The organism is Amycolatopsis sp. Poz14 (assembly GCF_006704225.1).
GTDB classification, from domain to species: domain Bacteria; phylum Actinomycetota; class Actinomycetes; order Mycobacteriales; family Pseudonocardiaceae; genus Amycolatopsis; species Amycolatopsis nivea.
Map to the genome: position 1 here is coordinate 9272890 of NZ_JACLHD010000001.1, position 55541 is coordinate 9328430.

General features: G+C 68.7%; 56 protein-coding genes (2 of these 56 only partly in view). 34 read left to right on the forward strand and 22 right to left on the reverse strand.

Annotation, left to right across the window (positions count from 1 at the left end; all coding sequences use genetic code 11):
• Together FKO37_RS43030 and FKO37_RS43035 are read right to left on the reverse strand one after the other, a co-directional pair.
• On the reverse strand, nt 1–192 hold the 5' end (the start) of the coding sequence (locus FKO37_RS43030; RefSeq protein WP_238608105.1) for an alpha/beta hydrolase. The gene continues 1308 nt to the left of window position 1, outside the view; 192 of the gene's 1500 nt are visible here — the first part of the coding sequence; its start codon is at nt 190–192; the stop codon falls past the left edge of the window.
• Nucleotides 189–482 (reverse strand): hypothetical protein, encoded by a 294-nt coding sequence (locus FKO37_RS43035; protein WP_238608106.1) that lies wholly within the window; start codon nt 480–482, stop codon nt 189–191. The genes FKO37_RS43030 and FKO37_RS43035 overlap by 4 nt, the downstream gene beginning before the upstream one ends.
• A gap of 430 nt (nt 483–912) precedes the next feature.
• Between FKO37_RS43035 and FKO37_RS43040 the strand changes: the two genes are divergently transcribed.
• Nucleotides 913–2304 (forward strand): sugar porter family MFS transporter, encoded by a 1392-nt coding sequence (locus FKO37_RS43040; protein WP_238608107.1) that lies wholly within the window; start codon nt 913–915, stop codon nt 2302–2304.
• Between the two features lie 59 nt (nt 2305–2363).
• Here the strand turns inward: FKO37_RS43040 and FKO37_RS43045 are convergent, their stop codons facing one another.
• Together FKO37_RS43045 and FKO37_RS43050 are read right to left on the reverse strand one after the other, a co-directional pair.
• A complete protein-coding gene (locus tag FKO37_RS43045; protein WP_238608108.1) occupies nt 2364–3158 on the reverse strand; it encodes an ABC transporter permease in 795 nt (264 codons plus the stop codon).
• Complete coding sequence (locus tag FKO37_RS43050) at nt 3155–3934, reverse strand: ATP-binding cassette domain-containing protein (RefSeq protein WP_238608109.1); 780 nt, start codon at nt 3932–3934, stop codon at nt 3155–3157. Before FKO37_RS43050 ends, FKO37_RS43045 begins: the two co-directional genes overlap by 4 nt.
• Nucleotides 3935–3995: 61 nt before the next feature.
• Here FKO37_RS43050 and FKO37_RS43055 point away from each other — a divergent pair, with 61 nt between their 5' ends.
• Nucleotides 3996–4766 carry a TetR/AcrR family transcriptional regulator gene (locus tag FKO37_RS43055; protein ID WP_238608110.1) on the forward strand — a complete coding sequence of 257 codons (771 nt, stop codon included), beginning with the start codon at nt 3996–3998 and terminating at the stop codon, nt 4764–4766.
• Here the strand turns inward: FKO37_RS43055 and FKO37_RS43060 are convergent.
• On the reverse strand, nt 4747–5016 hold the full coding sequence (locus FKO37_RS43060) for an EamA family transporter (protein WP_238608111.1): 270 nt from the start codon (nt 5014–5016) through the stop codon (nt 4747–4749). The two genes, FKO37_RS43055 and FKO37_RS43060, sit on opposite strands and share 20 nt — an antisense overlap.
• Nucleotides 5017–5036: 20 nt before the next feature.
• Complete coding sequence (locus tag FKO37_RS43065; RefSeq protein ID WP_238608112.1) at nt 5037–5552, reverse strand: DMT family transporter; 516 nt, start codon at nt 5550–5552, stop codon at nt 5037–5039.
• Nucleotides 5553–5658: 106 nt separating this feature from the next.
• On the opposite strand from FKO37_RS43065, the gene FKO37_RS43070 reads away from it, so the two are divergent.
• Nucleotides 5659–6588: a LysR family transcriptional regulator gene (locus FKO37_RS43070; RefSeq protein ID WP_238608113.1), complete on the forward strand. Its 930-nt coding sequence runs from the start codon at nt 5659–5661 to the stop codon at nt 6586–6588.
• 316 nt (nt 6589–6904) lie between these two features.
• A complete protein-coding gene (locus FKO37_RS43075) occupies nt 6905–7462 on the forward strand; it encodes a hypothetical protein (protein WP_238608114.1) in 558 nt (185 codons plus the stop codon).
• A 210-nt stretch (nt 7463–7672) separates the two neighbouring features.
• Here FKO37_RS43075 and FKO37_RS43080 read toward each other — a convergent pair whose 3' ends face one another.
• A complete protein-coding gene (locus FKO37_RS43080; RefSeq protein ID WP_238608115.1) occupies nt 7673–8326 on the reverse strand; it encodes a TetR/AcrR family transcriptional regulator in 654 nt (217 codons plus the stop codon).
• A gap of 129 nt (nt 8327–8455) precedes the next feature.
• Here FKO37_RS43080 and FKO37_RS43085 point away from each other — a divergent pair, with 129 nt between their 5' ends.
• Both FKO37_RS43085 and FKO37_RS43090 read left to right on the forward strand, forming a co-directional pair.
• Nucleotides 8456–9394: an alpha/beta hydrolase gene (locus FKO37_RS43085; protein WP_238608116.1), complete on the forward strand. Its 939-nt coding sequence runs from the start codon at nt 8456–8458 to the stop codon at nt 9392–9394.
• 217 nt (nt 9395–9611) lie between these two features.
• A complete protein-coding gene (locus tag FKO37_RS43090; protein ID WP_205669936.1) occupies nt 9612–10406 on the forward strand; it encodes an NAD(P)-binding domain-containing protein in 795 nt (264 codons plus the stop codon).
• Between the two features lie 870 nt (nt 10407–11276).
• On the opposite strand, the gene dinB is transcribed toward FKO37_RS43090, so the two are convergent.
• The gene (dinB, locus tag FKO37_RS43095) at nt 11277–12494 is read right to left on the reverse strand and encodes a DNA polymerase IV (RefSeq protein WP_238608117.1); all 1218 of its coding nucleotides are present in this window, start codon (nt 12492–12494) and stop codon (nt 11277–11279) included.
• 98 nt (nt 12495–12592) lie between these two features.
• Here dinB and FKO37_RS43100 point away from each other — a divergent pair, with 98 nt between their 5' ends.
• A complete protein-coding gene (locus FKO37_RS43100; protein ID WP_134732755.1) occupies nt 12593–13171 on the forward strand; it encodes an HAD family hydrolase in 579 nt (192 codons plus the stop codon).
• Here FKO37_RS43100 and FKO37_RS43105 read toward each other — a convergent pair.
• Nucleotides 13168–14667 carry a serine/threonine-protein kinase gene (locus FKO37_RS43105; RefSeq protein ID WP_238608118.1) on the reverse strand — a complete coding sequence of 500 codons (1500 nt, stop codon included), beginning with the start codon at nt 14665–14667 and terminating at the stop codon, nt 13168–13170. The genes FKO37_RS43100 and FKO37_RS43105 overlap by 4 nt on opposite strands.
• Nucleotides 14668–14803: 136 nt before the next feature.
• Between FKO37_RS43105 and FKO37_RS43110 the strand changes: the two genes are divergently transcribed.
• The 3 genes from FKO37_RS43110 to FKO37_RS43120 all read left to right on the forward strand — a co-directional run bounded on the left by FKO37_RS43110 (nt 14804) and on the right by FKO37_RS43120 (nt 18875).
• A complete protein-coding gene (locus FKO37_RS43110; RefSeq protein ID WP_238608119.1) occupies nt 14804–16054 on the forward strand; it encodes an MFS transporter in 1251 nt (416 codons plus the stop codon).
• 1084 nt (nt 16055–17138) lie between these two features.
• Complete coding sequence (locus FKO37_RS43115) at nt 17139–18425, forward strand: diguanylate cyclase (RefSeq protein WP_199818059.1); 1287 nt, start codon at nt 17139–17141, stop codon at nt 18423–18425.
• Nucleotides 18426–18458: 33 nt separating this feature from the next.
• A complete protein-coding gene (locus FKO37_RS43120; protein WP_134663351.1) occupies nt 18459–18875 on the forward strand; it encodes a VOC family protein in 417 nt (138 codons plus the stop codon).
• Nucleotides 18876–18910: 35 nt separating this feature from the next.
• Here FKO37_RS43120 and FKO37_RS43125 read toward each other — a convergent pair whose 3' ends face one another.
• From FKO37_RS43125 to FKO37_RS43145, 5 genes are all read right to left on the reverse strand, one after another.
• The gene (locus FKO37_RS43125) at nt 18911–19666 is read right to left on the reverse strand and encodes an SDR family NAD(P)-dependent oxidoreductase (protein ID WP_238608120.1); all 756 of its coding nucleotides are present in this window, start codon (nt 19664–19666) and stop codon (nt 18911–18913) included.
• Between the two features lie 68 nt (nt 19667–19734).
• Nucleotides 19735–20577: a hypothetical protein gene (locus FKO37_RS43130; RefSeq protein WP_238608121.1), complete on the reverse strand. Its 843-nt coding sequence runs from the start codon at nt 20575–20577 to the stop codon at nt 19735–19737.
• Nucleotides 20578–20674: 97 nt separating this feature from the next.
• Nucleotides 20675–21691, reverse strand: a complete 1017-nt coding sequence (locus FKO37_RS43135) for a S1 family peptidase (protein WP_043839525.1) — start codon at nt 21689–21691, stop codon at nt 20675–20677.
• A 186-nt stretch (nt 21692–21877) separates the two neighbouring features.
• A complete protein-coding gene (locus tag FKO37_RS43140; RefSeq protein ID WP_238608122.1) occupies nt 21878–22177 on the reverse strand; it encodes a GNAT family N-acetyltransferase in 300 nt (99 codons plus the stop codon).
• A 10-nt stretch (nt 22178–22187) separates the two neighbouring features.
• On the reverse strand, nt 22188–23219 hold the full coding sequence (locus FKO37_RS43145; RefSeq protein ID WP_238608123.1) for a LacI family DNA-binding transcriptional regulator: 1032 nt from the start codon (nt 23217–23219) through the stop codon (nt 22188–22190).
• A 129-nt stretch (nt 23220–23348) separates the two neighbouring features.
• Between FKO37_RS43145 and FKO37_RS43150 the strand changes: the two genes are divergently transcribed.
• Genes FKO37_RS43150 through FKO37_RS43165 form a run of 4 tightly spaced genes read left to right on the forward strand, consistent with a single transcriptional unit; the run spans nt 23349 to nt 28618 of the window.
• Nucleotides 23349–24734 (forward strand): ABC transporter substrate-binding protein, encoded by a 1386-nt coding sequence (locus FKO37_RS43150; RefSeq protein ID WP_238608124.1) that lies wholly within the window; start codon nt 23349–23351, stop codon nt 24732–24734.
• Nucleotides 24731–25681 (forward strand): carbohydrate ABC transporter permease, encoded by a 951-nt coding sequence (locus FKO37_RS43155; protein ID WP_238608125.1) that lies wholly within the window; start codon nt 24731–24733, stop codon nt 25679–25681. Before FKO37_RS43150 ends, FKO37_RS43155 begins: the two co-directional genes overlap by 4 nt.
• 1 nt (nt 25682) lies before the next feature.
• On the forward strand, nt 25683–26558 hold the full coding sequence (locus FKO37_RS43160) for a carbohydrate ABC transporter permease (RefSeq protein ID WP_238608126.1): 876 nt from the start codon (nt 25683–25685) through the stop codon (nt 26556–26558).
• 5 nt (nt 26559–26563) lie between these two features.
• Nucleotides 26564–28618 carry a glycoside hydrolase family 2 protein gene (locus tag FKO37_RS43165; protein ID WP_238608127.1) on the forward strand — a complete coding sequence of 685 codons (2055 nt, stop codon included), beginning with the start codon at nt 26564–26566 and terminating at the stop codon, nt 28616–28618.
• Nucleotides 28619–28665: 47 nt separating this feature from the next.
• Here FKO37_RS43165 and FKO37_RS43170 read toward each other — a convergent pair whose 3' ends face one another.
• Nucleotides 28666–30318 (reverse strand): sialidase family protein, encoded by a 1653-nt coding sequence (locus FKO37_RS43170; RefSeq protein ID WP_238608128.1) that lies wholly within the window; start codon nt 30316–30318, stop codon nt 28666–28668.
• Between the two features lie 407 nt (nt 30319–30725).
• Between FKO37_RS43170 and FKO37_RS43175 the strand changes: the two genes are divergently transcribed.
• The 9 genes from FKO37_RS43175 (at nt 30726) to FKO37_RS43215 (ending at nt 39329) form a co-directional block, all read left to right on the forward strand.
• Nucleotides 30726–32960: a germacradienol/geosmin synthase gene (locus tag FKO37_RS43175; protein WP_238608129.1), complete on the forward strand. Its 2235-nt coding sequence runs from the start codon at nt 30726–30728 to the stop codon at nt 32958–32960.
• 673 nt (nt 32961–33633) lie between these two features.
• Complete coding sequence (locus tag FKO37_RS43180; protein WP_134732744.1) at nt 33634–34425, forward strand: MBL fold metallo-hydrolase; 792 nt, start codon at nt 33634–33636, stop codon at nt 34423–34425.
• Complete coding sequence (locus FKO37_RS43185) at nt 34422–35009, forward strand: DedA family protein (RefSeq protein ID WP_037818351.1); 588 nt, start codon at nt 34422–34424, stop codon at nt 35007–35009. The genes FKO37_RS43180 and FKO37_RS43185 overlap by 4 nt, the downstream gene beginning before the upstream one ends.
• Nucleotides 35006–37126 (forward strand): phage holin family protein, encoded by a 2121-nt coding sequence (locus FKO37_RS43190; RefSeq protein WP_238608130.1) that lies wholly within the window; start codon nt 35006–35008, stop codon nt 37124–37126. Before FKO37_RS43185 ends, FKO37_RS43190 begins: the two co-directional genes overlap by 4 nt.
• Nucleotides 37123–37362, forward strand: a complete 240-nt coding sequence (locus FKO37_RS43195; RefSeq protein WP_037818348.1) for a glutaredoxin domain-containing protein — start codon at nt 37123–37125, stop codon at nt 37360–37362. Before FKO37_RS43190 ends, FKO37_RS43195 begins: the two co-directional genes overlap by 4 nt.
• Nucleotides 37359–37562, forward strand: a complete 204-nt coding sequence (locus tag FKO37_RS43200; RefSeq protein ID WP_037818347.1) for a hypothetical protein — start codon at nt 37359–37361, stop codon at nt 37560–37562. The genes FKO37_RS43195 and FKO37_RS43200 overlap by 4 nt, the downstream gene beginning before the upstream one ends.
• A gap of 27 nt (nt 37563–37589) precedes the next feature.
• Nucleotides 37590–38090 (forward strand): MarR family winged helix-turn-helix transcriptional regulator, encoded by a 501-nt coding sequence (locus FKO37_RS43205; protein WP_238608131.1) that lies wholly within the window; start codon nt 37590–37592, stop codon nt 38088–38090.
• Nucleotides 38087–38566, forward strand: coding sequence for a hypothetical protein (locus tag FKO37_RS43210; RefSeq protein WP_238608132.1), 480 nt, complete (start codon nt 38087–38089; stop codon nt 38564–38566). The genes FKO37_RS43205 and FKO37_RS43210 overlap by 4 nt, the downstream gene beginning before the upstream one ends.
• 10 nt (nt 38567–38576) lie before the next feature.
• Nucleotides 38577–39329 carry a class I SAM-dependent methyltransferase gene (locus tag FKO37_RS43215; protein ID WP_037818345.1) on the forward strand — a complete coding sequence of 251 codons (753 nt, stop codon included), beginning with the start codon at nt 38577–38579 and terminating at the stop codon, nt 39327–39329.
• Here the strand turns inward: FKO37_RS43215 and FKO37_RS43220 are convergent.
• The 4 genes from FKO37_RS43220 to FKO37_RS43235 form a co-directional block, all read right to left on the reverse strand.
• Nucleotides 39295–40095, reverse strand: coding sequence for a TetR/AcrR family transcriptional regulator (locus tag FKO37_RS43220; RefSeq protein ID WP_238608133.1), 801 nt, complete (start codon nt 40093–40095; stop codon nt 39295–39297). The two genes, FKO37_RS43215 and FKO37_RS43220, sit on opposite strands and share 35 nt — an antisense overlap.
• A 49-nt stretch (nt 40096–40144) precedes the next feature.
• Entirely contained in the window at nt 40145–40339 is a 195-nt protein-coding gene (locus tag FKO37_RS43225; protein WP_037818343.1) for a ferredoxin, read from the reverse strand.
• Between the two features lie 13 nt (nt 40340–40352).
• On the reverse strand, nt 40353–41561 hold the full coding sequence (locus FKO37_RS43230) for a cytochrome P450 (protein WP_238608134.1): 1209 nt from the start codon (nt 41559–41561) through the stop codon (nt 40353–40355).
• 151 nt (nt 41562–41712) lie between these two features.
• A complete protein-coding gene (locus FKO37_RS43235) occupies nt 41713–42330 on the reverse strand; it encodes a TetR/AcrR family transcriptional regulator (RefSeq protein WP_107051187.1) in 618 nt (205 codons plus the stop codon).
• A 125-nt stretch (nt 42331–42455) separates the two neighbouring features.
• Between FKO37_RS43235 and FKO37_RS47445 the strand changes: the two genes are divergently transcribed.
• The 3 genes from FKO37_RS47445 (at nt 42456) to FKO37_RS43255 (ending at nt 44639) form a co-directional block, all read left to right on the forward strand.
• Nucleotides 42456–43067, forward strand: coding sequence for a YbaB/EbfC family nucleoid-associated protein (locus FKO37_RS47445; protein WP_275294226.1), 612 nt, complete (start codon nt 42456–42458; stop codon nt 43065–43067).
• A gap of 146 nt (nt 43068–43213) precedes the next feature.
• On the forward strand, nt 43214–43774 hold the full coding sequence (locus FKO37_RS43250; RefSeq protein ID WP_037818340.1) for a snapalysin family zinc-dependent metalloprotease: 561 nt from the start codon (nt 43214–43216) through the stop codon (nt 43772–43774).
• A 181-nt stretch (nt 43775–43955) separates the two neighbouring features.
• On the forward strand, nt 43956–44639 hold the full coding sequence (locus FKO37_RS43255) for an alpha/beta fold hydrolase (RefSeq protein WP_037818339.1): 684 nt from the start codon (nt 43956–43958) through the stop codon (nt 44637–44639).
• A 3-nt stretch (nt 44640–44642) separates the two neighbouring features.
• Here the strand turns inward: FKO37_RS43255 and FKO37_RS43260 are convergent, their stop codons facing one another.
• On the reverse strand, nt 44643–44972 hold the full coding sequence (locus FKO37_RS43260; protein WP_037818338.1) for a ParB N-terminal domain-containing protein: 330 nt from the start codon (nt 44970–44972) through the stop codon (nt 44643–44645).
• A 161-nt stretch (nt 44973–45133) separates the two neighbouring features.
• Between FKO37_RS43260 and FKO37_RS43265 the strand changes: the two genes are divergently transcribed.
• Nucleotides 45134–45730: a LysE family transporter gene (locus FKO37_RS43265; protein WP_037818337.1), complete on the forward strand. Its 597-nt coding sequence runs from the start codon at nt 45134–45136 to the stop codon at nt 45728–45730.
• Here FKO37_RS43265 and FKO37_RS43270 read toward each other — a convergent pair.
• A complete protein-coding gene (locus FKO37_RS43270) occupies nt 45727–46731 on the reverse strand; it encodes a LacI family DNA-binding transcriptional regulator (protein ID WP_043839563.1) in 1005 nt (334 codons plus the stop codon). The genes FKO37_RS43265 and FKO37_RS43270 overlap by 4 nt on opposite strands.
• Nucleotides 46732–46934: 203 nt before the next feature.
• Between FKO37_RS43270 and FKO37_RS43275 the strand changes: the two genes are divergently transcribed.
• Genes FKO37_RS43275 through FKO37_RS43295 form a run of 5 tightly spaced genes read left to right on the forward strand, consistent with a single transcriptional unit; the run spans nt 46935 to nt 54041 of the window.
• Nucleotides 46935–48011, forward strand: coding sequence for an ABC transporter substrate-binding protein (locus FKO37_RS43275; protein ID WP_238608135.1), 1077 nt, complete (start codon nt 46935–46937; stop codon nt 48009–48011).
• A complete protein-coding gene (locus FKO37_RS43280) occupies nt 48011–49588 on the forward strand; it encodes a sugar ABC transporter ATP-binding protein (protein ID WP_238608136.1) in 1578 nt (525 codons plus the stop codon). The genes FKO37_RS43275 and FKO37_RS43280 overlap by 1 nt, the downstream gene beginning before the upstream one ends.
• Nucleotides 49560–50519 carry an ABC transporter permease gene (locus FKO37_RS43285; RefSeq protein WP_238608137.1) on the forward strand — a complete coding sequence of 320 codons (960 nt, stop codon included), beginning with the start codon at nt 49560–49562 and terminating at the stop codon, nt 50517–50519. Before FKO37_RS43280 ends, FKO37_RS43285 begins: the two co-directional genes overlap by 29 nt.
• The gene (locus FKO37_RS43290) at nt 50516–51499 is read left to right on the forward strand and encodes an ABC transporter permease (RefSeq protein ID WP_134663373.1); all 984 of its coding nucleotides are present in this window, start codon (nt 50516–50518) and stop codon (nt 51497–51499) included. The genes FKO37_RS43285 and FKO37_RS43290 overlap by 4 nt, the downstream gene beginning before the upstream one ends.
• A gap of 52 nt (nt 51500–51551) precedes the next feature.
• Nucleotides 51552–54041 (forward strand): glycoside hydrolase family 2, encoded by a 2490-nt coding sequence (locus FKO37_RS43295; RefSeq protein ID WP_037818331.1) that lies wholly within the window; start codon nt 51552–51554, stop codon nt 54039–54041.
• A gap of 48 nt (nt 54042–54089) precedes the next feature.
• On the opposite strand, the gene FKO37_RS43300 is transcribed toward FKO37_RS43295, so the two are convergent.
• Nucleotides 54090–54497 carry a PGPGW domain-containing protein gene (locus FKO37_RS43300; protein ID WP_037818330.1) on the reverse strand — a complete coding sequence of 136 codons (408 nt, stop codon included), beginning with the start codon at nt 54495–54497 and terminating at the stop codon, nt 54090–54092.
• Between the two features lie 108 nt (nt 54498–54605).
• Here FKO37_RS43300 and FKO37_RS43305 point away from each other — a divergent pair, with 108 nt between their 5' ends.
• Both FKO37_RS43305 and FKO37_RS43310 read left to right on the forward strand, forming a co-directional pair.
• Complete coding sequence (locus FKO37_RS43305) at nt 54606–55262, forward strand: GNAT family N-acetyltransferase (protein WP_238608138.1); 657 nt, start codon at nt 54606–54608, stop codon at nt 55260–55262.
• Nucleotide 55263: 1 nt separating this feature from the next.
• Nucleotides 55264–55541, forward strand: partial view of a trans-aconitate 2-methyltransferase gene (locus FKO37_RS43310; protein ID WP_238608139.1) — the 5' end (the start) only. Its footprint extends 343 nt past the window's final position; the window shows 278 of its 621 coding nt (coding positions 1–278); the start codon lies at nt 55264–55266; the stop codon falls past the right edge of the window.

The following is a 55541-nucleotide window of genomic DNA, read 5'->3' on the forward strand; positions in this document are numbered from 1 at the left end:
CAATTCCGCCGTGAGCGCAGTGCCTTTGGCGGTCGCCGCGTCTGCCGCGTCGCCTTGCCAGGCACCGAACTTCGTCATGGCGTCGGCGTCGTCGTTCGCCGCGGTGAGCCGCGCGGCCCGGGCGCCGAGCGCGTCGACCGCCGCGGCGAGGTCAGCCGGGTTCCAGCGCCGGACGTCTCCCCAGGTGATCATCGGCCCGCCGCCGCGATCTCGCCGGCCGCGTTCTGGTCGCTGTCGCGGTAGCCGGCCGCGGCCTGGTCGAGGTTCTCCGCATACGCCTCGGTGTCGGCGGTCCACTTCGGAACGACGCGGCCCCAGGTATCGGACAGCCGATCCGCCGCCGCCACGCTCGTGCCGCCGGACAGCCCGACCCCGGCGAGCGCGCCCGCGAGGTCGACCGTCCGCACGGTCGCCGCCGCCTGGTGCGCCCGTCCGGCCGCGGTCACGACCTCCCTCGGAGCGACCTCGAAACCCGTTCCCATGCGCATCTCCCCCACCGCGGCGACCGGACGCCCGGTACGACGGACGTCCCCGGCAGCCGGTTCCCCACAGTTCGACGTTCGCGGAAACTCTTGGCAAGATCTCCCTGCCACCGCGTTGACCTGCGAAAACGCCCGCTTACCGTGTCCACATATGTGAACGCTAGTCACGTGACTGAATAGTTATCAGCCCGCGTCTTGCCCGCCGGTGACCAGCGTGTGACTGTGTACGGCGAAGTTCGAACGGGAGCGAGCCGGGCAGGCGAACAGCGTGGAAAGGCGCTGCGCGACGGCGGATCCGGCCGTTCCGCAGTGCTGGACCAGTCCGGCAGTCCTTGTCCCCTCGACCCCCATTCGTCCGGCCAGGACGGCGCTGACCTCGCGGGCAGCGGACCAGGACCGGCCGGCCATCCCGGAAAGAGACGGCTCGGCAATGACACAGACAGCCGCGGCGCGGCGGCCCATCGGCAGAACGACGCTGTACTTCTTCGGTGCCCTCGGCGGCATCCTGTTCGGTTACGACCTCGGCGTCATTTCCGGGGTGTTGCCGTTCATCGGGAAACTCTGGGGCCTGTCCGGCTGGGACAAAGGCGTCATCACCGCGAGCATTTCGATCGGTGCGATCGTCGGCGCGAGTTTCTCCTCCCGGCTCAACGAAAGGCTCGGCCGCCGCCGCACGATCATGGTGGCCGCGGTCGTCGTCATCATCGGCACGCTCGCGGCCACGTTTTCGCCGACGTTCGCGTTGCTGATCATTTCCCGGCTGGTGATCGGCGTCGGCATCGGGCTTTCGTCCTCGACGGTCCCGACGTACCTGTCGGAACTCGCCCCGGCCCGGCTGCGCGGGGCGATGGGCGCGCTCAACCAGATCTTCATCGTGCTCGGCATCCTGATCGCGTTCCTGGTCAGCTACGGGCTCGGCAGCTCGGGCAACTGGCGGCTGATGTTCGCCGGCGCGATCGTGCCCGCGGTGATCCTGCTGGCGGGCCTGGTGTTCCTGCCCGAAACGCCGCGCTGGCTCGTCGCGAACGGCCAGGAGGAGCAGGCCCGGGCGGTCCTGCTCAGCTCGCACGGCGGCGGCGTGAACGTCGACGAGGAGATCGGCACGATCCGCGAGGTGATCCGGCTCGACTCGGAATCGGCGAAGACCCGGCTCCGCGACCTGCTGACGCCGACCGTCCGGCCGATGCTCGTGGTGGCCCTGCTGCTCGCGATCGGCCAGCAGTTCAGCGGCGTGAACGCGGTGAACGCGTACTTCCCGACGATGCTGATCGGTCTCGGTTTCGCGACCCAGGCGGCCCTGCTGTCCGGCGTGCTGCTCGGCGTGACCAAGTTCCTGTTCACCGCGTGGGTCGTGTTCGTGGTCGACCGGTGGGGCCGCAAGCCGCTGCTGCTGATCGGCAACGTGCTGATGGTGATCACCCTGGTCGGGGCGGGGTTCATCGTGCTGGAAGTCCACGACACCGCGACCAAGGGCATCCTGATGCTCGTCGCGATGGTGCTCTACCTGGTCGGCTACGAACTCGGCTGGGGCGCGGTCGTGTGGGTCATGATGGCCGAGGTGTTCCCGCTGAAGGTGCGCGCCGCGGGCATGGGCGTGAGCAGCGTCGTGCTGTGGGCCGCGACCGGCATCATCAGCGCCGTGTTCCCGATCATCTCCGACCCGGGCGCACTCGGCCTCGGCGGCTCGATGTTCCTGTTCGCGGGCATCAACGTGGTCCTGTTCTTCCTCACGAAGTGGCTCGTCCCGGAAACCAAGGGGCGGTCGCTGGAGGAAATCGAACTCGACCTGCGCGGGCGGACGCACGCGAAGGCACGCGCCTGATTTTTCCTCTCGGGGTGCAGCCGGGCGGCAGGGGATTTCCCTTGCCGCCCGGCTGTTTTTCACCGCCCGAGCATCCGGTACTGCCGGGTGGCGAGCGGCAGGAAGACCGCCGTCAGCACCGCGGGCCACGCCATCGCGAGCAGCACGGAATGCTCCGCCGCCCAGCCATTCGCCGCCCACGCCGGATTGCCCGCCAGCTCGCGCACCGCGGAAGCCGTTGCGGTGAGCGGATTCCAGGTCGCGACCGCGCTCAGCCAGGCAGGCATGGTGTCCGGGGAAACGAAAACGCCGGACAGGAATCCGACCGGCCACACCAGCACCTGCACCGAAACCGCCGACTCCGGGGTCTTCAGCAGCAGTCCGAGGTAGATCCCGATCCAGACGAAGGCGAACCGCAGCCACAACAACAGCCCGACCGCGCCCAGCACGGACGCCTGGTGCGGCCGCCAGCCCAGCGCCAGCCCCGCTCCCATCATCACGACGAGCCCGGCGACCGCGCTGATCAAGTCGGCGAGACAGCGTCCGGTCAGCACGGCGAGCCCGCTGACCGGCATCGCGCGGATCCGCTCGGTGACGCCCTTCGCGGCGTCGGAAGTCACCGCGAGCACGGTGGATTCCAGCCCGAACAGCATGGTCATCGCGAGCATGCCGGGGATGAGGAAGTCGATGTACGCGCCGTCCCGGATGTCCATCGCGCCGCCGAAAAGCTGGCCGAACATCACTACGATCAGGACCGGGAACAGCAGCGTGACCGCGATCGAGACCGGCCGTTGCTTCCAGTGCACCAGGATCCGCCGGGTCAGGACGGCGGTGTGCGTCGGCCAGGACACGCGCGCGGATGCGGGGACAGTCATCGCGCCTCCTCTGTTGCATTGCCGGTCAGGAGCAGGAAAACCTCGTCGAGCGTCGGCTTCCGGACGACCGTCTCGACCCGGTCCGGCCCGACCTTCGCCTTCAGCTCGTCCGGCGTGCCCGCGGCGACGACCCGGCCGGCGTCGAGGACCGCGATCCGGTCGGCGAGCTGATCGGCCTCCTCCAGGTACTGCGTGGTCAGCAGCACCGTGGTGCCGGTGCCCGCCAGCGCGCGGACGTCCGCCCAGACGTCGATGCGGGCAGCCGGGTCGAGCCCGGTCGTCGGCTCGTCGAGGAACAGCACCGCCGGGTTCAGCAGGAGCCCGGCAGCCAGGTCCAGCTTGCGCCGCATGCCGCCGGAGTAGCCGGAGACGGACCGGCCCGCGGCTTCGGCGAGACCGAACCGGTCCAGCAGCTCCGTCGCTCGCATCCGGGCCGCCCGCGAGGGCAGTCCGCCGAGCCTGCCGAACAGTTCGAGGTTCTGCCTGCCGGTCAGGATCTCGTCGACCGAGGCGTTCTGCCCGACCAGCCCGATCCGCCGCCGCACCTCGTCCGGCTCGGCGACCGCGTCGAAACCGGCCACCCGCACCTCCCCCGCGTCCGGCCGCAGCAACGTGGTCAGAATCCGGACCGCGGTCGTCTTGCCCGCACCGTTGGGACCGAGCAGTCCGCACACCGTTCCCGGCTCAACCCGCAGGTCAAACCCGTCCAGCGCGGCCCGTTCGCCGTACCGCTTCTGCACCCCGCGCGCCAGCAGGCCATCTACTCCGTACGCCATACGAAGAAAGCTAGCACAACACTCCGTATTGCCTACGGAGTTAAGTTCCTATGCTGGTCACGTGACGACTGACGGCAACCCCGGCGACCCCGCCGCGACGATCGCGCTGCTGTGGGGCACCCGCCAGCTGCCGAAGCGCGGCCCGAAGCACGGACTGACTCCGGCCCGGATCGTCGACGCCGCGGTCGAGGTCGCGGACACCGAACAGGACCTGACGACGCTGTCGATGCGCCGGGTCGCCGAATCGCTGGGCGTCGGGACGATGTCGCTCTACACCTACGTTTCGTCGCGCGCGGAGTTGGTCGAAGCGATGGTCGACGCGGTGTACGGCGAGGCGGTAGCCGAGCTGTCCGAAATAGACGCCGACGACTGGCGCGACGGCCTCCGCCGCGTCGCCGCTGTCAACTGGGCGATGCACCTGCGGCATCCGTGGCTGCTGCAAGTCTTCACCGGCCGTCCGACGCTCGGCCCCAACGCGATCGCGAAGTACGACCTGGAACTGGCGGTCGTCGACGGCATCGGCCTGTCGGACCTCGAAATGGACTCGACGATCACCCTGGTGACCACCCATGTGGAAGGCCTGGCGCGCCGCAAGGTCGAAGCCGCCCGCGTGGTGCGGCAAACCGGGATGACCGACCAGCAATGGTGGGCCGCGACCGCCCCCGCACTGGCGGAGGTCTACGAACCGCGCCGCTTCCCGGTCGCGGACCGCGTCGGCGCCGCCGCCGGGCAAACGCACCAGGCTCCGTACAGCCTCGACCACGAGTACGCGTTCGGCTTGGACCGCCTGATCGAAGGCATTGCCGCACTGGTCAACCGACCCGCTGAGTAGCGTCCTTCCGCCCCAACACCGCCCCCGCGCTCGCGAGCCCCACACAGGCGAGTGCCACCCACTGCACCGCGCGCAAGTGCTCACCGAGAACCAGCACCCCAGCCAGCCCCGCACTCGCCGGCTCAAGACTGGCCAGCACCCCGACCGTACGGGCAGGCAGCCGTCGCAAAGCAGCCAGCTCCAACGAATACGGCACCACCGCCGATAACGCGGCCACCACGACGCCGACCAGCAACACCCGAGGCGTCACCAGCCGGGCACCTTGGTCGATCACCCCCAACGGCACCGAAAGCACAGCAGCCCACGCCAACGCAGCGCAAGCGGACCCCCTCCCGCACTGCCTGCGCCGGCGCGTTTGCTGAGCAGGAAGTAGGCAGCCATGCACGCGCCAGAAGCCAACGCGAGAGCCACGCCGGCGAGCGGAAAACTGACCTCGCGCGGAGCGTAGAACAACCACACCCCGACTCCGGCCACGACCGCACAGGCCACGTCGCGGAGACGTCGCGAAGTGAACAATGCCAAGGAAATCGGCCCCAACAACTGCAACGCACTCGCCAACCCCAACGGCAAGATGGTCAGCGCCGGATAGATCAAATTCATCCCCGCGATAGCCGTGCCGAAGCCGAGGATCACCCTCCTTTCCGCCCAACTGCGCGGCACCGCAGGCCGGTACAGGACCAGCAGAGCCGCCGCAGCCAGCCCAAGCCGCAACGCCACCACACCGGACGCACCGACGTCCTCGGACAGCTGCTTCCCGAACGCCTGCCCGAACTGGACGCTCAGCACGCTCCCCACCATCAGCGCAGGCGCATTCCTCATCCCTCCAGGCTTGACCTTGGAAGCGTGCACGTCCAACGAACTTTTCCGCACGAAACCGTTTAGCCTGGACTACATGATTGACCACCGGTTGCACGTCCTGCGAACCCTCGCCGAGTACGAAACCGTGACCGCGACCGCCGCCGCACTGCACCTGACCCCGTCTGCCGTCTCGCAGCAATTGCGTTTGCTGGCCCGGGATCTGGAGGTGGAACTCCTGGTGCCGCAAGGCCGTCGAGTGCAACTGACGCCCGCCGCACACATCGTGCTCCGACACGCCGACGCCCTACGCCTGCAATGGGAAGCAGCCCGCGCGGAACTCGCCGCGGAGGCCACTGAACTCCGCGGCACACTGCGCCTGTGCGGCGTCTCCTCCGCGCTGGCGACCCTCGCCGCCCCCGCCGTCGCCAGCCTGCGCCGGACGCATCCGTTGATAGAAACGCAAATCACCGAAGAGGAAAGCGCCGACTGCTACCGCCTCCTCCTCGCCGACGAAGCCGACATCGCCTTAGTCCTGCCCGGCCCGGAAGCACCGCCGGTCACCGATTCCCGCTTCGAACAGACCCCGTTGACGACCGACCGCCAAGACCTGCTCGTCGCCGCCACCCACCCCCTGGCCCGCCGCAAGGGAATCGAACTCGCCGAGGCGGCTGATCAGCCGTGGATCGTCAAGAAACACAACAACGACACTTATCCCTTGGTGACCGCAGCCTGCGCCGCCGCTGGTTTCACGCCTCGGATCGTGCATGAGGTCAAGGAGTGGTACGCCGTTTCCGCCCTCGTCGCGGAAAACCTCGGCGTGTGCCTGATGCCGAGGATCGTGCCGCTGCCCGAGCACGCGGTTAAGCGGATTCCGTTGCTGGGCACGTCTATTCCTACCCGCCAATTGCTGACCGCGGTACGACGTGGCAGCAGTGAGCATCCTCTGGTCAGCGCAGGCCTTGCCGCGCTGCGCGCCATTGCCTCGGACGGGGAGGCTCTCCCAGTACCAGTATCCCGGCTCTGAACTGCTACGCTTCGCTCCGAAGCTACGCAGGGGAGGCCGTACAACGTGGTTGAAGTCTGCCGTCTCGACGGCCTCAACTACTGGCAGAAATCGCGAACCGTTTCATGGAAACACTCGGCCGGATTCGAGTTCTGAACAGCTGGATGAACGACAAGGCGCTTCCCGCGTCTCGGTGGCCGCAAGCCGTCCACTCGGCTGGAGCGTGATTGTGCGACCGAACCACCCGCCGACCGCACCGACGCCACGGCCTCCGGCGCGGCAAAAAATGAAGACGAGCCACCGGGTCGCGCTGTGGTCCGGGATATGCGTAGCCGTCGTGGCGACCGCACTAGCAGTTTTCTGGGCGGCAGGCCTCGGCTCATTCCTCTGGGGCGCCGACCACAAAACCTCAGACGCTACGCCGGACAAGTACCGCGACACCGATTTCGCCGCCTGCACCGACTTCACGGCCCGGAGCCAGGAAATTCCGCGGGACGCTTCCGAAGTGGCCCGCACTTGGTATCCCGAAATCAGCAAGGACGGCACCCTTCTCTGCAGCTTCACCCCCAGGGATCAACAACGACCACTTGTGGAACTGCAAGCAAGCTGGTTCGCGACAACTGCCGCACAGCCCGGCAGCGAACGCGCCAGCACCAATTTCACCGGTGCCTCCGCCGTGAGCAACGACGACAGCCCTGTCGGCCTGCCCTTCGGCGAGAAGGCTCACTGGCTCCCCGAGAAAAGCCAAGCCGAGTGCGGACTGATCCTCCTGGACCGCAACGCCGTTTTTCAGATCCATTACACAGCGGCCGCCCCGGGCGGAAATCCCGAGTCCTGCCGCGGGCCGCTCCGCAAGATGGCCCAGGCGCTGTACACCGCCGCGCAACCGCGGTGACGATCCCCTAACCGGTCGCCGACTCCCGGCCCGGTGATGAGCCAATCTCCCGCACCGCAGAACCACGCTCAACCCAGCAAGCGGCACCTCCGCCGGAATTGGCAGGTCAGCGGGGAAAGCTCGCGTTCGATCAGTCCATCGCCATCTCGTGGCTCAGCCCTGCGGTAGGCATCCTTCGATGTTGCCTCGGCACCCGATTGACCCGGCGCATCAAGGAATCTGAGCCTCAATCTGGGCCAAGTGACCGTCGACGATTTCTTCAAACGCCGCGCGACGATCCGCCCCGAGGGGACGGACTTCGCGGGCGAAGAACGCCAAAGCGGGGAAGCGTTCGGGATCAGCGCCGAGCACTGCGACGCGGAACTGCTCCAGACCCTGTTCGTACTCCTCGGCGGTGATGCTGCTGACGCCAGCCTCGGCGGCGATCAGGGCGGCGATGAGGACCACGAGGCGGTGGTACAGCACCGGGATCTGCTCGTCGGGAACCCCGGCCGCGCGCAGGGCCTGCAGCAATTCCTCCATGACCAACCGGGATCCGGTGCCGCCGGACGCGTAGCGGCCCCACACGGTGGCGAGTTGAGGCTGCTCTCCGAAAGCCTCGCGCAGGCACAGCGCCAGTGCGGTGATGCGCTGCTTCCAAGTGCCTTCCGGACGGTAGCCGTCCATGGCGGCCAGCAGGATCCGGTCCGCGACGGCGCGCAGCAGTTCGGTCTTGTTGCGGAAGTGCCGGTAAAGGCTGGAGGGATCGGTCCCGAGCGCGGCGGCGAGTTTTCGCACGCTGAACGACTCGGCGTCGCTCGTGCGCAGCAGGTCTTCCGCGGTGTCCAGGATCTCGTCGGTCGACCATCGCCTGCGACCGGTCATCTCGGCCCCTCTCGTCCGGCCCAGCATAACCTATGCACTTGGCAATGCACACACTGTGTGCATAATGAGGACAAGTCACTGGGGACACCACGACGCACCCGGCTTTCCGCCGGGAGGAAAGAAGGAACCATGGGAGAACCCGCTGCCCCGACGAGACCGCCGGAGCCGGACTTCTCGGTGATCACGCCCGAGGAACTGCACGTCTACCGCGAAGCGGAAAACCGCTTCCGGGCTTCCAGCGCGGCATACCCGATCATCGGAGAGCCGAGCCCCGATGCCGAGATCGAGTGGCGCGAGATCGCGCTGCCCGGCCGCGACCTGCCGGTCCGGGTCTACCGGCCGAGGCTGGAAGCCACGCTGCCGTTGGTGGTCCATGTCCACGGAGGCGGCTTCGTGGGCACGGCGGCGCAGTGCGACTGGACCAACAGCCGTCTCGCCGCGCGGCTTCCCGCCGTCGTCGTCTCGGTAGAACACCGCCTGCTCGCACCCGACACCCCGCTCGCGAACGCCGCGGACGACGGCTGGAACGTGCTCTGGCACCTGGTCCAGCACCCCGCGGAGTGGGGCATCGACCCCGCGCGCGTGGCGGTCTTCGGCGAGAGCTGCGGTGCCCTTATCAGCGCACTGGCTGCCGTCCGCGCCAGGGAAGCCGGTCTCGAACTTAAGGCGCAGGTGCTGGTCAACCCGGTCGCCGACGTGACCGGCACGATGTTCGACTACCCCTCCGTCGCCGAGTACGCGTACCGCCCGAGCCCAGCCCTGTCGCTGTTGAAGCTCTTCCAGCGACTCGCCATCCCGCCCGGCACCGACGCCGCTGCCGTCTCCCCGTTGCACACCAACGATCTGAGCGGGCTGGCTCCAGCACTCGTGGTGGTGCCCACCCAGGACGCGGTCGCCGACCACGGCCGCCGTTACGCCGAGCGGCTGCGCGAGGCCGGAAGCTCTGTGCAGCTTTCCGAATACCCGGGCGCGAAACACGCGTTCCTCACCTTGCCCGGGGTGGAACCGCAGGCCGAAGCCGCACAGGCGGAAATCCTCGCGTTCCTCGGCGCGGCTTTGGCGAAGTGATGGAGGGACAGGTGCACAACAACGCCCGGCTCGGTCTGGACTGCATGAGCGTTGCCTGGCCCCAAAAACCGGTGTCCGGCGCACTGCCACGACCTGGTGCCCGCCGGTTCGCCCGACGATCTGCGGCTTGCCTGCGAAGCGTCATTGCACCGACAGCACAACGATCACCTCTCGGCCGTCTCGCAGTCGGCTCGCCGTGGAGCGCCAGGCGACCGACATGACCCAGCATTCCCTGGAGGACAACAACATGCGGAAAATCGGCATCGTCGGCGTCGGCGAGATCGGCAAGGCCCTCGTCGAAGGCATACGGCACGAAAACGGTGCGACCGCGGACATCTTCCTCTCCCCGCGAGGAGCCCGCACCGCCGCCGAACTGTCCGAACGTTTCGAGGGCGTCCAGGTGTGCGCCGACAACCAGGAGGTCGTGGACCGCGCGGACCTGGTGATCATCGCCGTGCGCCGCCAAGACCGCCACGAAGCGCTAGGCGGGCTCAAGGTGGCCGACGAGAAGATCGTGGTCACCCTGATGGCAGGGGTCGGCATCGACGCTCTGCGCCAAACCCTCGGCACCGCCGCCCCGATCGTCCGCGCCATCCCGCTGCCCGCCGTGCGCGTTCGCCGGTCCGTCACCGTGACCACACCTCCGCATCCAGCGGTGGACGCTCTCTTCGACCAGTTGGGCGGGTCGTTGCCCGTCGCGGACGAGGACGCCTTCAACGTCTTCTCCGCCCTGACCGGGACTCTCACCGCCCACTACGCCTACCTCGCCACGCTCACCGCCTGGGCCGGCGAGCATGGCATCGCGACCGAGGTCGCCGAACGGTACGTGCGCGGTCTCTTCCAGAACGTCGGCCGCGCACTGGAGGACAAGAGCCGCTCGCTGGATCAGCTTGCCGCCGACCACGAGACACCTCAGGGAAACAACGAACGAATCCGCACGACGTGGTTCGGGCCAGCCAACGCCGAGGCCCTCGCCACAGCCCTGGACGGTCTGCTCGCTGACCTGAAATAGCGGCTTCCGGGCGAAGACCTGTTTCCGTGCCCTGGAACGGCCTGTCGCTCGCATGGATCTTGCCGGGCGGGGGATTGTGCCTCGGCACTCCCCCGTCCGCGCGTGCGATGACCGGAACGGACCACGGACGCCCGCGGGTGACGACTGCGGTCAACGACGTTGAGCCTGAACAAGATCAGCTCACCGGAACCGCACCGGCCCAGCAGCCGCAGCTCCGGGTTTCGTGAGGCACGCCGCACCTGCTCGTGTTTCTGGGGCACGCCGCACCTGTTCGTCCAGTCGTCGCCCCACTCGCTGCCCGCAGCAACAGGATTCCCCGGTGGTACTCGGCACCTGGTTTTCCAGGAGCCGCTGACCGAGCACCCGCAGCACCGGATCCCCGGAGCCACACAGGACCTCGCCCTCCGGCAGCCGCCCCGCCCAGCACCCACAACACCGGACTCCCAAGGCCGCACAGCACCTCCTCCAGGTGCCGCGTCACCTTGGCCCGGCGGCTGCAGAGCGGCGGCTGGACTCGGCACCGGTTTCGGTGGCGCCGCCGAAACCGAGCCAGTCCATACCGGATCCGAAGAACGGCCGCCCGGAGCGCGGTCTCCGACTACGGCCAAGTGCAGCCATATCGGGTCGGCGCAAGCCACCGCACTCAGATCCCGGCCAGCCAAAATTCCGCCCAGCATCCAGCTGTCCCGGGATTACCCGCCCGGTTCGGGTACCAGCCCTCGCGGAATCACCACGCTCACTAGATCCGGCAGCACAGGCATCCATTCCGGATGCCGGGCAACGACCTCCCGCACTCTCACACGCGGAGCGTGCTGTCGCGCAAAGTCGTCCGGACCCACGGCGAAGTACCCGCGGGACCACCGCGTTCGATTAGTCCGGCAGCATAGGCATCTCCATCCCCGCCTCATGGCTCAGCAGCGCCGCTCGGGTCAGCGCGGCCGCGCCGAAGCGGTCTCGTAGCGCGTCCACTGCTGAGTCCAGCGCAGTCGCCTCCGCGGACAGCGCTGGGCTGGACGGTTGATCCAGCGGCAGCGCCAACTGCACCGCGCCGTGGCTGTCGAGGTTCGAGAACGACAGGCCCAGCAACGTCAAACCCCGGTCGTACACCAGCGGTTGCGCCGCGGACAGCAGGCCGCGGGCGGCGCAGAGCAGCGTTTCCGTGTGGTCGGTGCTGTCGGCGAGCGTGTGCGACCTCGTGGCGCGGGTGAAGTCCGCGAAGCGCATTCGCAGCACCACCGTCCGGCATACCCGCGACGCGCCGCGCAGCCGACGGGCCAATCGGTCCACAATAGACACCACGATCTCGTCCAGTTCGGCCGGAGAGCGGGAGCGGCGGCCCAGCGCGCGTTGCGAGCCGATTGAGCGGCGACGTTTTCCTGGTTGAACCGCGCGCGGGTCGCGGCCGTGTGCCAAGGCGTGCAGGTGACGGCCCGAACCTGGGCCCAGCATGGAGACCAGCGCGGCCTCGGGCAGTTCGGCGACCTGGCGCACGGTGCGGACGCCGCGTTCCCGCAGCTTCGCCGACGTCACCTTTCCCACTCCCCACAACCGCTCCACCGGCAGCGGGTGCAGGAATTCCAGCTCCTGATCTGGCGGCACCACCAGCAAACCGTCCGGTTTCGCGACGCCGCTCGCCATCTTCGCCAGGAACTTCGTGCGCGCCACCCCTACCGTGATCGGCAGCCCGACCTGCGCCAGCACCTCCGCGCGCAGGCGTACCGCGATCTCCGACGGACGTCCGGCAATCCGCCGCAGACCGCCGACGTCCAAGAAAGCTTCGTCGATCGACACTCCTTCCACCGCCGGCGTCGTCTGCCGGAACACCTCGAACACCGCCTTGCTCGCCGCGCTGTAGACCGGCATCCGCGGCGGCACCACCACGGCATGCGGGCACAACCGCCTGGCCTGCGCCCCGCCCATCGCGGTGCGCACGCCCAACGCCTTGGCCTCGTAGCTCGCGGCCAGCACCACGCCACCGCCCACGATCACCGGCCTGCCGCGCAGCCGGGGATCGTCGCGCTGCTCGACCGAGGCGTAGAACGCGTCGAGATCGGCGTGGAGGATCGGTCCTTCGCTCGTCACGAACATATGTTCGCATCGAACACCGACAAAAACCGCGATCCGTTCACTCGAACGGAGTAGGAAAATCTCCCGAAGCCCGGACGGAACGCGCTAACCTCTCCCCCGTGCGGCTCGTCCTGTTCGACCTCGACACCACGCTCGTCGATCGCGCGGAGGGATTCCGCCGCTGGGCGTGGGAGTTCTGCGCGGAACACCGGCTCGCCGACGCGGACGCCGCGTGGCTCATCACCGCCGACGACCGCGGGCGCGCCGACCGGGCGACGTTCTTCAAAAACCTTCGCGAGCGCTTCGACCTGCAAGAACCCGATCTCGAAGACGCCTACCGCGAACGCCATCCCGCCCTCGTCCCGGCCGCGCCAGGCGTGCTGGCCGGATTGCCCCGGCTGCGCGCGGCGGGCTGGCGGATCGGCGTCCTCGGCGAGGGCGAACCGCAGCTGTCCACGCTGCTGTGCACCGGAATCGCCGGACTCGTGGACGGCTGGGCGCTCGCCGGGCCGGACGGACTGTCCACATCGGACCCGAAGCTGTACGGGCTCGTCGCCGAACGCTGCGAGACCACGCTGGACGACGCCTGGTTCGTCGGCGCGGACGTCGGACCCGCCCGGTCCGCCGGATTGCGCACCGTGCGAGTCGGCCCGGACCGCGAACCCGCCGCCGCGATCGCGCTGCTGCTCGAGAGCTAGTTCTCCACGTCGATCTGCCAGGTGCCGTTGCGCTGCGACATCGTGTAGCGGTGCGTCTCGGTCGTCGGGCCGCCGCCGGCGCGGTGATAGGTGATCACCGCGGTGAGCGTGTTCTCACCGGTGACCTTCACGTCGTTCGCGGTCACCGAACTGAACCGGCTCCACCACGCCTTGTACTCGTCGAAAGTCTGATTTTTGTGCGCGGCACGGAACTTGTCGCTGATCATCGCCCAGCCGGCTTCCAGATTGCTCGGCAGGTACGAGAAGTAGGCACGCAGCGCGGAAGCCATCGCCTCGGGCGAGTTCGCCGCGGAACTGGAGGACGGAGGGCTGCTCGACGAGGACGGCGCCGACGGCTGCGTCGACGGTGACGGCTGCGACGCGGACGAGGTCGCCGGAGCGTTGGAAGCCGCGGAACTCTCGGCGGCGGGCGGCGGGTTCGCGGACGGGTTTTCGCCCCCGTGGTCGCGGGTGAGGACGACAGTGACGATCACGGCGATTACGACAAGCAGCGCGCCCGCCCCGGCGAAGATCATCCCGCGGCGTCTTCGGTCCGAGCCCGCGGGCGGCGCGGCAGCAGCGCCCGCGGCCGGAACCGCGACCGTGGTGGGTACGACCGGCGGTTTGGCGTCCGGAAGGGTCGGCGGTTCCGGGACCGCCACGACCGGGGTGACGCCGCCGTCGAGTTTGCGCAGTTCCGTGACGACCTCGGCCATCGACGGCCGGTCCTCCGGCTTGAGCTCCAGCAGCTTCAGCAGCAGCGGCTCCAGCTTCCCGGCCTGTTTCGGCGGGTTGATCGAACCGCTGGAAACGCGGTACAGCAAGGCGATCGCGTTGTCCGCCGTGCCGAACGGCGGGTCGCCCTCCACCGCCATGTACAGCGTCGCACCGAGCGCGAACACGTCGGAGGCGAACGTCGCTTCCTCGCCGCGGGCGACCTCGGGCGCGAGGAACGCGGGCGTGCCGGAGATTTCGCCGGTCGCGGTGAGCGTGACGTCGCCGACCGCTCGGGAAATGCCGAAGTCGGTCACCTTGACCGTGCTGCCGTCGTCGCCGAGCAGGACGTTGCCCGGTTTGACGTCGCGGTGCACGATGCCCGCCCGGTGCGCGGCCGCGAGCACGCCCGCCAGCTGCACCGCGAACGGGATCGCCTCGTCGACGGTCAGCGGACCGTCCTCGCGCAGTTTCACCGCGAGGCTGCGCGAAGGCAGGTACTCCATGATCAGCCACGGACGGTCCTCGTGCTCGACCACGTTGAAGACCGAAATGGCGTTCGGATGCTGCAGCCGGGCGGCGATGCGGGCCTCGCGCATGGCGCGGTTGCGGGCTTCCTCGACCTTGTCCTCGCCCTGGTTCACGGGCATGAGGAGTTCCTTCACCGCGACGACGCGGCCGAGGATCTTGTCCTCCCCGCGCCAGACCATCCCCATCGCGCCGCTGCCGATCAGTTCGACGAGCTCGTAGCGACCGGCGACCTGCCGGCTCTCCTCGGTCAACGGAAAACCCTTCGGTGCGACATCATCCACGGACGGCGATCACCCAGTTTTCCACGGACGGCCGGAGCCGGATCCGCGACCCACCCGCGCCAGGCCGGGGTTGCTCCGGGTGGCCGAGTCACGACAGGGTGAGCACATGACCACGACAGCGCCGTCTTTCCGGAGTGTGTTCCGGATGGGCGAATTTCGTGCGCTCTGGCTCGCGCACGTATTGTCGGTGGCAGGTGATCAACTAGCACGAGTCGCGCTGACTGTGTTGGTGTTCAACCGAACGGCGTCCGCGGGTTGGGCCGCCGGGACGTACGCGCTCACCTATTTGCCGGACCTCCTCGGCGGTGCGCTCGGCGGGCTCGCCGACCGGTTCCCGCGCCGGACCGTGCTCGTGGTCGCGGATGTCGTGCGCGCATTGCTGGTCGCGTTGATGGCGATCCCCGGCATGCCTTGGCCGGTCGCCGCGGGACTGCTCGTGATCGTGCAACTCGCGGCCGGACCGTTTCAGGCGGCTCGGCAAGCGGTCCTGCCGGACATGCTGGGCGAGGAGAAACTGGCGACCGGTCAAGCGATTCTCTCCTCGACGTACCAGGCCGCGCTGGTGATCGGCTTCGGCGCGGGCGCCGCGGTGGTCGCGTGGCTCGGGGTTTCGGGCGCGCTGTGGGCGGACGCGGTGACGTTCGCGGTGTCGGCGGCCGCGCTGCGCTGGGGACTGCGGCTGTACCCGGTTTCGAAGGTGACCGCACACGCGCCGCAATGGGCGTCGCTGAAGGCTGGTTGCCGGCTGGTCGCGCGGGACCGGAAACTGCGGTCGCTGCTGGCGATCGCGTGCTGCTGCGGGTTTTACGTGGTGCCCGAGGGATTGGCGGTGCCCGTGGCCGCGCAACTCGGCGGCACAGGCGTGCTCGGCTGGCTGCTGGTCGCGAACCCGGTCGGGACGCTGCTCGGCGCGCTGCTGATCAGCCGGTTGCCGCGGGCACGGCAGGTGCGGTGGCTGGGCCCGCTCGCGGTGGCGAGCAGTCTCGTCCTGCTGCCGACCGGCTGGACGCCCGCGTTGCCGGTGGTCGTCGTGGTCTGGACGGTGTCCGGGATGTTCTCCGCGCACGACTTGATCACCCAGGTGCAGTACAGCCTCGCCGCGCCGCCGGAACAGCGCGGCCAGGTGATCGGAGTCGCGATCGCGGCGTTGCGGGCGGCGCAAGGCCTGACGATCGCGGCCGCGGGCGCGCTGGCACTGGCCTTCGCGCCGACGACGGTGGTCGCGATCGCCGCCGTCGCCGGGGCGGGGTGCGCCGCTCTGGCCGGGATCGCCTGGACGCGGGCGGTGCGAGCGGACCGCGCGGTGCGGCCCCGCCGAACTCCCCTCGACGGGGCCACCCCACCTCCCGCGCCGTAATCCGCGGGACGGGTGCGCCGCGGGACTGGCTTCGGTCACGTCCAGTTGTTGTCACGCATGCCCTCTCACCTCCTCGTGGGGCGGGCTGGGGGCGGTTCAGCGGGTCCAGTTGTTGTCGCGCACGGCTGGGCTCCCTTCTTGGCTCGACGGGCGGTGGTTGCGGGGGTCAGCGGGACCAGTTGTTGTCGCGCACGGGACAGTTCCTTTCGCGGTTGGGCGGTCGGTGGTCGCGGGATTCAGCGAGTCCAGTTGTTGTCACGCACGGCGGCGGCTCCCTTCCTGTCTCGACGGGCGGTGGTTACGGGCTCAGCGGGACCAGTTGTTGTCGCGCACGGGACAGTTCCTTTCGCGGTTGGGCGGTCGGTGGTCACGAGATTCAGCGAGTCCAGTTGTTGTCACGCACAGCAGCGGCTCCTTTCGTGGCTAGGCGGTCGGTGGTCGAGAGATTCAGCGGGTCCAGTTGTTGTCGCGCACGACGGCAGCTCCCTTCCGGATCGACGGTCAGCACTCAGCACGTTCAGCGAGTCCAGTTGTTGTCGCGCATGGCAGTTGTTCACCTCCTCCGCGCACATTTCGTGCAGTGGTTTCAGCCGTCTCACCGAGTCCAGTTGTTGTCGCGCATCGCGAGCTCTCCTTTCCGCATCCCGGATTCCCTTCTCCGCCCCATTCACCAGTTGTTGTCCCGCACTGTGGGCACCTCCTCTCATCTGCGAAGACCGAAGTCTCGACCTCGAGTCGAGACCGCGAGGGAGACCGAGGTCACCGAAGAGCCGTCCAGTTGTTGTCGCGCACTGTTGTCACCTCCGTTTCAGAGTCGCGCCTTCGGCGGTTTTCGCACGTCATCGCCGGTCGGCTGGTCACCGAATGTGGCCATGGGGGGCCAAATGGGACCCTCGTGGATCCCCTGGTCCGGCCCGGATTCGGAGCAGCTGGTCACTACTCACAGTGGCCACCTCCCCTCGCCGGCCGTCTGGCGCTGGGCTGACCGGGCGAAATCGCCCCGGGGCTTCCCAGAGTCCGGACGACAGGCAGCACACAACGCGCCTCGTCGTTTACCGTAGAAGCCAATCGGGTGAGGTGAAGAGTGCGCGGACGAGTTGCCGGGTGGTTCACAGGCTGGCGCCTATGGCGGCTGCCCTCTCACGTCCGCATGTATGTGCTGCTGGTGAACGTCGTGGCGGTGGGCACCACCCTCGCCACCGCGTGGCTCGCGCCGGTGCGTCAGATCGACCTGGTCCGCTTCGGGGTTCTCGCCGTGTGCGCGGCGCTCGCGATCGAGGCGACCCGGCACATCGAACGGCAGCGCGAGTACAGCCGAGCACCCACCGTCGCGTACGTCGACACCAAGGCTGTGTGGAGCATCGCCGCCGTAGTGGCGCTGCCGGCGATCCTCGCGTCGGCGATGGTCGTGCTCACCTACGCCGTCGCCTGGTGGCGGATCTGGCCGCGCGAACGGCCGGTCCTGCCGCACCGCTGGATTTTCTCCTGCGCGTCCGTCCTGTGCGGGACGCAAGCCGCCGTCGCGGTGCTCGCGCTCGGGATGCACGAGTACCCGGGAGTGCTCGCCCACGGCTTCGGGCCCGGCCTGGTCGACCTGATCGTCTTCGTTCTCGCCGCCGGGCTGCGCTGGGCGATCAACACCGCGCTCGTCATGGTCGCGATCGCGCTGTCGAGCCCGCCGCGGTCGTTCGCCGACCTGTTCTCCGGTTTCGGCGACCAGCTCCTCGAAGCCGGCGCGATCGGCCTCGGCCTGGTCACCGCTGCGCTCCTGCTGCTGGCCAACCCGCTGATCCTGGCGGGCGTCGTGATCGCGCTCGTGGCGTTGCACCGCGGGCTGCTGCTCACCCAGTTCCAGCGCGACGCGCGCACCGACGTCACCACCGGGCTCGCCACCAAACGCTGGTGGCGCACGGTCGCCGAGCGCTACCTCGAACGCGCGCGGGCGAACCAGGACAGCGTCGGCGTGCTGCTGCTGGACCTCGACCACTTCAAGGCGATCAACGACACCTACGGCCACCCCACCGGCGACCTGGTGCTGCGGGAGATCGCCCTCTCGCTGCGCGACGAGGTCCGCGAGCAGGACGTGTGCGGCCGCTGGGGCGGCGAGGAGTTCGCGATCGCGCTGCCGGACATCCCGAGCGCCGAACACCTCGGCCACATCGCCGACCGCATCCGGCGGCGGATCCCGCAGGTGGTCGTCGCGCTGCCGGACCAGGATTCGGTGATCAGCGACCTGACCGTCTCGATCGGCTGCGCGCTGTACCCGGCGAAGCACCTCGCCAGCGTCGACGACGTGCTGGTGGCCGCCGACGCCGCGCTGTACCGCGCCAAGCAGGCGGGCCGCAACCGCGTCGAGCTGGCCAGCGCTTGACCGCCTGCTCAGGCCACCGCTAAAACTCGTCTCATGGACTGGACTCTCGAGGTCGTCGTCGTTCCAGTAACCGATGTGGACCGGGCGAAAGCGTTCTACGTCGACCAGGTCGGCTTCCGCCTCGACCACGACATCAACCCCGGACCGGGCCAGCGCCTGGTGCAGCTGACGCCGCCCGGATCCGGCTGTTCGATCGTGCTGGGCAAGGGCATGGTCCCGGACATGCCGCCGGGTTCGCTGAAGGGTCTGCAGCTCGTCGTCGCCGACGTCCGGAAGGCTCGCGAGGAGCTGGTCGCACGCGGCGTCGACGTCGGCGAACTCCAGGTCTACGGCTCAGACCCGGGCACCGGCGCGCTCGAAGACCTCGACAACATCGGGTTCATCCACTTCGCCGACCCCGACGGCAACAGCTGGGCCGTCCAGCAGATCTCCGCGCGCGCCAAGAGTTGACCCTCGACCACGGCAACCGCCCGTGTCGAACCGGCCTAATCCACCAGCGCACCGCAGCTGACGTTCACCGTCGCGGCCGTCATCGTGCGGGCCCGATCGGACGCGACAAACGCCGCCACCGCACCGACATCGGCCAGCGTCGCGGTGCGGCCGAGCATGGTCGGTTCGGCGAGTTCCGCACTAAGTTCCTCGGCACCGGGGAAGTCCGCGGGGATTGTTTCCGGGACGCCGCCCGTCCGAAGGGTCACCGTGCGGACGCCGTATCGGCCGAGTTCGGCGGCGAGTTGTCGACGCATCGCTTCCAGCGCGGAGAAGCCGACCTGCAGACCTCCGACCGCGTGGTTGCGCACCGGGTCGCCGTCGCCGCCGAAGAGGAGGACGACGCCGTTGCCTTGGCGTTTCATGTGCCGACCCGCTGCGCGCATGGTGAGGAAGGTGGTGCGCACGCCGTTGACTACCGGTTGTTCGTAGTCGGCCAACGACATCTCGACCATCGGAGTCCCCTGGACGTCGCCGTGGCTGATCACGTTCACCGAGATGTCGAGACTGCCCGCAGCCTCGACCACTGCGTCGGCATGCGCGTCGACAGATTTCTCGTCGAGCGCGTCGACTACGGCGACGTCGGCGCGCCCGCCAGCAGCGCGGATCTCCCCGGCGACTCGGTCCAGCTTCTCGCGAGTACGTCCGGCCAGGAAGACCCGCGCGCCTTCCTCCGCGAACGCTCGCGCGAACGCACCGCCGATTCCTCCGCCAGCGCCGTACACAACCGCGTTTTTGTCTTCGAGCAGCACCTTCCGGGCTCCCTTCTCGTGCCTGTCACCAATGCGTCGAGCGGGGAACCGGGAAATCGACACCGTTCTCAGGGACGTTCCGCACCCATCGGATTCGGAATAGGCACACCTCCGTTGTCGATGATCCGCCGGCTCAACGGGATTGCCAGGTCCAGCAGCCGGTCGACGCCTTCCGGGCCCAAGGCTTCGAGCGGAGCGGCGGCCAGGCGGTCGGTGGTTTCCTCGATGGTCCGGCGGACTTCCGCACCCGCTGGGGTCAACCCGCCAGCGTCGAGCAGACCGCGATCGACCAGGTTTGCCGTTGCCTCGGACCATTCCTCGTCGGTCCACCCTCGGGCGCGCTGGACTTGCTCGCGGCTGGTGGCTCCGGTGGCGATGTGGGTGAGGGTGGTTTCCAGCCCGGTCAGCCCGGACGCGACTGCGGCCAGGACGTGGCCGTCGCCCCGGTGTTCGCGCAGGACGGCAGCAGCGAGCCACAACCGGGCCAGCGGCCGGTCTGGACGAGGCACCGCCGACCAGGCCGCGGCGAGTGGCCGGGCATCGAATTGGCAGGCGGCGACAGCTTGTTCCAGCAGCGTGACCAGTTCGTCCACAGTGGACGGACCGAGGAGTCGCGTCAACGTCGCTTCGACCGCTTCCACCCGCGTGCGCACAACATCGGCGGGAGAAGCGAACGTCCACGCGTCCGGCAGCGCTCGCTCGACCATCCGCGGCGCGAACCCGAAGAACATCGACGTGACCGGTTCCGGGCCGATCGGACCGAGTGGCGCCGCCCGGCCCGCGAAGTAGCCCATCCACCAACCGCGCAAGCCGATGTCCTTAGCCGCCGCGGCGGGTTCCGGGGCAAAGTAGACGACTGCGTGGAGGGGTTCTATGGCGGTCCAAAGGTTTCGGGCCGGGTTCGGCTTCATGCGGAAAACTCTAAGCCCCGGGTACGACAAAAACCGCCGCACAGAAAGAAGCCCGCCGCCCCGGAAGGGGGACGGCGGGCCGTGGAACCGATAAACCTCAGGCGAGCTCGAGGCCGTAGGACTGCAGTTCCAGAGTCAGCGGGTAGAAGTAGCTGGTCTGGGTGTCGCCGCCGGAGAGGGTGCCGAGGCCCTTCTCGCCGTCGTACGCCGGGCCGCCCGAGTCGCCGTGGTCGGTGTGGGCGGTGGTGCCGAACTCGTGGTTCAGGACGCCGACGTCGAAGTTGACCGACTCGTCCACCGAGGTGACCTCGCCGCTGCCGCCGCCGGTCGTCTGGCCCATCTTCTGGATCTGCTCGCCGACGGTCGGCGTGCCGGCGCTGGTGATCTGCTGGCCGGTGTTGATCGCGCCGGGACCGGAGCCGTTCGGGCGGGTCAGCAGGCCGGAGTCGGCTCCGGGGCAGTCGCTTTCGACGACCTGCGCGCCGGAAACGTCGCCGCCGGACCAGGTGCCGCCCTCGTTGGTGCAGTGGCCGGCGGTCAGCATGTACGGCTGGCCGCCCTTGGTCACGTTGAAGCCGAGGGAGCAGGTGAACTGGCCGTTGTTGATCGAGTCGCCGTCCGCGATGTAGGTGGCCAGCTTGCCCGAGCGGTGCTCGACGCGCGCCGCGTCGCCCAGCTTCGCCGCGGCCGCCGCGACCTTGTCCTTCGTGGCCTGGGACGCCGAGTCGTAGATCTTCACCACGACCTGGTTGGTCTTGGTGTCGATGCCCCACGACGTCTGCGGCACGTTCTTGACGGTGTCCATCTGGTTCTTCGCGCCGGTGAGGGCGGTGAAGCTGTGCTTGACGAGCTTCGTCGCGAAGCCCGCGGCCTTGGCCTTCTCCTGCGCCGCGGCGTCGGTGACGTTCAGGACCGCCTTGCCGCGTTCGAGGTAGATGCCGCCGTTTCCGGCGCCGAGCGTGTCGGCGACCTGCGTCGCCTGGGTGATCGCCTGTGCCTGCATCTGGGCGAACGCCATCGGGCTTGCCGAGGCGGCGTTCACGCACATGCCCGCGGTCAAGGCCGCGGCCGACAGTGCGGTGAATCCCGCGACGAGCGTCTTCCGGGAAGTCATGGATCTTCCTCCAGGTGGGCTGAACCGACCGGTGGGACGCCCCACACTTTTGTTGCCCGGCAACCAACGCGAAACCGACGAAGGTTGGTTAATAACCAAAAAATGCGGACCAATCGGACACCACTGCGCCGTTCGGGCCACCTGGAATACCCCGAACGGCGCCGCTGACCTGCGTCGCGACCTGGATCAATGCTGTCCGGGCCACCGGACGTGCTCGGCGTAGCCCTCGTTCTTGCGCAGATACCCGGCGATGAACGGGCACACCGGCACGATCACGCCGCCCCGCGCGACGACATCGTCCAGCGCGGCCTTCGCCAGCACCTTGCCGAGCCCGCGGCCGCCGAACTCGTCACCGATCTCCGTGTGCGTGAAGACGGTTTCGGTGTCCTTCGGGGTGAACTCGGCGAAGCCGGCGAGCTTGCCGTCCGCATACACTTCGTAGCGGTTTTCGCTGTCGTTGCGGGAAACGCTGGTCTCTTCGCTCATTCCCGCATCTTCACACACCACCGCCGGCGAGGCCCGATTCCGTGCTCTCCCTGGCAAGCACCGTGTGCGGCGCGACGAACTCCTCGGCAGGCAGCTCCGGGTTCTCGATCCGGGCGGCGAGGCGGGACACCGCGGTCCGGGCGATGAACGGAGTGTCCAGCGAGACGGTGCTCAACGACGGGCGGGAATAGCGGCCCTCCTCGATATCGTCGATGCCGATGATCGCGACGTCCTCCGGGACCCGCAGACCCGCGTCGAACACCGCTCGGATCGCGCCCATCGCGAGCAGGTCGGAATAGCAGAAAATCGCGTCCGGGCAAGGGGATTCGCGAAGCAGCGACGCCGTAGCCGCGTATCCGTCGGCCCGTCCGTAATGGGCTGCGGTGGCCTGCAACGCGTTCACCGGCTCAAGTCCGTGCTCGTCGAGCGCTTTGCGGAATCCCTCGGTGCGCTGCAACGGCGTCGAGTACGTCTCCTTCGGCTGGGCACCGATCGCCGCGATGCGCGTACGGCCGCGGTCGAGCAGATGCGTCGTCGCGTCGTGCGCCGCGACGACGTTGTCGATCGCCACGTGGTCGAAGCGGTTGTCGAAGACGTGCTCGCCGAGAAGGATCAGCGGCGACGAGCGGGCCGGGTCCACGTCGCGCAGTTCCTCGCTGGTCGCGAGCGGCGCGAACAGCATGCCGTCGAACAGGTTCCGCCTGCCCCCGCCGCGCAGCAGCTGGCGTTCCCGCTCGTGGTCGTGCCCGGTCTGGTCGATCATCACCTGGAAACCGAGGCTCGCGGCGGCGTCGATGACCTCGCGGGCGAGCTGGCTGAAGTACGGCACGTCGATCTCGGGCACCACCAGCGAGAGCAAGCCGGTCTTGCCGGTGCGCAGCGTGCGGGCGACCGGATTCGGGATGTAGCCGAGTTCGTCGATGGCACTCAGCACGCGCTGGCGCATCTTCTCGCTGACGTGCTCGTACCCGCTGACGACGTTCGACACCGTCCGCACGGAAACCCGCGCCCGGTTCGCCACGTCCCGCAACGTCGCCGCCATGAAACTCCTTCCGCCCGGAAAGTCATCCTACCTTTTGCAACGTGTGCAAGCATGTCGTACAGTTTGCCTACGTTGGCAAATCCGCGGCGCGCCTCGCCGCGTTGCCACCGTCCCGCACAAAGGAGTGCCATGAACCCCACTCTCCGACGGAGCGGACGGACAGCCCGCCTCCTCGCCCGCCGGGCCGGCGCCGTCGCCGCCGCGGCCCTGCTCACCGCCGGGCTGACCGGCTGCGGCCCGGACATCAGCTCCGGCGGTTCGGCGGCGGACAACGCCGTGCTGCAGGCGCCGTCCGAAGACGCGCCGAAAGGCGAAATCACGATCTGGGACCGCTCGGGCGACCTGTACAAGGTCTTCGACGCCGCGATCAAGAAGTTCACCGCGAAATACCCCGGCGTCACGGTCAAGCACGAGGCCGTCGACATCGACGGCAAGCTCCAGAACACGCTGATCACCGGCACCGACGTGCCCGACGGGGTGTTCCTCGACGACGCCAAGGTCGGCGGCTACGTCAGCCACCTGTGGAACCTCAAGGACGTGCTCGCGCCCTACACCAAGGACATCGCCAAGCAGAAGGTCGACGTCAACACCGTCAACGGCGGCATCTACGGCGTTCCGTTCGACCTCGACCCCGGGCTGCTGTTCTACAACGCGAAAGCGCTGAGCGCCGCCGGGATCGACCCGAACGGCATCAAGACCTACGCCGATCTGCTCGCCGCGGCGAAGAAGTACCAGCAGTTCAAGCCGGGCGCGAAGCCGATCCACCTCGAACAGAACGCCTTCAACAGCCAGCTCCAGCTCGAGATGTTCGCCAGCCAGCTGGGCACCGGCCTCGCCGGCCCGGACGGCAAGCTGCGGCTGAATTCCCCGCCGTACCACCAGATCCTGACCTGGCTCGACACTGTGCGCAAGGAAGGGCTCGGCACCCGCGCGGAGTACCTCAAGCCCAGCGACGTGAGCGCGCTGGACTCCGGCGACGAGGTCTTCTACCCGTGGGCGATCTGGTTCGACTTCGCCCCGCAGCAGCAATTGACCACGACGAAGGGCGACTGGCGGGCGATGCCATTGCCCGCGTGGAACGCCGGCGGCGCACGCAGCGGAGCGATGGGCGGTTCGTCGTTCGTCATCCCCAAGGACGCCAAAAACCCGAAGCTGTCCTGGCTGTTCTACCGCTTCCTGATGTTCGACCAGGCGGGCTACACCGCGGTCTACGGTCCGAACGCGGTCTATCCGGGCGGGCTGAACACGTCGGTCCCCGCCTACCTGCCCGCGGCCGATCCGGCGAAGCCGCTGTTCCGGCCGATCGACGCGATGGGCGGCCAGGATGTCTGGAAGACCGCCGTCGAAGCCGGCCGGGAAATCCCCGGCGGAGCGCCGATCCCGGCCTGGTGGTCGGGCGCGGTCGACTACCTCGGCACTGATCTGCAGAAGATGCTGGACGGCGCGCTGACTCCGCAGCAGGTGATCGACAAGGCGAGCAAAGACATCCAGACCAACCTGATCGACCGCAAATGACCACTCGCTCCGTTACCGCCGAGGCGAAGGTTTTCCGGGAGCCGTCTCCGTCCGTCGGGCCGCAGGCCGGAAAACCGCGGCGGCGCGCCTTCGCGTGGCGCCGCCGCTTCGCCCCCTACCTGTTCGTGCTGCCGTTCGTGCTGGTGTTCCTGGCTTTCAGCGTCTACCCGTTGTTTTTCACGCTGCGCCTGAGCTTCACTGACTGGCACGGCTCCGGCACCGCGCACTGGATCGGTTTCGACAACTACCGATATCTGCTGACCAGCAACGGCTTCTGGTCGTCGCTGGGCAACTCCGGGGTGCTGTGGCTGCTGATCGTCCCGGCGCAGATCGTGCTGGCGGTGCTCGTGGCGGTGCTGCTCAACGCGATCAAACGGCTGCGCGGGTTCTACCGCGTGGCGTTCGTCGTGCCGTTCGTGACCCCGCTGGTCGCGGTCGCGCAGATCTGGATCGTGCTGTTCGACCAGAACAACGGCGCGGTGAACGCGGTGCTCGGCGCGGTCGGGCTGCCGCCGGTCGGCTGGCTCGTCACGAGCGGATGGGCGAAGCCGACGCTGGCGTTGCTGTTTCTCTGGAAGACCACCGGGTTCGTCGTGCTGATCGTCCTTTCTGGACTCCAGCAGATCGACCGGGGACTGTACGAAGCGGCCTCGCTCGACGGGGCGGGCCGGATACGGCAGCTGTGGTCGATCACCGTTCCGCTGCTGCGCCGGTCGCTGATGTTCAGCGTCGTGCTGCAGACGCTGGCGGTGTTCCAGATGTTCGCCGAGCCGTACGTGGTGACGCAGGGCGGGCCGTACACGTCGACCACCACCGCCGGGCTCTACCTCTACAACCACATCACCCACGCGGATCTCGGCACCGGGGCGGCGAACTCGTTCCTCCTGGTGATCATCGTGATGGCGGTGTCGCTGCTTTTCGTGCGGCTGCTGCGAGCGGAGGACTGACATGACCACCCTCGACGTCCGGGAGCGGCGGAAGTCCGCCCGCCCGCTGCTCGCCTCGCACGCGTTCCTGCTCGTGCTCACCGTCGCGCTGCTCGCACCGGTGGTGTGGGCGATCCTGTCCTCGTTCAAACCGGCGGGCGAGATCATCCGGAATCCGCTCGGATTCGACCCGGCGACGTTCACCCTCGCCAATTTCCGCGGGATGTTCCAGGACGTCCCGATCGGCAGCGGCTTTCTCAACACCGCCGTCGTGCTCGCGGCGAAGGGCGCGATCACGATGTTCTGCGCGCCGCTGGCGGCCTACGCGTTCGCGAAGTACCGCTTCGCGTGCCGGAACCTGATCTTCGGAGCGGTGCTGCTCACCTTGATGCTGCCGACGATCGTGCTCGTCATCCCGCTGCTGCTGGAGATGAAGGAACTCGGCTGGGTCAACACCTACCAGGCGCTGATCCTGCCCGGTTCGGTCGACGCGTTCGCGATTTTCTGGATGCGCCAGGTGATCGCGGCGGTGCCGGACGAACTGCTCGACGCGGCCAGGGTGGACGGCTGCGGCGAGTTCGGCATCTTCTGGCGGGTGGTCGTCCCGGCGATCCGGCCGGGGCTGGCCGGACTGGGCGTGCTGACGATCATGAACATCTACAACGATTTCGTCTGGCCGGTGGTGGCGGCCAGCTCCAGCCGGATGGCCACGCTCCAGGTCGTTCTCTCGACGCTCGCCCAGAACATCTCGGGCAACCGCGTGGGATCGGATTACGCGACCGTCACCGGCGAACTGCTCGCCGCCGCGTCGATCGCGCTCGTTCCGCTCCTGATCCTGTTCATCGTGCTGCAGAAGCATTTCATCAACGGCATCCTCGCCGGAAGCGTAAAGGGCTGACACACATGACGATTGCCGAGAACGCCGCCGACCCGCGCAGCGAAGAGGCGGTTCCCCGGCCCGGATACCCGCGCCCCGACCGGGACCGGTCCGCGCGGTGGCTGAGCCTCAACGGCCGCTGGCGGTTCATCGCCGACGACGGGGCTCCCGAGTCGATCATCGTCCCGTTCGCCTGGGAGACCGCCGCTTCCGGCGTGCAGCGAACCTGGCTGCCGCGCGCGGTCTATGCCCGTACGGTCACGGTTCCGCCGGAGTGGAACGGACGCCGCGTGGTGCTGTGTTTCGGTGCCGTGCATCACCGGGCGGCCGTCTCGATCGACGGCGTGCCCATCGGCTCGCACGTCGGCGGGTACAGCTCGTTCGAATTCGACGTCACCGACGTGCTCGAACCCGGCCGCCCCGCCGAGCTGACCGTGGAAGTCGAGGCACCGGCGGACAAACGCGAAATCCCGCACGGCAAACAGCGTTCGATCCCGCGGGACGACTACGACGGCGTTTCGTTCACGCCGACGTCCGGGATCTGGCAGAGCGTCTGGCTGGAGGCCCGCGGGCGCACGTACGCCGCCGAAGTCTCCGTGCGCGGCGATTCGCTGACCGGCTTCGACATCACCGGCGACCTCGCTGGCGACGCTCCGGAGACTGCGGTCGTGGTCGCTCAACTCGAAGGCCGCGAGACCGTCCTCCCGGTGCGCGACGGTCGGTTCTCCGGACGGCTGGACGTTTCCGACCCTCAGCTGTGGAGCCCGGAATCACCGCATCTGTACTCCATCGCGCTGACCGTCGGCGAGGGCGACGACGCCGACCGGCTGACCGTGACCGGTGGGCTGCGCCGGATCGAAACCCGCGGCGAAGCGTTGTATCTCAACGGAGAACGGCTGTACGTGCGCGGGGTGCTCGACCAGGGATATTGGCCGGAGAGCGGGCTCACCGCACCGGACGACGAAGCGCTGGTCCGCGACCTCGAACTGGCCCGGGAACTCGGTTTTTCCCTGGTGCGCAAGCATCTCAAGCCCGAGGAGCCGCGCTGGCTGCACCACGCGGACCGGATGGGGATGCTGGTGTGGGCCGAACCGCCCGCCCCCAGCAGGTTCAGCCCGGCCGCAGCCGCTGCTTTCGAGGCACAGCTGCCGGGCCTCGTCCGCCGCGACGGCAACCATCCCTCGATCGTCATCTGGGGGCTGTACAACGAAGAATGGGGCCTGGACTGGGACATCCCGGGCAGCCCCGAGCGCGCCGCCGCGGCAACGCACGCTTACGACCTCCTGCGCTCGCTCGACGACACCCGCCCGATCGTGGAGAACTCCGGCTGGGCGCACGTGAAGACGGATCTGGTCGACTGGCACTACTACGACGAAGACCCGCGCCGCTGGGCGGACAACCTCGCCGCGCTCGCGTCCGGCGAACGGGAGTCCTTCGAGGTCAAGCTCCGGGCGGACTTCCTTGTCGACAAATCGTTCTACGGCTCGGCCAGCTTCCCGCGTTCCGGAGTGCCGGTGCTGAACAGCGAATACGGCGCGGGGTTTACCAGCCTGGAACGAGCGTGGCACGTGCGCTGGCAGACGCAGGAAATCCGCAGGCACGACCGGTTTTCCGGGTACATCTACACCGAACTGACCGATGTGGAACACGAAATGGCGGGCCTGCTGGACGCACACCGGCGGCCCAAGGACTGGGGCGGGCTCGACCCGGCCGACGCGTTCGCGCCGACGACGCTGGTAGTCGACCTGGTCCCGGCGCACGCGGGCGCGGACCTGCCGGTTCCCGCGGAACCGCTGACTTTGGACGTGCACGTGTCGCACACCGGAACGGAACCGATCGCGGGAACACTGCACGCGGGGTGGGGAGCCGCTGGCTCGCGAACTCTCCCGGAGTCGATGAATTCCGTTTCCGCGCAAGCGAAACCGTTCCGGCTCAGCGACGCGTTCCCGCTGACCGTCCCCGCACCGGGCGGCCCGGCGCGGCTGCACCTGTGGCTGGAGACCGAAAGCGGGACAGCAGCGCGGACCTTCGTGGACGCGGCCGTGGTGGAGGAATTGAACCGGCGCGGCGCGCGGGAGTGACCGTTCGTGGGAAAGGGCGGCCAGCTTGAGCTGACCGCCCTTTCCGCTCAAGCAGGAACGTGCCAGGACTGAGTGAACAGCCCATTGCAGTCATAGATCTGCAGTTGCGTGCCGTCCGCCGTCTGTGCCTGCGGATCGTCCAGGCAGCGACCCGATGGCGGGTTGTAGATCGATCCGTCCGCGCGGGCCTGCCACTGCTGTGCAGGCGTGCCAAGGCAGTCGCGCAGCTCTACCTTGGCGAAGTTGGCAGTGCTGCCGCCGACGATGTTGAGGCATTTGTCGAAGGCGCGGATCGTGCCGTCGGTTTCCAGTGACCACTGCTGACCGGTCGCGATGCCGCAGGTGTAGAGCTGCACCGCGTTGCCGTTGACGGACGTGTTGGTGTTCACGTCAACGCATTTGCCCGCGGGGCCGGTGATCTGGCCCTGCGCGTTCGGCAGCGTCGCCGTGCCGAAGGCGGTTTCGCATTTGCCGGTGGACAGGTGTGTGCCCGCGAGCATCAGGAAGGTGTTGCCGGACGACGCGCCGAGCAACGGGGAGCTGTACCCGGCGCACGCCGTCTCGCCCGCGTCGTAGCCGCCGGTCGGAGCGGTGGTCACCGGCGTCGTGATCTCCTGCCAGGCACCGGATCCGAGGTTCCGGTTCACGAACAGCACGTGCCCGTCTTCTGGCTGGACGGCCAGCGATCCGTCGGTGCCCGCGACGACCCGCTGTCCGGACGCGACGAGGGTCCCGTTCGCGCCGCCGGCGGGCGACCACGTCAGGTACGGCGTGTGCAGCAGGAAGCGGTGGTCGGCGGTCTCGATCCGGGTGCCGAGGCTGCCGGGGTTCCACGATTCGGCGTCCGCGGAGGTCTTGATGTAGACGTCGCAGGCCTGATCCGGGTCGGCACCGGCTTTGCAGTCCTCGTAGGTCATCGCGTAGGAGCCGTTGGGCAGCGGGACCACGGTGGCCATCCCCGGCCGGTCGACACCGTTTTGCACCGCGACGTCGTAGACCTCGCTGCCCCAGGTCAGGCCGCCGTCGGCGGAGACGGTGTGCGCGAGCACCTGGGCGTATCCGTTCGAGGACGGGCGTTCGTCGGAGAAGTAGCAGACGAGACCGTGGCTGGTGGTCTCGAACTCCGGCTCCCAGATGCCGTGTCCGATCGTGTTGGCCATGCCGGACTCGGCCGCGCACGAACTGCGGTAGGTCCAGCTCGCTCCCTGGTCGGTGGACGCGAACACTTCCACCGCCTGCTGCGTGTAGTCGCCGTGGTTCCACGCGGTGCCCGCGGCGAGCAGCGTGCCGGCGGGCAGCGATCCTTGGGCGCGCGGCAGTTCGTAGAGCGTCGGGCCGTCGAGATCCCAGCCGTGCTGGGTGTCGGTGACCGTGCTGATCGGCGAGGAAGTCCACGTCACGCCGTTGTCGGTCGAGCGGTAGATCGGGAAGTTAGCCTTTCCGACGCCGGTGCCGGAATGAGAGAACGTCGCGAGCAGCGTGCCGTTGGCGCCGCCGTTGTGTTCGAGGCGGATGACCCGCGGATAGCTCGCGTCTTCGGTGGAACCACTCGCGGTGCTGGGCCGGTAAAGCACTCCGCCGGACGTCGTCGCCGCGACGGCGACGCCTTGCGGGAGCGCGGCCGCGACGAGCACTACGGCCGCGACCAGCGCGCCGCACCGTCGTGGACCAGATCGAGAAGCCAGGGGACCAGGCGACATGAGCGTCACTCCTAGGACGGGACAGCGCCGCGGCCCCTGGGCACGACGGCCCACGCGTGCGGCCTTCTCTCGCCGCCGCGCCGAGTCGTCTCGAAGAGGGCCGCCACGGGGATCCGGGCCGCTTTGCCATCGTGTGAAAAACTGAGAATACTCCAGTTTGCACACGTTGCAATAAGCTGTTCGGGCCGCCCGCGCAGTCGTACGCACCGGTTACCGCACCCCTACCCGGATGTCGGCGCGCCCCGCACCGACGAGCGACGCGACAGCACACAGGGGCGATCCCGCGCCAGCCCCCGCTAGGCCGCCCGGGCGACCGCCCGGTTCGCCGGAGTGGCGGGCCTTCCGCCGCGCCGGTGCGGTCTGTTTGCCTCGTGGTGTCGGTACCCGCGACCGCGAGGGGAGCCCGCGTGCAGCCGTTCGTCCTGCCCGAGTTCTATCTGTCGTACCCGGCCCGGCTGAACCCGCACCTGGTCGGCGCGCGGAAGCACAGCAAGGCGTGGGCGTACACGATGGACATGATCGACGTGCCCCAGCACGGCACCGTCATCTGGAACGAGCACGACCTCGACTCCCACGACTACGCGCTCCTGTGTTCCTACACCCATCCCGACGCCGCCCCGCAGGAACTCGACCTCGTCACGGATTGGTACGTCTGGGTATTCTATTTCGACGACCATTTCCTGGAACTGTTCAAACGCACCGGCGACATCGAACACGCCCGCGGTTATCTGGACCGGATCGCTCGTTTCATGCCCGCCGAGGGCGAAATCACCGATACCCCGGAAAACCCCGTCGAACGCGGCCTGACCGATCTGTGGAACCGCACTGTCCCGCACCGGTCCGCGGCCTGGCGGCGACGCTTCCGCGAAAGCACGCGCAACCTCCTCGACGAATCTCTCTGGGAACTGGCCAACATCAACGAAAGCCGGGTCGCGAACCCGATCGAATACGTCGCCATGCGCCGCAAAGTCGGCGGTGCCCCCTGGTCGGCGAACCTGATCGAACACTCCCTGAACGCCGAGGTCCCGGACGAAATCGCGGCGAAACGCCCGATGGAAGTCCTGCGCGACTGCTTCGCCGACGCCGTCCACCTCCGCAACGACCTCTTCTCCTACCAGCGCGAAGTCGAGGACGAAGGCGAACTTTCCAACAGCGTCCTGGTCTTCGAAAAGTTCCTGGGCTGCACCACCCAAGAGGCCGCGGACGCGGTAAACGACTTGCTAACCTCGCGCTTGCACCAATTCGAGCACACCGCCCTCACCGAAGTCCCCGCCCTCTTCGACGAACACGGCGTACAACCAGCCGGGCGAGCCGAAACCTTCGCGTACGTCAAAGGCCTGCAAGACTGGCAATCCGGCGGACACGAATGGCATCTGCGCTCGAGCCGCTACATGAACGAAGGCGCCCTAGAAGCCCGAGGCGGCCCAGAGTTGCTAGGCGGCCCTTCCGGACTGGGCACCTCCGCCGCCCGCATCTTCCGCTCCGTCGCCACCACCGCCCCGCAACGCACACGATCTTTCACCCACCACCCTCACGAACAACTAGGCCCAGTCCCTCTGCCCGCCCTGCCCCTGCCCTTCCCCCTGCGACTCAGCCCGCACCTCTCCGCGGAACGCACGAAAATCGCCGATTGGCCACGCCGCATAGGTCTCCTGTCCGAGGGAGTCTGGGACACCGCCCGCCTGCGCGCGTCCGACGTGCCACTGGCCACCGCAGGCATCTGCCCCGACGCTCCCCCGGAACAGGTCTCCCTCACCAACGACTGGCTCACCTGGGGCACCTACGCCGACGACTACTACACAGAAGTCCTCTCGTCTGACCTGTCCGCCACCAGACTGACCACCGAACGCCTCAAACTCTTCATGCCCACCATCGGCGAGCCCCCTCCCTCACCGCAAACCGCGCTGGAAACCGGTCTAGCGGACCTCTGGCAACGCACCACCGGCCCCCTGAGCCCCGCCGAACGCGAAACCTTCCGCGCCACAGTCGAGTCCATGATCGACGCCTGGGTATGGGAAGCGGCCACCCAAGCCCAAAACCGCATCCCCGACCCCATCGACTACGTCGAGATGCGCCGCCGCACCTTCGGTTCCGACCTGGTGGTGAGTATCAGCAGGCTGTCCAACAGCCGCACCGTCCCCGAGGAAATCCACCGGAACCGAGTCATCGAAGCACTGGAAGACTCCGCCGCCGACTACGCCTGGCTGATCAACGATTTGTTCTCCTACCGCAAGGAAATCGAGTACGAAGGCGGCCTGCACAACGCAGTGCTGGTAGTACGGTCCTTCCTGGATGTCGAGCAAGACCGAGCCATCCGCATCGTCGCCGATCTGGCGGAAGCCAGACTCGCCGAGTTCCGCCACGCAGCAGACGTAGGCCTGCCAGGCCTCTTCGCCGACTACGGCCTGGACACAAAAGCACGCGACACACTCACCGCTTACGCGGACCTGCTGAAGAACCTGATGACCGGCATCGCGAACTGGCACCACGAATCCGCTCGGTACACAGACGAAGAACTGGACCGAGTCCGCGCCGCACAACTCACCGCCGAACCGACCCCACCCGCTGCTAACCCCATGCAACACCCAGGCTGCACCGGCACCCCCACGTCCCGCTCGGCGCAACCCCGCGCTTCCACCTGAACGCAACGGGCCTAGGCACCAAATCCCTCCACATCCCCGCCCCATCCAGCCCAACCCCACACTGACGAGGTACGTGAGGGGAACCCTGAGGAACTCTGATTCCGTGAGGGTTCCCCTCACGACCCACGACCAGCCCGCCACCGCCCCGGGATGCGCCCCAATGCGGCATTGGGTGCATCCCACGCACCGAACGCCACATTGGGTGCATCTGACGCACCCAATGCCACATTGGGGCGCAAGCCCTCACCCCCACCCAGCCGCACCGATGCACCCATGCATCGAAGGACCCAGCCGCAGCCGGCGCGCCCGCTATCGAGACACCCAGCCCACCCGCACCCGGCGCACCCAACCATCAAGGCACCCAACCCCACCCGGCGCACCCAACCATCGAGACACCCAACCGCAGCCGATGCACCCAACGAGCGAGGCACCCAGACCTCCCCCGCACCCCGATACGAAGCCTCCCTGCGGTCGGTGGGTGCTTGTCAAGGCATCTTTCCCGCCTTGACAAGCACCCACCGCCCGTCAGCACAATCAAGCTTCGGGGTGCCCCACGCAACCACCAAGCGATGTCGCCGCCAGGCGACGAGGCAAAGACAAACGCAATGCCCCAAAGGGTGCCCCCCACCACTCCACCGAGCATCCAGCCGCACATCCAGCAATACTCGAACCCGTGACCAGCCCGAACCTCCACTTCCTAGGCCACGCGTCCACCCGCGTGGAACTAGCCGGCCAGGTCGCCCTCACCGACCCAGTCCTCACCCGCTGGGTAGGCCCGCTAACCCGAGTAGCCCCCAAACCCGACGTCTCCGCCTGGACCGCGGTAGACGTCGTCCTCATCTCCCACCTCCACGGCGACCACCTCCACCTCCCCTCCCTGAAACTCCTCGGCAAACACACCCGAATCGTCGTCCCCCGAGGCGCGGGCTCCTGGCTGGCCAAACGAGGCTTCACCGAGGTGGAAGAACTCTCCCCGGGCCAAACCATCACCAGCGGCCCGATGAACATCACCGCCACCGAAGCGGTCCACTCCGGCCACCGCTGGGGCCCCCGCCTCACCCACGGCCCGCAAAGCCCCGCCCTCGGCCACCTCCTCGAGGCCGACAACCAGCGGATCTACTCCGCAGGCGACACCGACCTCTTCCCCGGCATGGCCGACCTCGGCCCAGTAGACGTAGCTCTCCTCCCGGTCTGGGGCTGGGGCCCGAACCTCGGCCCAGGCCACCTCACCCCGGAACGAGCCGCCGAAGCCGCCGCTCTCCTCCAGGCCCGCACGGCGGTCCCGGTCCACTGGGGCACGCTCGCGGTCCCCGGCATCCACCGCACCGCCAAGATGCGCCAGCTCCTCGTGGAACCCCCGCGCACGTTCGCGCACCACGTCCGCTGTCTAGGCCTGGACACCGAGGTCCTGCACACCCGCCCCGGCTCCGACGTCCTGCTCCCCACTCGCGAGGAGCGCGGGTGAATTGGACAGACCCGTCAGCGATCGGCTATCCGGCGCTGTTCGGCGGAGTACTGCTCGGCTCCGTGATCCCCATCGTCCCGACCGGCGCGCTCGTCGGCGCGGCGGCCGCGGTCGCGATGACCACCGACCACCTCTCGCTCCCGCTGGTGATCCTGCTGGCGGTCGCGGGCGCGTACCTGGGCGACGTGATCACCTTCGCCGTCCCGAGATTCGGCAGTGAACCTCTCCTGCGCTTCGTCGAACGACGACAACAAGCCGAACGCCTCGCGAAAGGCCGCGAACAGTTCGCGAGACGCGGCTGGCAGCTCGTGGTGATCGGCCGCCTGGTGCCCGCCGGACGCATCCCGGTGCTGCTCGCCGCGGGCACGCTCGGCTATCCCTGGCGCAAGTTCCTCCCGTCCGGCCTGCTGGCCTGTGTGTTGTGGGCGGTGGCGTACTCGCTGCTGGGCATCCTCAGCGGCGGCATCTTCGACTCGCCGCTGATCGCGACGCTGCTCGCGACCGTCCTGGTGCTGCTGGTGACCGTGCTGACCACGCTGATCTCCAAGAAACGGGCGGCCCATCAGACGGGAGGACATCGATGACGACACCTGCTCCGGCGAAGGGCCGGTTGCTGCGCGGCGGCCGGGTCGTCGCGCGGGTCCTGCTGGTCTGGGTGGCGGTCACCGGCGCGTTGCGGCTGCTCGACGCGTGGCTCGACGGCTTCACGATGCAGTCGTGGTGGCAGCCGACGGTCTGCGCGCTGATCCTCGGCCTGCTCGTCTCCGTGGTGTGGCCGCTCGTGGTGCGGGTGGCGTGGCCGATCGCGTACTTCACCCTCGGCGTCGGCACGTACATCCTGCTCAGCGCCGCGGCACTGGCGATCCTCCAGGCCGTACCCGGCGTTGAGCTGCACGGGTTCTCGACGGCGGTCGTCATCACCGTCGCGATGTCCGCGGTGGGCGCGGTGATTTCCAGCGTGCTGGCCGTCGACGAGGACGAGATCTTCTTCCGGCGCGCCGCTCGCCGCCGGCGGAAAGCGAAGCACCGCACCGATTTCGCCGACCAACCGCCCGGCGTGGTCTTCCTGCAGATCGACGGGCTCGGTTACGACACCGTCCGCCGCGCCGTGCGGGACGGGGACATGCCGACCTTCGCCAAGTGGCTGTCCGAAGGCACGCATTCGCTCACCCGCTGGCACACCGACTGGAGTTCGCAGACCGGCGCGAGCGTCTGCGGGATCCTGCACGGTTCCAACCACGACATCCTCGGTTTCCGCTGGTACGAAAAGGACCGCGACCACGTCATGGCGTGCGCGCATCCGTCCGACGCGGCGGAGATCGAGCGGCGGCACAGCGACGGGCGCGGCCTGCTGTCGATCGGCGGCGCGAGCCACGGCAACCTCTTCTCCGGCGACGCCCCGCACGTCAGCCTGACCATGAGTTCGGTGCCGGTGCTCACGCCGCGCAAGCGTCGCCGGGACCGGGTCGGCGCTGGGTACCGTGCCTACTTCGCCAATCCGGTCAACGTGTTGCGCACCTTCGGGGTCGCGCTCGCCGACGTCGTCCGCGAACTGTCCGCGGCGGCCAAACAGCGGCGCGCGGGAGTGCTGCCGCGGATTCCGCGCGGCGGCGTCTACCCGCTCGCCCGGCCGGGCACGACGGTGATCGCGCGCGACGTCGTGGTGTCCGCGATCATCGGCGACATGCTCGCCGGACGGCCGGTGGTGTACGCCGATTTCCTCGGCTACGACGAGGTCGCGCACCACTCCGGCATCGAACGGTTCGACACGCTGGAGGTGCTGCGGTCGATCGACCAGCAGTTCGCGCGGCTGCTGCGGGCCGGTCGGCTCTCGCCGCGGAAGTACCACATCGTCGGGCTGTCCGACCACGGGCAAACCCAAGGCCAGGCGTTCGTCGACCGGTTCGGCGAAACCATTGAGGCGCTCGTCGGACGGCTCTGCGGCGGCGAACCCGTTGCCGAGCAAGGAAAGCGGCGACAGGCGGAAAGCTGGCAGGTCAACGCGGCACTCGCCGAAGCGACCGCGACCGGCGGCCTGATCGCGCGACGGTTGCGGGCCCGGGTCGAAGGCGCGGAAGGATCCGACAACCGGCCGCGCACCGCGACTGGCTCGCCGGGGCAGGTCACGCGGGTGGCTCCCGGGGTCGTCGCGGTCGTGTCCGGGCATCTGGCGATGGTGTCGTTCACCGAGCACGAGGGCAGGGTCGAACTGGAGACGATCGAACGCGAGTACCCGGACCTGCTGCCGACGCTGGTCGACCACGACGGCGTCGGGTTCCTGCTGGTCCGCAGCCGCGAATTCGGTCCGGTGGTGCTCGGCCGCGACGGATTGAAGCGGCTGGCCACCGGGATCGTGATCGGCGAAGACCCGCTGGCCGACTACGGTCCGTACGCCGCCGAGCTGGTCCAGCGCGTCGACAGTTTCCCGCATTGCGCGGACATCATGATCAACAGCCGGTACGACGCGGACTCCGACCAGTCCTCGCCGTTCGAACGGCACGTCGGCTCGCACGGCGGGCTCGGCGGACCGCAGCAACGCGGCTTCCTGCTGCATCCGCGAGAATTCCCGGCACCCGGCGAACCCGTCGGCGCGGAAGCCGTGCACCGCGTGTTCCGCGACTGGCTCACCTTCCTCGGCCACCCGGAACCCGGTGCGGCCGAAGACAAACCCGCTGTCGTCCCCTCGGAGGTAGTGTCATGAGCAACCCGATCGTCTACGGCGCGAGCTGGTGCCCGGACGTCAAACGCAGCCGCGCGCTGCTCGACGCGAAGGGCGTCGAGTACGACTACGTGGACGTCGAGGCCGACCCCGCCGCAGAAGCCCGCGTACGCGAACTGCAGGACGGCGCTCGCCGCATCCCGACCATCGTCTTCGCGGACGGCAGCCACCTCGTCGAGCCGAGCGACGACGAGCTGAACGCGCACCTCGCGCAGTGACTCCGCTGACGGAACTCCCGCTGGGCACGCGGGTTGTCGTGCGATACCGGATCGAGGGCGGGTTCACCGACGCCCTCGGTCCGTTGCGTGCCCGCGACGCCGACACCTGCACCGTCGAGACCAAACGCGGCCTGGTCGTCGTTCCGCTGGCCGCGGTGGTCGCCGCCAAACCCGTGCCGCCAGCTCCGCAGCGGAGGTAGACCGCCGCGTTCTGGTAAAGTCGTTTCGTGTCGCAACGAAACGACTCTGCGGACCTGGCCCGCGCGGTCATGGAACTCATCGACCGGGGCCACCGCCAGCTCTCCCGGCGCCTGGACCTGACCCGGATCCAGGTGCTCGGGACCGTCGCCGCCCGGGAACCCGTCCGGCCCGCCGCGATCGCCGCCGAACTCGGGCTCACCGCCTCGGCGACCAGCCGCCACATCGCCGCGCTGGAGCGAGCGGGACAGGTCGTCGCGGAGCCCGATCCCAGCGATTCCCGCACGTTCCTCGTCCGGCAGACCGACGAGGGCCGCGCCGAGATCGCCACCACGATCGAGGCGGGCGCCGCCGTCTTCTCGGAGGTCATCGCCGACTGGCCGGACCGGGACGTGACCACCGCGCTGGAGCTGGTCACCCGGCTCAACCAGGCGTGGGCGGAACGCGGCGGCACGGTCACGAGCCCGCCCGGAACCGGTCCTCGCTGGCGCCGCGCGCGGCACGTGCGGGAAAGCGCGGAGGAGCAGTGATCCGGGAGCGACCAGCGCCGACGCCAGTGCAGTGGGCGCGGGCGCTGCTGGCCGTCGTGGCGATCAGTCATCTGGTGGTGCCCGTGGTGATGTGGTTGAGCCGGGACACCTTGCGCACGCAGATCGCGTCCCAGCACCCCGAGTTCGCCGCGGCCGAGATCGACCGGTCCGTCGATGTCGCGGTGGTTTCCGGCGCGGTGTTCCACGGCGTCCTGCTGGTGCTGTGCGCGCTGCTGGCCTGGAAGCTGGCCACCGCGCGACGGTGGACCCGCCGTCTCACGACGGTCTCCCAGCTGTTGTCCGTGGTGTTCAGCGCCTTCTCCTGGTCGTCCTCGCCGATGTTCCACGCGGTCGTCCCGGTCGTCGGCGCGGTGCAGCTCGTCATCGTTGCCCTGCTGTGGGCACCCCCGTCCGCGCGGGAGTTCTTCGGCGGGCAGCGGCAAAAATCGAGTGGCTCGCCCGCGCCGAATTTGTGACGATCACCGGATGCGCACCTTCGACGAACTGGTGGACGAGGCCGCGTCGGTGTCGGTGGACGGCTGGGATTTCTCCTGGCTCGACGGCCGGGCCAGCGAGCAGCGGCCGTCCTGGGGATATCAGCGGCTGCTCGGCGAACGGCTGCGGGACGTCCAGTCCGTTGTGGACATCCAGACCGGCGGCGGCGAAGTGCTGGCCGGTGTGCCGGTCCTGCCCCCGCTCACGGTCGCCACCGAATCGTGGCCGCCGAATCTGGAGAAGGCGGCGGCGTTGCTGGAACCCCGCGGCGCGACCGTCGTCGCGGACACGGACGAGCCGCCGCTTCCGTTTCAGGACAACACATTCGAAATGGTCGTCAGCAGGCATCCGGTCACGGTGTGGTGGGACGAGATCAAGCGCGTCCTCAAGCCCGGCGGCCGCTATCTGTCGCAACAGGTCGGGCCGTGGAGCGTGTTCGAGCTGGTCGAGTACTTCCTCGGACCGCAACCGCCGGAGGTACGCAACGGCCGCCATCCAGACCACGCCAAAGCCGCAGCGGAGCGGGCCGGGCTCGAGGTAGTGGACCTGCGCTTCGAGGAACTCCGCACTGAATTCCACGACATCGGCGCGGTGATTTACTTCCTGCGCAAGGTGATCTGGATGGTGCCGGGGTTCACTGTGGACGAGTACCTGCCGCGCCTGCGCGAGCTGCACGAGGAACTTCAGAAGGGCCCGTTCGTCGCGACGACTACTCGGTATCTGATCGAGGCGCGCAAGCGATAGCCGCCTCGATCCCGTCCGCCAGCACCGCCACGCCGGCATCGAAGCTCAGCCGGGCTTCGTGCTCCAAATAGGACACTCCGGCGGGCGGTGGCGGCGCCCCTTCCTCGCCCAGCCGCGCGACGTTCGGGTACCGCTCCGCCAGATCCGGGGCCAGCTCGCCGAGCGCGGACGTCCGCGCACGCCACCAGTCCTCATCGGACAGTCCGGTTTCCTTCAGCGCCAACCGCGATTCGGCGGCGATCTGCACCGCGCCGCGCACGACGTTGAGCAGTGCGCCCACCAGCCGCCGCACCTGGCCGGCGGGCAGACCGGTCGCGAACAGCACCCGCAGCACCGTTTCCTGCATCCGGAACTCCCCCGGACCGAGCACCGGCCGCGCGTAGGACACCTGCAGCAGCCACGGGTGACGCAGATGGAAGTCCCACAGGTCGCCGGCCAGTTCGAGCAACGCGGGCCGCCAGCCGCCGGACAGCTCGTGGTCGTCGCGCAGATCGCCGAACACCTGGTCGCACATCAAGTCGATCAGCTCGGTCTTGCTCGGCACGTACGTGTACAACGCCATCGCCGTGCGCCCGAGCCGCTCCCCGACCGCGCGCATCGACAACGCCGCCATGCCCTCGGCATCGGCGAGCTCGATCGCCGCGTTCACGATGAGGTCCACGCTCAGCGCGGGTTTCGGCCCCGGCGCGCTGCGCGGTTCGCTGCCCGCGCGCCACAGCAGTTCCATCGAACGGCGGGCGTCGCCCTGCCCCGCGAACACGACCACCGGCGACCCCTTTCCCCTTACAGGATAAAGGACCGCCGGGGCCGCCGGCTCAGCCGTCCACCTCGATCGCGAGCGCCGGGCAGAGCTGCGCCGCCTCCTTGGCCTGCGCCTGCAGTTCCGCGGGCGGGTTTTCCTGCAGCAGCACCACGATCCCGTCCTCGTCGCGCTGATCGAACACCTCGGGCGCGACGAGCACGCACTGCCCGGCCCCGACACAGCGGGACTGGTCCACGACCACCTTCATTTCGCGGCTCCTTTCACCAGGTCACGGGGAGTTCGTGCACCCCGTAGACGACCATGTCGTGCTTGAACTTCAGCTCCTCCAGCGGCTTCGCCAGCCGGAGCGTCGGAATCCGCCGGTAAAGCGTCCGGTAGGCCACCTGCAGTTCGACCCGCGCGAGCGGCTGGCCGAGGCATTGGTGCACGCCGTAGCCGAACGCGACGTGGTGGCGTGCCTTGCGGGTGACGTCGAGCTTGTCCGGCTCGGGGAACTGCGTCGCGTCGCGGTTGGCGATATCGGTGGCCGCGACCATGCCCTCGCCCTCGCGCACGGTCTGCCCGCCGATCTCCAGGTCTTCGAGCGCGACGCGCCGGCGTCCGGAGTGGACGATCGTCAGGTAGCGCAGCAGCTCCTCGACCGCGTTGGCCAGCAAGGCGTCGTCGCCGTCGCGGACCGCGGCGAGCTGGTCCGGGTTCTCCAGCAGCGCGACCGTGCCGAGCGCGATCATGTTCGCCGTGGTCTCGTGCCCGGCGACCAGCAGCAGCTGCCCCATCGAAGCCGCTTCCCGGACGGTCATCGCGCCGGTGGCGACCTGACCGGTCGCGAGGCGGCTGAACACGTCGTCGGCCGGGTCGTCGATCTTCTTCTCCACCAGCCGCCCGAGGTAGTCGAGCAGTTCCTCGGCCGTGGCGAGCGACTGTTCCGCGGTCGCTTCCCGCGAGACCAGTATCTTGCTGCAGCGGTGGAAGAAATCGCGATCCTCGTACGGCACGCCGAGCAGCTCGCAGATCACCAGCGAAGGCACCGGCAGCGCGAACGCCTGCACGAGGTCGGCGGGCTTCGGACCGGCCAGCATCTCGTCGAGCAGCTCGTCGACGATCTGCTGGATCCGCGGCCGCATCCGCTGGAGCTTCTTCACCATGAAATCGCCGGTGAGCAGCCGTCGCTGGGCGGCGTGCTCCGGATCGTCCATGCCGATGAACGACTTGAACCGGCTGCGCCGCACCTTGAGGCCCGGCGTCTGCGACGGATAGCCGGCGCGGCCGGGATCGGCGCTCACCCGCGGGTCGGTGAGCATCGCGCGGACGTCTTCGTAGCGGGTGAACAGCCACGGTTCGCTGCCGTCCCAGATCCGCACGCGCGACACCGGTTCGTCGCGCAGCTTGCGGTCGAGATCGGGCGGCGGGTCGAACGGGCAGCGCCCGCGCGACATCGGGAACTGCTCTACGGGCCGGGCGTCGGCCATCACAGCCTCCTGGAAAAGTCACCAAACGAGTGTTCGGATACTTACCGAACAGATGTTAGGCGACTTCGTGAACAATTGCCCAGACTCGGGTCCAAAGATCACCGGGATGGCCGTGGACAAGAGGGGGAAAGCGGGCGAAACCGCCCGTGGCTCAAGCGAAAATGAGCGCCAGCAGCTCGTCGGCGAAGCTCACCACGGCGTCCTCGCCCGGCTGCCTCCCGGACGAATGGAACAGCGCGACGCGGCCGTGCGCGCCGACGAACGCGATCACCCCGGCCCGGTCGGCGGGCACCCGGAGCGCGGCCCCGGCCTCGGCGCAGCGGGCGAACGCGGCGCTGATCTGGTCGACGAAATCGATCGTCGGACCGTGCGGCCGGACGTCCGGCGAGGTGCGGCTCGACCCGTTGGCGGTCATCAGCCGGTAATGGCCGGGGTTGTCCATCGCGAACCGGCAGTACGCGTGCAGCAGCGCACGCAGCCTGCCCACCGCGTCGTCGGCGGGAACCTGGGATTCGGCGGCTTCCATCGCGAGCCGCAGGCGGCCGAACTCGTGCTCGGCGAGTCCGGTGACGAGCGCGGCCCGGTCGCTGAAGTGCTGGTAGATGCTGGCCGGGGCGATGCCGACGGCGCGGGCGACGCCGCGGATGGTGAGCGCGTCCTCGCCGTCGAGTTCCGACAGGAGCCTGCTGGCCGCGGCGAGGATTTCCCCGCGCAGCCGCTCGCCCTCGCCCCAGCGGTTGCGCGTGCGGGCCTGGACTTCTTCGGACACTTGCCCATTGTTACCGCTCGCGCTGCCCCGCACCGCTCCGGCCCGCCGCGGATGTCGGTCGTTTCGTAGCCCGTCAGCCATCCGAGGTTCACCGGCTGGGCGCGGGCGGCCGATAGCGTTCGCCGGTGGACGATCAGGGGTGGCTGGACGACTTCCAGCGGCGGATTGACGAGATGCAGGCGAAAAGCGTTGCCCTGCAGGAAACCTTGAGCACCGCGGAGGGCCGCGCCAAGTCGGGCGACGGGCTGGTGTCGGTCGCGGTGACCCCGAACGGCGCACTCAAGAACCTCGAGATCGACGACCGCGCCCTGCGGCACGGCGGCGCCCGGCTGACCGCGGCGATCATGGACGCCTACGGGAAGGCGCAGCGCCAGGTGTCGCGCGACGTCATCGACGCGTTCGAGCCGATCGCCGGCGACAGCGAGATGATGAACGTGGTCAAGTCCTACCTGCCGGAGCCCGAGGAAGAGCCGGAACCTCCGGCCGAGCCGCCGCGGCCCGAACCGCCCGCCCGTTACGCGGGACCTCCGCCGGGCAGCACCACCCCGCCGGGCAGCGCGGCCTACGGACGCCCGATGCCGCCACCGGGCGGCGCGACGCACAGCCGTCCGCCGGTGCCGCCTCCCGGCACCACCCCGCCGCCGCCCCCGGCCGCGCCCGAACCGCCCCGGCCGACGTCCGGTCCGCACCGCAGGCGCGCCGCCGGCGAGGACGACGACGAGATGCAGCCGTGGTGACCGGATTGTCAACCCGTCGTTAGTGCTGGGAAATCACCAGTTGCCGGACCGTACGAATGGGGGGTCACAGACCGGGAGCTTCTGCCTACTGTGGGTTGAGCGCGCGCAAACCCGGCAAAACTCCCCGATCCCCCAGGAGCTTTCTTATGTCCAGGAAGTTCGTGCTGTCCGGCGCGGTGGCGCTCGCGCTGGCCGCCGCCCCGCTTTCGGGCGCCGTGGCGGTCGCCGCTCCGGCTCCTTCCGCCGTCGCGTCCGCCACGGTCTACTACTCGACGTCCGGCGCACCGTCGTTCCGGGCCGCGATCAACGCGGGCGCGGCGAACTGGAACCGCGCGGTCACCAACGTGAAGCTGGTCGAGCGTTCGTCCGGGGCCACGCTGCGGTACGTCGAGGGCAACGACCCGCGCGGCTCGTACGCGCAGACCGACGGGCACGGCCACGGCACCATCTTCATTGACTACACCCAGGCCCGCCAATACGACAACACGCGGATCACCGCGCACGAGACCGGCCACGCGCTCGGCCTGCCGGACCACTACTCGGGCCCGTGCTCCGAGCTGATGTCGGGCGGCGGCCCCGGCCCGTCCTGCCACAACGCCAACCCGAATTCCCAGGAAGCCTCCCGCGTGCAGCGGTTGTGGGCCAACGGGCTCAGCGCGGTCTCCGGACCGCAGCAGCGGATTTACGACCACTCGCCGGTCGGCTGACGCACAGCTGAGCAAGCGGCGGCCGGGTGTGTCCCGGCCGCCGCTTCGCTGTCAAGGCCTCCGAGTCGGATAGCGCCGTTCGGGCCCGGGTTGAGGTCGGAATCCTCCTTTTTCCGCGGGGACCGGGAATCCACGGACCCCGCCCGTGGTTGGCTTGCCTTCAGACGAAGGGGAGGCATTCATGGCGGAAATCGTTCTGGTTCACGGCGCTTGGAGCGACGGGTCGGCGTGGCTGGAGGTGATCCCCGCGCTGCACCGGCAAGGACACCGGGTCCGTGCCGCGCACCTGCCGATGACCTCGCTCGCGGACGACATCGCCGAGGTTCGCCGGGAAGCCGCCGCCTTCGACGGGCCGGTCGTGCTGGCCGGCCACTCCTACGGCGGCGCGGTGATCTCCGGTGCGGCGAAGGACAATCCGCAGGTCAACGCCCTGGCTTACTTCGCGGCGTATGTCCCGGACGAAGGCGAGAACGTGCCCTCGCTGAACGGCAAGTTCCCGGACTCGCCCGGCAACGACGCGATGGTGTTCACCGAGGACGGCTGGTCGTCGCCCGACCCGGACCGCTTCCACTACGCTTTCGCCGCCGACGTGGCTCCCGAACGAGCCGCTGCACTGGCCGCGGTGCAACGACGTGCGCGTGCCGAGTGCTTCGCCGTGCCCGCCGGCCCTGGCGCCTGGCGCGACCTGCCGACCGCTTACGCAGTGTCCACAGAGGACCGGATCCTCAACCCGGACCTGCAACGCTGGCTCGCCGAGCGGGCTGGGGCGGACTGTGTCGAGTTGGCGGCCAGTCACTATTCGCTGTGGTCCCAACCGGACGCGGTGGCGACGGTGATCGACAAGGTGGCGGCGCGCGGCAAGTAGCGGCTACTCGCCCGCCGCGGCCGCGAGCACCGCGAAATCGGCTTCCCGCATCGGTCGCGCGTGCGCGGGGCGCGGAGTGCTCGGCTCCCTGACCACGGTGACCGGCACCGTGGTCAGGCCGAGCCGCAGTGCGACGGCGATCCGGTGATTGCCGTCGAGCGTGCCGAAGTCTTCGCAGAACCCGAGCCGCAACGGCGTCCGGATTCCGTTCCGCGCGATGTCCTCGGCGAGCGCATCGAGGTGGCTCGGAGTGTCCACCAGCGCGGATCCGACCGTTTCGCGATCCACCGCGCGGTACCGGACCACAAGCGGCACAGGCAGTTCAACCGGCATCCGCCCATCCTGGCACGGCGGAAAATCAGTTGCCCAGTCCCGGCCGGGCAGCCGAGTATTCCGTTCATGACCACCGAACCCGCCCGTCGTTGCCCGTCCCGCTGTCTCGCCGCGCGCGGCAAGCAGCAGACGGCGCAGGAAGGGACCCGCCAGGCAGTGCGATGAGCGCCGCGCTCGTCGCGGGGCTCGTCGCCGGGTACGGGATCGCCATGCCGGTCGGCGCGATCGGCGTCTACCTGGTCGAACTCACCGCTCGCACGTCGTGGCGGGTCGGAGCGGCCGCGGCGATGGGCGTGGCTACCGCGGACGGCGTCTACGCCGTTCTCGCCACCACCGGCGGAGCCGCGCTGGCCCCGGTGCTCGCCCCAATCACCACTCCCCTGCGCCTGACCTCCGCCGTCGCGTTGTTCCTGCTCGCCGCGTGGACCGCGGTCCGGGCGATCCGGCGTTATCGATCCCCGGAAACTCCTTTGCTGGCAACGGAACCGCATCCGCTGCGGGCGTACGCGACGCTGCTCGGCCTGACCCTGCTGAACCCGTCCACCATCATCTACTTCACCGCGCTCGTCCTCGGCGACCGACCGGCCAACGGCACCGTGTTCGCGGCCGCCGCGTTCGCCGCTTCGGCCAGCTGGCAACTGGTGCTGGCCGTCGGCGGAGCGTTGCTCGGACGCAGCCTCACCGGTCCGCGCGGACGGCTCGGCACCGCTTTGCTGTCCAGCGCGGTAATCCTCGTGCTGGCGGTGCGGCTCCTCTAGGAAACGACCGTGCTTTCCCTTACCTCCAGGGAAAACGGGGGCTGCACCGAGCGCGGCGCAGCACTCTCCGTACCGGCGAGGCGGCTGTCGATCAGGTCGATCGCGGCCTCGGCGATAGCCGCCTTGTCCGGCGAGATCGTGGTGAGCGCGGGGAGGCTGAACGCGCTCTCTTCGGTGTTGTCGAAGCCGACGATCGCGATGTCCTCGGGGACCCGCAGCCCGTGCTCCGCCGCCGAGCGCAAGGCGCCGACGGCCAGCAGGTCGTTGAAGCAGAACACCGCGTCCGGCGGTTCTTCCTGTGCCAGCAACCGTTTCATCGCCGCCGCACCTTCGGCGCGGTGGTACTTCGCCACCGGTTCCACCAGGGAATCCGCCGACCGCAACCCAGCGTCCGCCAACGCGGCCCGGTAGCCGGCGAGCCGCAGCGACGACGTCCCGCGCTGGGGGTTCGCGCCGATCGCCGCGATCCGCCGGCGGCCGAGCGACACCAGGTGCGACACCGCGACGTGCGCGGCCCGCACGTTGTCGATCGCCACCCGGTCCAGCGCGACGTCCACCGCGTGCTCGCCCAGCAATACCAGCGGGATTTTCCCTTCCGCGTCAGGGAAATCGTCCGCTTCGAGCGCTTCGGGATGCACGAGGGCGCCGTCGACCAGATGCGGGCCCAATGAGTCCACAGTGGCCCGTTCCCGGTCGCGCGTCCCTTGCGTCTGCTCGATCAGCACGCTCCACCCGCGGCGCTGGGCGGCCGTGATCACCAGACCGGCCATTTCGCCGAAGTACGGAATGCTCAGCTCCGGCACCATCAACGCCAGGAACCCGGTCCGCCCGCGGCGCAGGTTGCGCGCGCCGACGTTCGGCCGGTACCCGGTCGCGGCCAGTGCCTCTTCCACGCGCCGCCGGTTCTCGGGCTTCACGAACGCGTAGCCGTTCACCACGTTCGACACGGTTTTCACCGAAACGCCCGCCAGCGTCGCGACGTCCTTCAGGGTCACGGCCACGCTGACTCCTCATCTCGTTCGCCCAGAGCCCATCACGAGCCCGCGAAGCTCTCCGCACCAGCCCCGACGACCACGTAGTGTAGCGACGTTTTGCCTGTTTACAACGTTGTTCCAACGATGTAAAAATAGCCGGAGCTCAGCGGGGTGACGGTCGTCACTCCGCCGAGCGGGTTGCCCCAGTCGTCGGCTGCGAGGAGTCCGCCGTGTCCCCGTCCGTCCCTGCCCGCTTCGCCCTCGTCGCCGGGGCCGCCACGGCACTCGTGCTCGCCGGCTGCACCAGCCCCGAGGAAACCCCGGCCGCGCAAAGCAATGGCTCCGGCCCCGCCGCCTCGGCCGCGTCCGCCGCGCCGGCCGCCGACGGCTGCACCCTCGACAAGACCGGCTACCCGAAACTCGACCCCAAGACCGCGATCGTCGGCTTCTCCCAGTCGGAGAAGGAGGCGAACCCGTTCCGGATCGCCGAGACGCAGTCCATCCGCACCGAGGCGGGCAAGCTCGGCATCCCGGCCGACCACCTGCTCACCACGAACGCGCAGAGTGACCTCAACAAGCAGATCTCGGACATCAAATCGCTGCTGGACCGGGGCGCGCAGCTGCTCATCGTGGCCCCGCTGAACTCCGACGGCCTGCAGCCCGCGCTCGACGCGGCGAAGGCGAAGAAGGTCCCGGTCGTCACCATCGACCGGCAGGTCACGTCGAAGCCGTGCACCGACTACCTCACCTTCATCGGCTCCAACTTCATCGAACAGGGCCACCGCGCGGCCGCCGCGCTGGCGAAGTCCACCGGCGGCAACGGCAAGGTCGCGATCCTGCTCGGCTCCTCGGGCAACAACGTGACCACCGACCGGACCAAGGGCTTCAAGGACGAGCTCGCGAAGACGCCCGGCCTCACCGTGGTCGCCGAGCAGACCGGCGAGTTCGACCGGTCCAAGGGCCAGTCGGTGATGGAACAGCTGATCCAGAGCCATCCTGACCTCACCGCGGTGTACGCGGAGAACGACGAGATGGGCATCGGCGCGGTCAACGCGCTCAAGACCGCGGGCAAGAACCCCGGCAAGGACGTAAAGGTCGTGTCCGTCGACGGCACCCGCAACGCGGTGCAGCTGATCGTCGACGGCAGCTACAACGCGGTCATCGAATCGAACCCGCGCTTCGGGCAACTGGCGTTCCAGACGCTGCAGCAGTTCGAGGACGGCAAGCCGATCCCGCCGAGCATCGTCATCACCGACGACTCCTACGACGAATCGAACGCGGCCCAGAAGGTCGGGAACGCGTACTGATGACGAGCACGGCCGACACCCAGGTGGCGACCATGACCGCACCGGTGCTCGAGGTGACCGGGGTGACCAAACGGTTCCCCGGCACCGTGGCCCTCGACAACGTCGCCTTCAGCCTGCGCCGCGGCGAAGTCCACGCGCTGGTCGGGGAAAACGGCGCGGGCAAGTCCACTTTGATCAAGGTCCTCACCGGCGTGTACCGGCCGGACGAGGGCCAGGTGCGCCATCTCGGCGAACCGGTCGAGTTCCGCAGGCCGATCGACGCGCAGCGCGCCGGGATCTCCACCATCTACCAGGAGGTGAACCTCGTCCCGCTGATGAGCGTGGCGAGCAACGTCTTCCTCGGCCGGGAACCGCGCACCCGCACCGGATTGATCGACTGGTCCGCGATGAACGAGCAGGCCCGCGAACTGCTCAGCGGGTACGGAATCGACACCGACGTGCGGCGTCCGCTGCACACGCTCGCGGTCGGAGCGCAGCAGATGGTCGCGCTGGCTCGTGCGGTGTCCACAAAGGCCGGTGTGGTCGTGATGGACGAGCCGACATCGTCGCTCGAACCGCGCGAAGTGGACACCTTGTTCGAGGTGCTGGCCCGGTTGCACGCGGACGACATCGCGGTGCTTTATGTGAGCCACCGGATGGATGAGCTGTACCGGGTGTGCGACAGCGTCACGGTGTTGCGCGACGGCCGCGTGGTCCACAGTGGACCGCTGAAGCCGTTGCCGCGCATCGAACTGGTGTCGATGATGCTCGGCCGGGAGATCCGGCAGATCCGCGCTGAGGGCGTCACCGCGTTCGGCGAGGAGCATCATGCCGAGAAGGAACCGTTGCTGCAGGCCTCGAATCTGTCCGGTGGCAACAAACTGCACGACGTTTCGGTGAGCGTGCGGCCGGGCGAGGTCGTCGGGCTGGCCGGACTTCTCGGGTCTGGCCGGAGCGAGACCGCGCGGGCTGTCGTCGGGGCTTTCCCGCTCGACGGCGGTACCGTGCTGCTGGCCGGGAAGCCGTTGAAGCGCGGGAAGATCTCCGCGGCGATGCGGGCCGGGATCGCGCTGCTGGCGGAGGACCGCAAGGCGGACGGGATCATTCCGAATCTGTCCGTGCGAGAGAACATCGTGCTCGCCGCGTTGCCGCGACTGTCCACTTTCGGCTTTGTCAGCCGGTCCAAACAGGACCGAGTGGTGAAGACGTTCATGGAACGGTTGCGGATCAAGGCCTCCAGTCCGGAGCAGAAGGTGTCCGAGCTGTCCGGCGGCAACCAGCAGAAGGTCTTGCTGGCGCGCTGGCTCGCCACCGGACCGAAAGTGCTGCTGCTGGACGAGCCCACGCGCGGCATCGATGTCGGAGCAAAGGCCGAGGTGCAGGCGCTCATCGACGAACTGGCGCAGGACGGGCTCGGTGTGCTGCTGATTTCGTCCGAACTGGAAGAGATTCTCGACGGCGCGGACCGGGTGGTCGTTCTGCGCGACGGCAGCGTCGCCACCGAATTGGCCGGCGACGCGGTCACCGAAGACAACGTGCTGGCGGCGATAGCTGCAGGGGGTGACAACGATGTCGACCGCGACACTGACGAGACCTGACCGCGCCCGCGTCACGAGCTGGCTGCAGAACTACGGCGTGTACCTGGCCGTGGTCGTGCTGCTGCTGTTCAACATCGCGTTCACGCAGAACTTCCTCTCCGCGGCCAACTTCCGCACGCAGTTGGTGCAGGCCGCGCCGGTGTGCATCGTCGCGCTCGGCATGGCGCTGGTGATCGGCACCGAGGGCATCGACCTGTCGGTGGGCTCGGTGATGTCGGTCGCCGCGGCGCTCGTCCCGCTGTATCTCGGGGCCGGGCCGGTCATGGTGATCGTGGTCGCGCTGATCGCCGGGGTCGCTTCCGGGCTGTTCAGCGGATTCCTGGTGGCCCAGCTGGGCATTCAGCCGATCATCGCGACCCTGGCCTTGCTCGTCGGCGGTCGCGGGCTGGCGCTCGTGATCGCGCACGGACAGCTGGTGCAGCTGCACAACCCGGACTTCCTCGCGCTCGGCACCGGCGACGTGCTCGGCGTGCCGATCATGGTCCTGGTGGCCGCTGTCCTCTCGGTACTGGCCGGATTGCTGGTGCGGCGCACCACTTTCGGCCGGCACCTGGTCGCGGTCGGAGGCAACCGTCCCGCTGCGACACTCGCCGGACTGCCGGTGAAACGCGTCCTGATCGGCGTGTACGCCATGTCCGGCGCGCTGGCGGCCATCGCGGGCGTGCTGTCCACCGCACGGCTGGCCGCGAGCGATCCCAACGACCTCGGACTGCTGATGGAACTGTCCGCGATCACCGCGGTGGTGGTCGGCGGGACTCCGCTCACCGGCGGCCGCGTACGCGTGCTCGGCACGGTGTTCGGCGCGCTGCTCATGCAATTGGTGCACGCGACGCTGATCAAGCACGACCTGCCCGATTCCGCCGCGCAAATGGTGCAGGCCGCCATCATCGTCGCCGCGGTGTACGTCGCCCGGGAACGGAGCACGCGATGATCGCGACCACCGCCGCCCCGCCGTCGGAACGCGGCGCGGCGTTCGCGGCAGTCCTGCAACGCCAAGGCGCGGCCGTAGTACTGGTGCTCGGCGTGGCTGCCGCGTGGTTTGCCTTCCCGCGCTTCGGATCCGCCGACAACCTGCGCGACCTCGCGTTGCAAAGTTCTTTCCTGGCAGTGATCGCGCTGGGCATGACGTTCGTGATCATTTCCGGCGGGATCGATCTGTCCGTCGGCTCGGTGTACGCGCTCGGCGGCGTGCTGGCCGCCTACGGTTCCCAATACGGCCTGGTCGTGGCGATCCTGCTGCCATTAGTCGTTTGCGGACTGATCGGCTTCGTCAACGGGCTTCTCATCGCTCGCACGAAGATGGCGCCGTTCATCGTCACGCTCGCCTCGCTGTTGTTCGCTCGCGGCCTCCTGCTGGCATTGACCAACGAGGGCGCGACAACGTACAAAGTAGAGCCAGGTTCGGCGTTGCTCTGGCTGGGACAGGGCAAGATCTTCGGCATCGGCGTACCGGTGTATCTCGCTCTGGTCCTTTTCGGACTCGGCGGACTGCTGCTGCGCCGGACCCGGTTCGGCCAGTCGATTTTCGCGCTCGGCGGCTCGGAACAGTCCGCGCTGCTGATGGGTCTTCCGGTGGCCCGCACCAAAATTACCCTCTACACGCTCAGCGGCACGCTCGCCGGATTCGCCGGCGTGCTCACCGCGGCATACCTGCAATCAGGCGTCACCGTGCTCGGCGTCGGCACGGAACTGGACGCGATTTCCGTCGTGGTCATCGGCGGAACGCTGCTCACCGGCGGTGCGGGAACCGTCATCGGCACGCTCGTCGGCGTGCTGCTGAAGACGCTGATCCAGAACGTCATCAACCAGGTCGGCACCCTCGATTCCAACTACCAGACGGTGGTCAGCGGCGCGTTCCTGCTGGTCGTCGTCGTGATCCAGCGACTGCTGGCCCGCTCCCGCCGATCCTGATCCGCGCAGTCCCCCTTCGCAGGAGATCCACCTGTTAGTAGGAGGTTCGACGATGGTCCGTCCTGCCCGCAGACCCGGCCGTTTGGCCACGGCGGCCGCCGCGCTCGCCGTGGCCGTGTCCGGGTTGTCGAGTGTCCCCGCCGCCGCGGCAGATCCGCCGGGGTGGCACCGCCTCACCCCTCCCCTGACCACCCCGTGGACCGGCCAGGTCTCGCCGGACAACGCCCTTCCCGAATACCCGCGGCCGCAAATGACCCGCGACAACTGGCAAAACCTCAACGGCGTCTGGGAATTCTCCGCCGCCAAACCGGGCGATTCCCCGCCGATCAAACGCAGTCTCGACGAACGCATCCTCGTGCCGTATCCGGTCGAGTCGGCGTTGTCGGGAATCATGCGGCACGAAACGTCGATGTGGTACCGGCGGACGTTCCAGGTGCCGAAGAACTGGCACGTCGGCGGCCGGGGCGAGCGGCTGATCCTGCACTTCCAGGCAGTCGACTACGACACCACGGTGTGGGTCAACGGCCATCAGGTCGCCCGCCACACCGGCGGGTACGACGCGTTTTCCGCGGACGTCACCAACGCGTTGACCACCGGCAAGGACCAGGAAGTCGTCGTCGGCGTCACAGACCCCAACGACGCGGGCGGACAACCGCTCGGCAAACAGCGGAAACCCGGCGACGGAATCTTCTACACCCCGACGTCCGGCATCTGGCAGACCGTCTGGATGGAACCGGTGACCCCGGCCTACATCTCCCGAGTAGACACCACACCGGACGTCGCCAGCGGCTCGGTCACCGTCAACGCCGTGGTGGGCGGACCGACGAAACAACGCGTGCAAGCCATCGCCTACGACCACGGCCGCGTCGTCGGCTTCGCGTCCGGACCGGCGAACACCCCGTTGAAACTCAAGGTGAACAAACCACATCTGTGGACGCCGGACGATCCGTTCCTGTACGACCTGCGGGTCTCACTGACCTCCGGGGACAGCGTCGGCTCGTACTTTGGCCTCCGATCGGTCTCCATCGGGAAGACCGCCGACGGCAAGCAACGGATGCTGCTCAACGGCAAGTTCGTGATGCAACTCGGCCCGCTGGACCAGGGCTTCTGGCCGGACGGCATCTACACCGCACCCACCGACGCGGCGCTGAAGTTCGATCTGGAGCAGGAAAAGGCGCTCGGCTTCAACATGGTGCGCAAGCACATCAAGGTCGAGCCTGACCGCTGGTACTACTACGCGGACAAACTCGGGCTCCTCGTGTGGCAGGACATGCCCGCGATGAAGGACGACATCGAGGCCACGCCCGCGTCGCAGGCGAACTTCGAATCCGAGCTGCACCGGATGATCGACCAGCACCGCAGTTTCCCGTCGATCGTCACGTGGGTCCCGTTCAACGAAGGCTGGGGCGACTACGCCGTCGGCCGGATCGCCGACCAGGTCAAGGCCTGGGACCCGACGCGGCTCGTGGACGCGGAGTCCGGCGTCAACTGCTGCCGCTCCGAACCGGACAGCGGCCGCGGCGACATCTACGACGACCACACGTACACCGGCCCCGGAACCCCCGTGCCAGACGCCACCCGCGCCGCGGTCGACGGCGAATACGGCGGCCTGGGCCTGAAGGTCGACGGACACCAGTTCGACCCGGCCGGCAGTTTCGCCTACGAGATGGAACCGGACAGCGCCACGCTCACGCGCCGCTACGCCGAACTCCAGCAACGCCTCCTGCTCGCCGGACGGCAATGTGGCGTGTCGGCAGGCGTGTACACGCAGACCACCGACGTGGAGAAGGAGGTCAACGGCTTCTTCACCTACGACCGTCAGGTGAAGAAGATGGACTTCGCCGCCGTCCGGGCCGCGAACCTGTCGGTGATCAACGGCGTCGACGGCTCGCCGCAACAAGGTCCGGTGATCCCGCCAGGCACCCCAGGCATCGACGGAATCGCCGCGTACCCGTTCGACGAGAACAGCGGCACCACGGCAGCGGACACCGTGGGCCAGCACGACGCCACGCTCGTCGGCGGCGCTTCTTGGACCGCGGGACACAGCGGTTCGGCACTGGCGGTGAACGGCTCCGGCCAGTACGCGGACACCGGTGCGCCGCTGGTGAAGACCGACCTGAGCTACAGCGTCGCCGCGTGGGTCAAGTTCAACGCGGTCGGCGACGGTTTCCAGACCGTGGTGAGCCAGGACGGGAACGACCACAGCGCGTTCTTCCTGCAGTACTCCGGCGCGGACCACAAGCTGGCGTTCAGCTTCGTGGGCACGCGGGCACTCGCCCCGCTCACCCCGGAAGCCGGCCGCTGGTACCACCTGGTCGGGGTTCGGGATGCCGCTACCGGACAGCTCGCGCTGTACGTGGACGGGCAGCTGGCGGCGTCGAAGAGCGTCTGCCTAGGCGAGGCGTCGACCGGCCACACCGTGATCGGCCGCGGCAAGTACGGCGGCAACCCGGTCGACTTCCTCAACGGGGCGGTGGACCAGGTGCATCTGTACGACCGGGCGTTGTCGGCTGCGGAGGTGGCGAAGCTGTACGCGTCCTGATGTCCGTGAAGGACTCCTTGAGGGAATCAGATTCCCTCAAGGAGTCCTTCACGGCTCTCCCCGCTTCGCCCGCACCCGCCGGTAACTCCAGATCAGCAGCGCGAACAAGATCAAGCTGGACAGAATCAAGCTCGTCCCCGTGCTCCACCCGCTCAGCGGCAGCGACCGCACCGTCCCCCACACGATTCCCGCGGCCAGCAGCGCCAGACCGGCCAGCACCGAGCCGGCGATGCGCAGCGGCGAGGACACGCTCTCCTCCGCGGCTTGCATCGCCCGCGTCCGCACCGGGTCGACAAATCGCTGCAGCGCCGGGAACTCCGACGCCAGCACCAGCAGTCCGGCGAGCACCAGCAGCAATCCCGGCCCCGGCAGCACGAGCAGCACGACCCCGACGATCACCAGCGCCCCGCCGACGACCGAGAGGAGCACCCGGCGCACTGGCTTGCCCAATCCCATCGGGCCAGTGTGCCGCCGGGCTCGCGGTACTGCCAGCCGGACTGTCCATACTGGACCCGGCACCGCGCTGGCCGGTTTTTGTCGGTGCCGGGTGGTTAGCTGCTCAGCGTGATCGAATCACTACCTGACCTCATCCGCCGCTGGCAGGCGGGATGGGGCGCGTCCCGAGGATTCCGGCCCGCCGAGGAAAGCCGCGGCGGGCTGCACGTCCTGCTCGAACAACCGGATCGGCATCGCGAGGTCGTCGCGTTGTCCGCCGAAACCGACGTACTGCGCGGCCTCGCCGAAGAAGTTGCCGCGGCAGAACGCCCGACCTGGCTGACCGTGCCGACGAATCGGCCGGAGGAAGTCGAAGCGATCGTGCGCGAGGCCGGGCTGAAGCTCCGCGACGCACGCGAAGCGCTCATGACCATTCCCCTGCGCCGACATCCAGCGCGTCCAACTCCGCCGCCCTACACCGGTGCGACCACCGTGCACGGGGCGGTGTGCGAAACCGTGCTGCGACATCCCGATTCGGGTGTCGCGGCGCGCGGAACCATGGCCGTGGTCGGCACGGACGCGATCGCGGACCGGATCGAAACCGTCCCGGAGCATCGCCGCCGCGGTCTCGGCAGCGTGGTGATGAGTTCGCTCGCGGAAAACGCCATGGCACACGGCGCGACCACCGGAATCCTCGTCGCCACCGCGGACGGGCAACAGCTGTACTCGGCGCTGGGCTGGACCACGCGCGCCGCCGTCCTCATCGCCCAGAACCCGGCAGGCTGACATGGATTGGCTCGCCGACACCCGAACGTCCTACGACACCGTGGCGGAGGACTACGCCACGTTCGTCCGCGACGCACTGGGCAAACAGCCGTATCTGCTTGCCGCGCTGCGGTTATTCGCCGAACAAGTCGACGACGGCCCAGTCGCCGACGTCGGTTGCGGCCCCGGCCAGGTCACCGCCCACCTCAACGGGCTCGGCGTGGCCGCGTATGGCGTCGACCTCTCCCCCGGCATGATCGAGGTGGCCCGGCGCGACTATCCGGAGCTGCGGTTCGAGGT

What these genes read in the sequence shown, in the direction of transcription:
- FKO37_RS43195 (WP_037818348.1), top strand. Translation starts at nt 37,123, where the DNA reads ATGAGCAACCCGATCGTCTACGGCGCGAGCTGGTGCCCGGACGTCAAA.
- FKO37_RS43135 (WP_043839525.1), bottom strand. Translation starts at nt 21,691, where the DNA reads ATGACTTCCCGGAAGACGCTCGTCGCGGGATTCACCGCACTGTCGGCC.
- FKO37_RS43295 (WP_037818331.1), top strand. Translation starts at nt 51,552, where the DNA reads ATGGTCCGTCCTGCCCGCAGACCCGGCCGTTTGGCCACGGCGGCCGCC.
- FKO37_RS43085 (WP_238608116.1), top strand. Translation starts at nt 8,456, where the DNA reads ATGGGAGAACCCGCTGCCCCGACGAGACCGCCGGAGCCGGACTTCTCG.
- FKO37_RS43140 (WP_238608122.1), bottom strand. Translation starts at nt 22,177, where the DNA reads ATGAGCGAAGAGACCAGCGTTTCCCGCAACGACAGCGAAAACCGCTAC.
- FKO37_RS43160 (WP_238608126.1), top strand. Translation starts at nt 25,683, where the DNA reads ATGACCACCCTCGACGTCCGGGAGCGGCGGAAGTCCGCCCGCCCGCTG.
- FKO37_RS43265 (WP_037818337.1), top strand. Translation starts at nt 45,134, where the DNA reads ATGAGCGCCGCGCTCGTCGCGGGGCTCGTCGCCGGGTACGGGATCGCC.
- FKO37_RS43285 (WP_238608137.1), top strand. Translation starts at nt 49,560, where the DNA reads ATGTCGACCGCGACACTGACGAGACCTGACCGCGCCCGCGTCACGAGC.
- FKO37_RS43070 (WP_238608113.1), top strand. Translation starts at nt 5,659, where the DNA reads ATGATTGACCACCGGTTGCACGTCCTGCGAACCCTCGCCGAGTACGAA.
- FKO37_RS43170 (WP_238608128.1), bottom strand. Translation starts at nt 30,318, where the DNA reads ATGTCGCCTGGTCCCCTGGCTTCTCGATCTGGTCCACGACGGTGCGGC.
- FKO37_RS43040 (WP_238608107.1), top strand. Translation starts at nt 913, where the DNA reads ATGACACAGACAGCCGCGGCGCGGCGGCCCATCGGCAGAACGACGCTG.
- FKO37_RS43190 (WP_238608130.1), top strand. Translation starts at nt 35,006, where the DNA reads ATGACGACACCTGCTCCGGCGAAGGGCCGGTTGCTGCGCGGCGGCCGG.
- FKO37_RS43080 (WP_238608115.1), bottom strand. Translation starts at nt 8,326, where the DNA reads ATGACCGGTCGCAGGCGATGGTCGACCGACGAGATCCTGGACACCGCG.
- FKO37_RS43045 (WP_238608108.1), bottom strand. Translation starts at nt 3,158, where the DNA reads ATGACTGTCCCCGCATCCGCGCGCGTGTCCTGGCCGACGCACACCGCC.
- FKO37_RS43165 (WP_238608127.1), top strand. Translation starts at nt 26,564, where the DNA reads ATGACGATTGCCGAGAACGCCGCCGACCCGCGCAGCGAAGAGGCGGTT.
- FKO37_RS43230 (WP_238608134.1), bottom strand. Translation starts at nt 41,561, where the DNA reads ATGGCCGACGCCCGGCCCGTAGAGCAGTTCCCGATGTCGCGCGGGCGC.
- FKO37_RS43035 (WP_238608106.1), bottom strand. Translation starts at nt 482, where the DNA reads ATGGGAACGGGTTTCGAGGTCGCTCCGAGGGAGGTCGTGACCGCGGCC.
- FKO37_RS43290 (WP_134663373.1), top strand. Translation starts at nt 50,516, where the DNA reads ATGATCGCGACCACCGCCGCCCCGCCGTCGGAACGCGGCGCGGCGTTC.
- FKO37_RS43090 (WP_205669936.1), top strand. Translation starts at nt 9,612, where the DNA reads ATGACCCAGCATTCCCTGGAGGACAACAACATGCGGAAAATCGGCATC.
- FKO37_RS43255 (WP_037818339.1), top strand. Translation starts at nt 43,956, where the DNA reads ATGGCGGAAATCGTTCTGGTTCACGGCGCTTGGAGCGACGGGTCGGCG.
- FKO37_RS43145 (WP_238608123.1), bottom strand. Translation starts at nt 23,219, where the DNA reads ATGGCGGCGACGTTGCGGGACGTGGCGAACCGGGCGCGGGTTTCCGTG.
- FKO37_RS43130 (WP_238608121.1), bottom strand. Translation starts at nt 20,577, where the DNA reads ATGAAGCCGAACCCGGCCCGAAACCTTTGGACCGCCATAGAACCCCTC.
- FKO37_RS43110 (WP_238608119.1), top strand. Translation starts at nt 14,804, where the DNA reads ATGACCACGACAGCGCCGTCTTTCCGGAGTGTGTTCCGGATGGGCGAA.
- FKO37_RS43300 (WP_037818330.1), bottom strand. Translation starts at nt 54,497, where the DNA reads ATGGGATTGGGCAAGCCAGTGCGCCGGGTGCTCCTCTCGGTCGTCGGC.
- FKO37_RS43120 (WP_134663351.1), top strand. Translation starts at nt 18,459, where the DNA reads ATGGACTGGACTCTCGAGGTCGTCGTCGTTCCAGTAACCGATGTGGAC.
- FKO37_RS43150 (WP_238608124.1), top strand. Translation starts at nt 23,349, where the DNA reads ATGAACCCCACTCTCCGACGGAGCGGACGGACAGCCCGCCTCCTCGCC.
- FKO37_RS43215 (WP_037818345.1), top strand. Translation starts at nt 38,577, where the DNA reads ATGCGCACCTTCGACGAACTGGTGGACGAGGCCGCGTCGGTGTCGGTG.
- FKO37_RS43260 (WP_037818338.1), bottom strand. Translation starts at nt 44,972, where the DNA reads ATGCCGGTTGAACTGCCTGTGCCGCTTGTGGTCCGGTACCGCGCGGTG.
- FKO37_RS43050 (WP_238608109.1), bottom strand. Translation starts at nt 3,934, where the DNA reads ATGGCGTACGGAGTAGATGGCCTGCTGGCGCGCGGGGTGCAGAAGCGG.
- FKO37_RS43155 (WP_238608125.1), top strand. Translation starts at nt 24,731, where the DNA reads ATGACCACTCGCTCCGTTACCGCCGAGGCGAAGGTTTTCCGGGAGCCG.
- FKO37_RS43225 (WP_037818343.1), bottom strand. Translation starts at nt 40,339, where the DNA reads ATGAAGGTGGTCGTGGACCAGTCCCGCTGTGTCGGGGCCGGGCAGTGC.
- FKO37_RS43280 (WP_238608136.1), top strand. Translation starts at nt 48,011, where the DNA reads ATGACGAGCACGGCCGACACCCAGGTGGCGACCATGACCGCACCGGTG.
- dinB (WP_238608117.1), bottom strand. Translation starts at nt 12,494, where the DNA reads ATGTTCGTGACGAGCGAAGGACCGATCCTCCACGCCGATCTCGACGCG.
- FKO37_RS43250 (WP_037818340.1), top strand. Translation starts at nt 43,214, where the DNA reads ATGTCCAGGAAGTTCGTGCTGTCCGGCGCGGTGGCGCTCGCGCTGGCC.